Annotated in this window: 54 protein-coding genes (2 of these 54 cut by a window edge); 15 read left to right on the top strand and 39 right to left on the bottom strand. The window is 57.7% G+C overall.

The window, feature by feature from the left end; translation table 11 throughout:
* The 9 genes from HY868_20585 to mrdA form a co-directional block, all read right to left on the bottom strand.
* Positions 1 to 1,217 carry the start of a UvrD-helicase domain-containing protein gene (locus tag HY868_20585; protein ID MBI5304543.1) on the bottom strand. Its footprint begins 2,146 nt before the window's first position, so 1,217 of the gene's 3,363 nt are visible here — the first part of the coding sequence; the start codon lies at positions 1,215 to 1,217; the stop codon falls past the left edge of the window.
* Positions 1,218 to 1,334: 117 nt separating this feature from the next.
* Positions 1,335 to 4,430: a PD-(D/E)XK nuclease family protein gene (locus tag HY868_20590; protein ID MBI5304544.1), complete on the bottom strand. Its 3,096-nt coding sequence runs from the start codon at positions 4,428 to 4,430 to the stop codon at positions 1,335 to 1,337.
* 21 nt (positions 4,431 to 4,451) lie between these two features.
* Complete coding sequence (locus tag HY868_20595) at positions 4,452 to 4,811, bottom strand: DUF5615 family PIN-like protein (protein MBI5304545.1); 360 nt, start codon at positions 4,809 to 4,811, stop codon at positions 4,452 to 4,454.
* Positions 4,808 to 5,143: a DUF433 domain-containing protein gene (locus HY868_20600; GenBank protein MBI5304546.1), complete on the bottom strand. Its 336-nt coding sequence runs from the start codon at positions 5,141 to 5,143 to the stop codon at positions 4,808 to 4,810. Before HY868_20600 ends, HY868_20595 begins: the two co-directional genes overlap by 4 nt.
* A 98-nt stretch (positions 5,144 to 5,241) precedes the next feature.
* The gene (locus tag HY868_20605; protein MBI5304547.1) at positions 5,242 to 8,064 is read right to left on the bottom strand and encodes a DEAD/DEAH box helicase; all 2,823 of its coding nucleotides are present in this window, start codon (positions 8,062 to 8,064) and stop codon (positions 5,242 to 5,244) included.
* 61 nt (positions 8,065 to 8,125) lie between these two features.
* Entirely contained in the window at positions 8,126 to 9,034 is a 909-nt protein-coding gene (locus tag HY868_20610) for a class I SAM-dependent methyltransferase (protein ID MBI5304548.1), read from the bottom strand.
* Positions 9,022 to 10,098 (bottom strand): glycosyltransferase family 4 protein, encoded by a 1,077-nt coding sequence (locus HY868_20615; GenBank protein ID MBI5304549.1) that lies wholly within the window; start codon positions 10,096 to 10,098, stop codon positions 9,022 to 9,024. Before HY868_20615 ends, HY868_20610 begins: the two co-directional genes overlap by 13 nt.
* 96 nt (positions 10,099 to 10,194) lie before the next feature.
* Positions 10,195 to 10,578 carry a 6-carboxytetrahydropterin synthase gene (locus HY868_20620; GenBank protein ID MBI5304550.1) on the bottom strand — a complete coding sequence of 128 codons (384 nt, stop codon included), beginning with the start codon at positions 10,576 to 10,578 and terminating at the stop codon, positions 10,195 to 10,197.
* Positions 10,579 to 10,668: 90 nt separating this feature from the next.
* A complete protein-coding gene (gene mrdA, locus HY868_20625) occupies positions 10,669 to 12,768 on the bottom strand; it encodes a penicillin-binding protein 2 (GenBank protein ID MBI5304551.1) in 2,100 nt (699 codons plus the stop codon).
* Positions 12,769 to 12,848: 80 nt separating this feature from the next.
* On the opposite strand from mrdA, the gene HY868_20630 reads away from it, so the two are divergent.
* Genes HY868_20630 through HY868_20645 form a run of 4 tightly spaced genes read left to right on the top strand, consistent with a single transcriptional unit; the run spans position 12,849 to position 15,810 of the window.
* Entirely contained in the window at positions 12,849 to 14,093 is a 1,245-nt protein-coding gene (locus tag HY868_20630; GenBank protein MBI5304552.1) for an MFS transporter, read from the top strand.
* Between the two features lie 3 nt (positions 14,094 to 14,096).
* The gene (locus HY868_20635) at positions 14,097 to 14,438 is read left to right on the top strand and encodes a 4a-hydroxytetrahydrobiopterin dehydratase (GenBank protein ID MBI5304553.1); all 342 of its coding nucleotides are present in this window, start codon (positions 14,097 to 14,099) and stop codon (positions 14,436 to 14,438) included.
* Positions 14,439 to 14,449: 11 nt separating this feature from the next.
* Positions 14,450 to 14,911: a GNAT family N-acetyltransferase gene (locus HY868_20640; protein ID MBI5304554.1), complete on the top strand. Its 462-nt coding sequence runs from the start codon at positions 14,450 to 14,452 to the stop codon at positions 14,909 to 14,911.
* Positions 14,908 to 15,810: a hypothetical protein gene (locus HY868_20645; GenBank protein MBI5304555.1), complete on the top strand. Its 903-nt coding sequence runs from the start codon at positions 14,908 to 14,910 to the stop codon at positions 15,808 to 15,810. Before HY868_20640 ends, HY868_20645 begins: the two co-directional genes overlap by 4 nt.
* Positions 15,811 to 15,900: 90 nt before the next feature.
* On the opposite strand, the gene HY868_20650 is transcribed toward HY868_20645, so the two are convergent.
* The 11 genes from HY868_20650 to HY868_20700 form a co-directional block, all read right to left on the bottom strand.
* Positions 15,901 to 17,112: a glutamyl-tRNA reductase gene (locus HY868_20650; GenBank protein ID MBI5304556.1), complete on the bottom strand. Its 1,212-nt coding sequence runs from the start codon at positions 17,110 to 17,112 to the stop codon at positions 15,901 to 15,903.
* 84 nt (positions 17,113 to 17,196) lie between these two features.
* Positions 17,197 to 18,573: a hydrogenobyrinic acid a,c-diamide synthase (glutamine-hydrolyzing) gene (gene cobB, locus HY868_20655; GenBank protein ID MBI5304557.1), complete on the bottom strand. Its 1,377-nt coding sequence runs from the start codon at positions 18,571 to 18,573 to the stop codon at positions 17,197 to 17,199.
* The gene (locus tag HY868_20660; GenBank protein MBI5304558.1) at positions 18,573 to 18,773 is read right to left on the bottom strand and encodes a 4Fe-4S dicluster domain-containing protein; all 201 of its coding nucleotides are present in this window, start codon (positions 18,771 to 18,773) and stop codon (positions 18,573 to 18,575) included. Before HY868_20660 ends, cobB begins: the two co-directional genes overlap by 1 nt.
* A 25-nt stretch (positions 18,774 to 18,798) precedes the next feature.
* Positions 18,799 to 19,764: a TerC family protein gene (locus HY868_20665; GenBank protein ID MBI5304559.1), complete on the bottom strand. Its 966-nt coding sequence runs from the start codon at positions 19,762 to 19,764 to the stop codon at positions 18,799 to 18,801.
* Between the two features lie 112 nt (positions 19,765 to 19,876).
* Positions 19,877 to 21,487: a (Fe-S)-binding protein gene (locus HY868_20670; protein MBI5304560.1), complete on the bottom strand. Its 1,611-nt coding sequence runs from the start codon at positions 21,485 to 21,487 to the stop codon at positions 19,877 to 19,879.
* Positions 21,484 to 22,380: a respiratory nitrate reductase subunit gamma gene (locus HY868_20675; GenBank protein ID MBI5304561.1), complete on the bottom strand. Its 897-nt coding sequence runs from the start codon at positions 22,378 to 22,380 to the stop codon at positions 21,484 to 21,486. Before HY868_20675 ends, HY868_20670 begins: the two co-directional genes overlap by 4 nt.
* A gap of 22 nt (positions 22,381 to 22,402) precedes the next feature.
* A complete protein-coding gene (locus HY868_20680) occupies positions 22,403 to 22,735 on the bottom strand; it encodes a winged helix-turn-helix transcriptional regulator (GenBank protein MBI5304562.1) in 333 nt (110 codons plus the stop codon).
* 4 nt (positions 22,736 to 22,739) lie between these two features.
* Positions 22,740 to 23,870 (bottom strand): radical SAM protein, encoded by a 1,131-nt coding sequence (locus tag HY868_20685; protein MBI5304563.1) that lies wholly within the window; start codon positions 23,868 to 23,870, stop codon positions 22,740 to 22,742.
* A gap of 5 nt (positions 23,871 to 23,875) precedes the next feature.
* Complete coding sequence (locus tag HY868_20690; protein ID MBI5304564.1) at positions 23,876 to 26,137, bottom strand: hypothetical protein; 2,262 nt, start codon at positions 26,135 to 26,137, stop codon at positions 23,876 to 23,878.
* Between the two features lie 264 nt (positions 26,138 to 26,401).
* Positions 26,402 to 27,742 (bottom strand): polysulfide reductase NrfD, encoded by a 1,341-nt coding sequence (nrfD, locus tag HY868_20695; GenBank protein ID MBI5304565.1) that lies wholly within the window; start codon positions 27,740 to 27,742, stop codon positions 26,402 to 26,404.
* A 75-nt stretch (positions 27,743 to 27,817) separates the two neighbouring features.
* On the bottom strand, positions 27,818 to 28,498 hold the full coding sequence (locus HY868_20700) for a 4Fe-4S dicluster domain-containing protein (GenBank protein ID MBI5304566.1): 681 nt from the start codon (positions 28,496 to 28,498) through the stop codon (positions 27,818 to 27,820).
* 70 nt (positions 28,499 to 28,568) lie between these two features.
* On the opposite strand from HY868_20700, the gene HY868_20705 reads away from it, so the two are divergent.
* The gene (locus tag HY868_20705) at positions 28,569 to 28,886 is read left to right on the top strand and encodes a hypothetical protein (GenBank protein MBI5304567.1); all 318 of its coding nucleotides are present in this window, start codon (positions 28,569 to 28,571) and stop codon (positions 28,884 to 28,886) included.
* On the top strand, positions 28,883 to 29,344 hold the full coding sequence (locus HY868_20710) for a type II toxin-antitoxin system VapC family toxin (protein MBI5304568.1): 462 nt from the start codon (positions 28,883 to 28,885) through the stop codon (positions 29,342 to 29,344). The genes HY868_20705 and HY868_20710 overlap by 4 nt, the downstream gene beginning before the upstream one ends.
* Here the strand turns inward: HY868_20710 and HY868_20715 are convergent.
* From HY868_20715 to HY868_20805, 19 genes are all read right to left on the bottom strand, one after another.
* Complete coding sequence (locus HY868_20715; protein ID MBI5304569.1) at positions 29,332 to 31,686, bottom strand: molybdopterin-dependent oxidoreductase; 2,355 nt, start codon at positions 31,684 to 31,686, stop codon at positions 29,332 to 29,334. The genes HY868_20710 and HY868_20715 overlap by 13 nt on opposite strands.
* A 43-nt stretch (positions 31,687 to 31,729) precedes the next feature.
* Entirely contained in the window at positions 31,730 to 32,092 is a 363-nt protein-coding gene (locus tag HY868_20720) for a hypothetical protein (GenBank protein ID MBI5304570.1), read from the bottom strand.
* Between the two features lie 21 nt (positions 32,093 to 32,113).
* Positions 32,114 to 32,563, bottom strand: a complete 450-nt coding sequence (locus tag HY868_20725; protein ID MBI5304571.1) for a ubiquinol-cytochrome c reductase iron-sulfur subunit — start codon at positions 32,561 to 32,563, stop codon at positions 32,114 to 32,116.
* 87 nt (positions 32,564 to 32,650) lie between these two features.
* Entirely contained in the window at positions 32,651 to 32,938 is a 288-nt protein-coding gene (locus HY868_20730) for a hypothetical protein (GenBank protein ID MBI5304572.1), read from the bottom strand.
* Between the two features lie 82 nt (positions 32,939 to 33,020).
* Positions 33,021 to 34,454, bottom strand: coding sequence for a (Fe-S)-binding protein (locus HY868_20735; protein ID MBI5304573.1), 1,434 nt, complete (start codon positions 34,452 to 34,454; stop codon positions 33,021 to 33,023).
* Complete coding sequence (locus HY868_20740; protein ID MBI5304574.1) at positions 34,447 to 35,184, bottom strand: respiratory nitrate reductase subunit gamma; 738 nt, start codon at positions 35,182 to 35,184, stop codon at positions 34,447 to 34,449. Before HY868_20740 ends, HY868_20735 begins: the two co-directional genes overlap by 8 nt.
* 81 nt (positions 35,185 to 35,265) lie before the next feature.
* The gene (locus HY868_20745; protein MBI5304575.1) at positions 35,266 to 35,586 is read right to left on the bottom strand and encodes a TusE/DsrC/DsvC family sulfur relay protein; all 321 of its coding nucleotides are present in this window, start codon (positions 35,584 to 35,586) and stop codon (positions 35,266 to 35,268) included.
* A 146-nt stretch (positions 35,587 to 35,732) separates the two neighbouring features.
* Positions 35,733 to 35,948: a hypothetical protein gene (locus HY868_20750; protein MBI5304576.1), complete on the bottom strand. Its 216-nt coding sequence runs from the start codon at positions 35,946 to 35,948 to the stop codon at positions 35,733 to 35,735.
* A gap of 103 nt (positions 35,949 to 36,051) precedes the next feature.
* Positions 36,052 to 37,113: a dissimilatory-type sulfite reductase subunit beta gene (gene dsrB / locus HY868_20755; protein ID MBI5304577.1), complete on the bottom strand. Its 1,062-nt coding sequence runs from the start codon at positions 37,111 to 37,113 to the stop codon at positions 36,052 to 36,054.
* A gap of 1 nt (position 37,114) precedes the next feature.
* Entirely contained in the window at positions 37,115 to 38,287 is a 1,173-nt protein-coding gene (gene dsrA / locus HY868_20760; protein MBI5304578.1) for a dissimilatory-type sulfite reductase subunit alpha, read from the bottom strand.
* Positions 38,288 to 38,363: 76 nt separating this feature from the next.
* A complete protein-coding gene (locus tag HY868_20765; protein ID MBI5304579.1) occupies positions 38,364 to 39,482 on the bottom strand; it encodes a putative sulfate exporter family transporter in 1,119 nt (372 codons plus the stop codon).
* A 274-nt stretch (positions 39,483 to 39,756) separates the two neighbouring features.
* Entirely contained in the window at positions 39,757 to 40,566 is an 810-nt protein-coding gene (locus HY868_20770; protein MBI5304580.1) for an SUMF1/EgtB/PvdO family nonheme iron enzyme, read from the bottom strand.
* Between the two features lie 240 nt (positions 40,567 to 40,806).
* On the bottom strand, positions 40,807 to 41,052 hold the full coding sequence (locus HY868_20775; GenBank protein ID MBI5304581.1) for a transcription factor: 246 nt from the start codon (positions 41,050 to 41,052) through the stop codon (positions 40,807 to 40,809).
* A gap of 72 nt (positions 41,053 to 41,124) precedes the next feature.
* Entirely contained in the window at positions 41,125 to 42,273 is a 1,149-nt protein-coding gene (locus HY868_20780) for a hypothetical protein (protein ID MBI5304582.1), read from the bottom strand.
* Between the two features lie 94 nt (positions 42,274 to 42,367).
* Complete coding sequence (locus tag HY868_20785) at positions 42,368 to 42,916, bottom strand: PKD domain-containing protein (protein MBI5304583.1); 549 nt, start codon at positions 42,914 to 42,916, stop codon at positions 42,368 to 42,370.
* A 15-nt stretch (positions 42,917 to 42,931) separates the two neighbouring features.
* Positions 42,932 to 44,308 (bottom strand): hypothetical protein, encoded by a 1,377-nt coding sequence (locus HY868_20790; GenBank protein ID MBI5304584.1) that lies wholly within the window; start codon positions 44,306 to 44,308, stop codon positions 42,932 to 42,934.
* A gap of 612 nt (positions 44,309 to 44,920) precedes the next feature.
* Positions 44,921 to 45,808: a serine/threonine protein kinase gene (locus tag HY868_20795; GenBank protein MBI5304585.1), complete on the bottom strand. Its 888-nt coding sequence runs from the start codon at positions 45,806 to 45,808 to the stop codon at positions 44,921 to 44,923.
* Positions 45,809 to 45,907: 99 nt separating this feature from the next.
* A complete protein-coding gene (locus HY868_20800; protein ID MBI5304586.1) occupies positions 45,908 to 46,552 on the bottom strand; it encodes a response regulator transcription factor in 645 nt (214 codons plus the stop codon).
* Complete coding sequence (locus HY868_20805; GenBank protein MBI5304587.1) at positions 46,552 to 48,891, bottom strand: GAF domain-containing protein; 2,340 nt, start codon at positions 48,889 to 48,891, stop codon at positions 46,552 to 46,554. Before HY868_20805 ends, HY868_20800 begins: the two co-directional genes overlap by 1 nt.
* Before the next feature lie 180 nt (positions 48,892 to 49,071).
* Between HY868_20805 and HY868_20810 the strand changes: the two genes are divergently transcribed.
* The 9 genes from HY868_20810 to HY868_20850 all read left to right on the top strand — a co-directional run.
* Positions 49,072 to 49,704, top strand: coding sequence for a bifunctional precorrin-2 dehydrogenase/sirohydrochlorin ferrochelatase (locus tag HY868_20810; GenBank protein MBI5304588.1), 633 nt, complete (start codon positions 49,072 to 49,074; stop codon positions 49,702 to 49,704).
* 10 nt (positions 49,705 to 49,714) lie between these two features.
* Positions 49,715 to 50,632, top strand: a complete 918-nt coding sequence (hemC, locus tag HY868_20815) for a hydroxymethylbilane synthase (protein ID MBI5304589.1) — start codon at positions 49,715 to 49,717, stop codon at positions 50,630 to 50,632.
* 53 nt (positions 50,633 to 50,685) lie between these two features.
* Positions 50,686 to 52,203 carry a uroporphyrinogen-III C-methyltransferase gene (cobA, locus tag HY868_20820; protein MBI5304590.1) on the top strand — a complete coding sequence of 506 codons (1,518 nt, stop codon included), beginning with the start codon at positions 50,686 to 50,688 and terminating at the stop codon, positions 52,201 to 52,203.
* Positions 52,172 to 52,771, top strand: a complete 600-nt coding sequence (locus tag HY868_20825) for an SRPBCC family protein (GenBank protein ID MBI5304591.1) — start codon at positions 52,172 to 52,174, stop codon at positions 52,769 to 52,771. Before cobA ends, HY868_20825 begins: the two co-directional genes overlap by 32 nt.
* Positions 52,772 to 53,003: 232 nt before the next feature.
* Complete coding sequence (hemB, locus tag HY868_20830) at positions 53,004 to 53,990, top strand: porphobilinogen synthase (protein ID MBI5304592.1); 987 nt, start codon at positions 53,004 to 53,006, stop codon at positions 53,988 to 53,990.
* Between the two features lie 209 nt (positions 53,991 to 54,199).
* Positions 54,200 to 55,120, top strand: a complete 921-nt coding sequence (locus HY868_20835; protein MBI5304593.1) for a hypothetical protein — start codon at positions 54,200 to 54,202, stop codon at positions 55,118 to 55,120.
* A gap of 82 nt (positions 55,121 to 55,202) precedes the next feature.
* Positions 55,203 to 56,501 carry a glutamate-1-semialdehyde 2,1-aminomutase gene (hemL, locus tag HY868_20840; GenBank protein ID MBI5304594.1) on the top strand — a complete coding sequence of 433 codons (1,299 nt, stop codon included), beginning with the start codon at positions 55,203 to 55,205 and terminating at the stop codon, positions 56,499 to 56,501.
* Between the two features lie 49 nt (positions 56,502 to 56,550).
* Positions 56,551 to 57,201: a HEAT repeat domain-containing protein gene (locus HY868_20845; GenBank protein MBI5304595.1), complete on the top strand. Its 651-nt coding sequence runs from the start codon at positions 56,551 to 56,553 to the stop codon at positions 57,199 to 57,201.
* On the top strand, positions 57,188 to 57,671 hold the 5' portion of the coding sequence (locus HY868_20850; GenBank protein MBI5304596.1) for an SDR family NAD(P)-dependent oxidoreductase. Its footprint extends 365 nt past the window's final position; the window shows 484 of its 849 coding nt (coding positions 1-484); it begins with the start codon at positions 57,188 to 57,190; its stop codon lies beyond the right edge, outside the window. The genes HY868_20845 and HY868_20850 overlap by 14 nt, the downstream gene beginning before the upstream one ends.

Here is a 57,671-nt window from a genome sequence, read left to right on the forward strand (position 1 = left end):
GCGAATGGCGAATTTTGGAAACCGCTGAGCGCGTAGACGATGCGGCGTTGAAAATCATTCGTGTCTTGAAATTCGTCCACGAGGACAGCGCGCGTTTCAGATTGCCAAAGCACGCGCACGTCCGCGTTATTTTCGAGGAGCGCGACGGTCTGCGCTTCGAGATCGTCAAAATCGAGCGCGCGACGTTCGGCTTTCAGCGCATCGTACTCGCGAATCGCCGTATCGAACGCGCGGCGGAGTTGTGGCAGAGCATCCGCCGCGCGCAGATCGAGTTGCCAACGCGGCATCGCATCGCTCGCATTCTTGCCGCCGAGCCACGGATCGAGCGCCTCGTCGTAGGTCTCGCGCAAAACCTTGACCGCGTCTTTCGCCGCGCCTTTACTGCCGGCGCTGCCTCCCAGGTTTTCGCGGCGCAACGCGAACAGTTCGCGCAAGCGCGCATCCCAATCCTCCGCATTTTCAAATCGCGTCCAGCGCTCGAGGAGCGCGACGATTTGCGCGGCGAGTTTGTTGCCGGCATTGCCGATCAATTCGCCACGCGCGTGCAAATCGCGCAACGTCGTTAGCGCGGCGCGTACCTCGGGCGATTCGGTGTACCGCGCCACCGCGCGGGCGAGCGCAGTTTCCCAAACATCGCGCGGCTCGCTCGCGACGGCAAACGCCGCGCGCGCGGACAAGCGTTTTTCAATCAACGCGGTCAACATGTCGCGGAGCGCGTTTTCTTTGAGAAGTGCGAACAGCGCGGTGGCGTCGGCGTCGTTTGCCGCCCAGGTGAGCGCGGCGTCAATCGCTTGCGCGCGACATGCCGCGCCGGCATTTTCGTCGAGCACTTGGAAATCCGGATCAATCCCGGCTTCGGCGGGATGCGCGCGCAGGATCGCCGCGCACAAACCATGAATCGTGCCGATGCGCGCGCTTTCGAGTTCGGCAAAAGCAGACTCCCACAACGCGCGCTCAGAATTCGCTTCGGACGCGAGCCAGTACGCGATGTTCTCGCGGATGCGCGTCCGCATTTCGCGCGCGGCTTTATCGGTGAAGGTGATCGCGATAAGCGAACGCAGCGGCGCGCCTTGTTCGACGAACGCGAGAAAACGCGCGACGAGTGTGCGCGTCTTGCCAGACCCCGCGCCGGCAGTTACGAGAATGTCGGCATCGCGGCGCGTCACCGCGTCGTGCTGGGTCGGGTCGAGTGAGATGAGCGAGAGAATCGAAGACATGTGTGTTGGATGTTGGAATTTGGAATTTGGATGTCGGAGGTTGGAAATTGGATGTTGGACGATATTAATTGGATCGCAACTCAAGGACTCTAACTTTCAATTTCCAACCTCCTATTTCTATTTCTTCGGTTTATATCGCCAACAAAACGCGGTTGCCGCGCACCAAGCGGGACAGCCGCCCTCGGGTACGTGCGGCGCAAAATCGCCGCGTCGAACGCGTGCGGCGTGCGCGAGCGCGTGCGTTGTCGCCGTTTCAAACGCCGCGCCGATGCCGCCCGGATATTTTTCCAATTTCAAACTACTCGCTTTTGCCGCGCCGATGTGCCAGTACAACCCGGCAACCGGCTCGCCGATTTGCAACGCATCGCGCAACGCCAGCGCGTACAACGCGAGTTGTAGGCGCTTGCCGTCGTCCAAATCTTTTTTGCTGATAGGCGATGACCCGGCTTTGTAATCCAGCACGCGCAACTCGCCGGCATCGTTCACATCCACGCGATCAATGTACCCGCGCATTTGAATTTGTTCGCCGTTTTCGTCACACAAAGTCAACGGCGCATTCTCGCCTTTGCCAAACGCGAGTTCGAAATGCGCCGGTCGCCAGCCCGCGCTTGCCTCGTTCAACGCGCGCACAGTTTCGGCAAGAATGCGTTCCAATTCCGCGCGCTGTTGTTGCCACAACTCGGTCGGACGAAAACCGTACGTCGCCGGCGCATCGTCGAAAATTTTTCGCGCGATGTCGGGCAATGCCGCAAGCAACGCGTCGAGATTCGTCTGGTCGGACGCGTCGCGATAAAGCGTTTCGAGAATCGCGTGGTACATCGTACCGAGTTGGCGCACGTCGTAACCGGCTTGCGCGGGCGGACGCGGCTCCAGCCCGAGCGCGTACGCGGTGAAAAACGCATACGGGCATGTGCCAAACGTTTCTAGCCGGCTCGCGCTCCACGGACGCGTCGCCGGAAAATCCTGGGTCAGCCGCGCGTGCAATGCAGACAAGTCGCCTTCGAATTCTCCGCGCGCTTCGTCCGCCATGCGAGCGGACAGAACGGACGCGCCATGTCGCACCGCCTCACCACGCTCCCGGTAAAATTCACCAAAAGCAGGGAGAGGCGATTGGGGCAACAGGGTGAGGAGTTCCGCCAGCGATGCCGCATTCTCCGGCGACAGCGCATCTTCGGAACGCGCCGGCGCAACCTTCATCAATTGTCGAACGTGTTCCCAGTACGACGATGCTTCCCAGGGCTGACCATCGTCGGCGAGATAGGGACGCGTGAGCAATAATTTTTCGCGCGCGCGCGTCGCCGCTTCGTAAAAAATCGTCACTTCATCGCCGGAGAGACGCGGCGCGAGTTCCAACGCCGCGCGATCCGTCTCTGGCAAGAGCGGGTCTTCGGTTGCCGCGCGCGGGAATTCGCCTTCGGCGAGACCGACGAGTGCGACGGCGCGGAACGATAATCCGCGCGCCGACAAGACCGACGCGGCAAGGATCGTTTCGGTTTCATCTGGCGGACGCGCGCAGTACGCGGTCGCTTCAACCGCGCCGCGCAATTCCGTCCAGAACTCGGCAAATGTAATCGGACGCGCCGCGCCGAACGCCGCCTCGGCAAAGACGAGCGCGCGCAAAACATTTTTGAATTCGCGCAACGCGGCGACATCGCGCTCACGCGTTGCCGCGTGATTGCGCGCGCAATGAACTACGCGCAAACTCGCGTCCGATTCGCGCGCGTACTCGGTCAGCAATACCGGGTCGTCGCCGATGAGTTCTTCGAGCCACGCGACATGTTCGCGCAGGGTCGCCGCGGTTGGCGGCGTGAGACGCGCGGCGAACGCCTGAAACTTTTGCCAGAGCGCGGCGGCGATTGCGCCGGTCGGCGCGGTGAGTGACGGCTCCTCTTCGCGTTCCGCGGCATCGTCGTCGCGCCGCGCCGCGGCGAGGCGCGTGAGCGTGTCTTGCCACTGCGCAACGCCCGCCACGACTTGCCCCCAGCGCGCCGCGGCATCGAGTCGTTCGGCATCGCCCGGTAAAATTCGTTGCGCGGACCAATTGGCATACGGACTGCGCCACGCTTCGACGACGAGTCGGCGCGGAAAATCTTGTGCGGACAGCGCGAGCAGATTCATCAACGCGGCGACGGCGGGATTCGTCGCGAGGTTCGCGCCTTCGCGTAAAAAAATCGGCAAGCCAAACTCGGCGGCGATCTCTTCGATGAACGCGCGGTACGGTTCGCTGTTGCGCGCGAGCAACGCGACCTCGCCCGGCGCAAAATGATCGCGCACGATGCGCGCCTTGAGCCAACGCAACGCGGCGCGAATTTCTTCGGCGCGGTTGGGCGCTTCAATAAATTCGATTGCATCACTCTCCCCCGACTTTGAACGGGGCGGGGGTGTTGGTTCGAAGAGCGCAGATTCGAGATAGGTGAGCGGCGTGGCAGGGCGCGTGGAAGATGAGGGAACCGCGAGACCAGGCGCCAAGGTGGATTCGATGGCGGTGCGCGCACGGAGAAATCGGCGATGCGCGAGACGTTCACGCGAATCGCCAGTCAAGGTGACAAGCGTTTCATCCGTGCGTGTGGCAAGCAAGCGGAGAACTTCAAGTTGCGTGGGATTGAATTCGTCAAAGCCATCTACGACAAGCAAACGCCAGCCGCGCGCGAGGTTGGCATCGTTTTCAAGCGCGAGCGCGGCGAGCCAGCCCTGACCTTCGCCATCCGCCCAATCGGAAGCGAGCAAGCGTTGCTGATACGCGAGGTAGAGTCGCGCCAATTCTTCCAAACGCGCGCCGCGCCCGCGCACCGTATCCGCAAATTTCTCCGGCGTGATGCGCGCGCGTTTCAGTTCCTGGATGGACGCGTGCAAGATGCGCCAGAACCCAGGTTTGTTATGGATGTTCGCAAAAAAATGCAACGCGCCGGCGGTGTGGAGTTCGACCGCGAGGTCGCGCAACAAGCGAAAAATGATCGGCTCGTCGAGGCGCGCGACGAGTTGCCCGGCTTGCGCGAGCAATTCTTCGTAGAGCGTGTAGAACGTGCCGAGGTGTACGCCGATTGCACCGTCCGCGTGCGCGAGGCGGCGGCGAAACGCGGTGACGTTGGCGCTATTCGGCGCGACGACCCAGATCGTCGCGAGCGGATTGTCGCGGCGCAGTGTTTGGATGCGCGTAATGCAATGCGCGGTTTTGCCGGCGGCGGCAGGGGCGAGAAGGAGGTCAATTGGCATTTCAGAATTTGGGGCAATTCGTTACAACGGTAAATAGCGCACTTGATTTTCCCACTCGCCTTCGACACTGCACTCGGCAAGCAGTAGAATATCGGCGATGGCTTGAGCGATAGGAATAGATTGGCTCACCGCGAAAACACCTGGCATCGGCAAACTATCATTGACTCGCCTGTACGCATGCGCCGTCATCGTGCTGACATCGTGGGTTAGCACAACACGCCGCTCATGCGCTGCCCATTCCAGAACTCGCGAGTCCACCGTCTCGCTCAACCCTACATCTTGAGCGCGAACAATTTCCAAATCCGGTTTTTTTCGTAACAAACCGCGCAAGATGTCATTATCGAAATCCTCGTCCACCAAAAAGCGAAGCGCTGCGCTCATGGTGATTTTATCTGACGCGCTAATAGCCGTTGGCGGATCCCCTGCGGCGGGAAGCGTCGCTCGTTCTCTTGCCGAACTTGCTCGACAATTTCCTGACGATCTACCAGATACTGGTCCAGTTCCTCACGATGCCAAAGATAGTAGGTGATGACGGCGTAGATGTCGGTCAGATTGAGTGAAGGATACTTTAGCAAAATCTCCTCTGGAGCGTAACCACTATTAAACGCGCTGACGATTGTGTCCAAACGCACGCGCGTTCCGGCAACACGCAAAACGCCATCATCATCCATTCGGCACGGCGCGGGTTGCGCGACCAACACATCGGTAATCATATAATTGGTTTTCTCCTTTTTCGCTCCTTGCGAATGCATTCATTGTAAGCGAAATCGAAACGCGGCGCAACACCCTGGACCTGTCGCCTTGTATTTACCTACAATCCCTTCTCGACCACACGCTTTTGTCCGGCTTCGATTACCTCGCGCGCGGTGGCGAGCAACTGCTCCGCGCTCTTCGCGGAAAGCGGCGGCGCGTCATCGCTCGTTGGTGGCTCGGTCAGTTCGCGCGCCTGTGCGCACCGCGCGGCAAGCTCCGCCAGCAAGTGTCCTGGTTCGACGAGTTCCGCTTGAATCACGCGCGCCGATGGAAATTCGGCGCTTGGGTCGCGATCGCTGACGAGCGCGTGATGCGACGACAATGCCCAGCCAAACGCGTCGCGCAAGGGACGCAACGTTTCTTCTGGGAATCCGCCGCGCAAGACAACCTCCGCGAGTTGCGCGCGCTTGAACGCAAAATCGAAACCGGTGCGCGCCTTTTGCAAACGCATATCCATCCCGGCGCGACGGTCGGGCGCGGGCAGAACCGGCGCGCGGAACGCTTCGTCCTCCGGCGTCGCGCTCTCTGCGATTTTGCCGGCGAGCGCGATGAACGTGCGATACCCTTCTTGCTCCATCAAATGCAACGCGGGCGTGGCTTCGATGAAATACTCGCTGGCAAGCGCTTCGAGTTTGTTCCGCAATTCGGCTGGCTCGCGATCCACGACGACGAAAACGCCGTCGCCGATGGGCGCTTTGCGAACGAGCAAAACGCGACCTGGGAATCGCGCGACGAGCAATTCGGCAAACGCGTGGAGCGTGGGACGCGGAGCGACCTCCTCGGCGGAAACGGAAGGAGGTTGAACCGGCGCAAGTTCGATGACCGGCTTGATCTCCGCGCCCAGCATTTCGTCCAGACGGCGCAACAGACCTTGACCCGAATCGCGAAATGAAATCGCGGTCGGCGAGTCTTCGTTGCCAAAGACGCTGCCGAACACATTGCGTTTCGCGGCGAGCGTATCAAGCATCCGTTCTTCAATCGTGCCTTGCGCGATCAAATTGACGACGTGCACCGGGTTCAGTTGTCCATGGCGATGCGCGCGTCCGATGCGTTGTTCAAGCACCGCCGGATTCCAGGGCAGATCGAGATTGATCACCAGGTCGGCGGCTTGCAGATTCAAGCCCACGCCGCCGGCATCGGTCGAAAGAAAGACGCGGCAATCGCGTTCGTTGAGAAAGCGGTCAACGATTTCGCCGCGTTTGCTCGTCGGCACCGAGCCGGCGAGTTTGACGTGACCCAGGTTGAGCCGGTCGAGAATCGGCTTGACAAAATCGAGCATCGCTTCCCATTGCGAAAATACAATCGCTTTGTGACCGTTGCTCGCGATCTGTTCGTCGAGGATATGATGCAGTTCGCGTAATTTCGGCGCGGTCTTTTCGCGGTCGGCGGGCTTGATCTCCTTGTCGTGCAACGCGAGCGCGTTGCAGATGAGCCGCATCTTGATGAGCGCTTTCAAGAGCAAGTCGTGTTCTTTCGGCGTGAGCGGGCGACGCCGGGCGGTGGCGAGCAATTTGGCGACGGTCTCTTTGAACTCGTTGTACGCCGCGATTTGCGGCGGCGTCATCTCGACGAAAAAGTTATTGTCCACGCGCGGCGGCAAGTCGCGCAACACTTCGTCGCGCGTGCGGCGCACGACGTACGGCGCGATTGTGTGGCGCATCTCGTCCAGGTTTTTATAGCCAAGCACTTTGTACGACCCGTCGTCGCGTTGTTCGAGATCGTAAAAGCGGTCGTTGAAATGCCAGAGCGGACCCAGGATGCGCGGATCGAGAAATTGAAACACGCTGTACAGTTCGTCGAGCCGATTTTCGAGCGGCGTGCCGGTGAGCACGAACGCGTAACGCGAGCGCAAACGTTTCACCGCGTCCGCGGTTTTCGTGCGCCAATTCTTGATGCGCTGCGCTTCGTCGAGGATAATCACATCCGGGCGCACGCGTTCGAGTTCGTCGAGATCGCGGCGCACGAGTTCGTAGTTGAGAATCGTGAAGAAGGAATCGCCGGCGTAACTATCGCGTCGTTGTTTCAAGCCGCCCTGGACGACGGTCGCAGAGAGCGCGGTAAAGCGGCGAATCTCGCGCGCCCATTGGTACTTGAGCGAGGCGGGCGTGATGATGAGCACTTTGTGGATATCGCGCAGTTGTTGCAAGAGCGCGCTCGCGGCGATGGCTTGGATCGTCTTACCTAACCCCATATCGTCCGCGAGCAAGGTGCGTCCGCCGAACGCAAGATGGAGCGCGCCTTGTTCTTGGTACGGATAGAGCCGCGTGTTCAACAGACTGAGCGAACGATTGCCCTGGGCAACCTGCTCGCGGAACCAGTCTTTTTGTTTCCGCACGGACTCGCGGTCCTGCGTAAGTTCGAGATGTTCGCGCACCGCGTCGTCCACGACGATCTGCGAACGTTCACGCGCCGGCAACGCATTGATTTCTGCGAGCAGCGCGGGGAGCGTTTGAATCGCCGCGCCTTGCAACACGCCATCGGCGTCAAAGTAGCGCGCGAGCAATTCCTGCGCGTGCGCCGCGCGCGGCAAGGGCAAGGTTACGCGCACGGTGATCGCTTCGGCATAGTGCAGAAAAATTTGCGCGGCGGTCGGCTTTTGCGCGGCGAGTTTCTGTAAGCGATCGGCGTACTCACGCTTCAAGTGGAGCAACACGCCTTCGATGTGTTTGCACGTGCCGACAAAGTTGGTGCGATAATCGGGACACGTGCACGAGTTACGACGTTCGTCGAGCGCGCGAATGGTCACGCGGTACGTGCGACCGGAAATGGAGACGACATCAAAAGGGCTGAAGAGGGGATGACTGCCGCGATTCGTAATGCGAACGATTTCTTCGAGCGCGCGCTGTTGGCGTCGCTCGATCTGCAATTGAATTTCGCTCATCGCCAACTCCTAGGCATGTGAGGATAAATCGCGATGATTCTAGCACGATTGTGGGGATTGTTCAAATCGAACGCGTCGAGAGCGGCGCGTCGCTGCCGCGTCCCGCAACCCTGCCAACAAAATCCAACTGATGCGCGATGTAAACGAGCGACCCAGTTTCGATTTGGGCGTGGCGTTGCGCGATCCAATCGCGAAATCGCGCGCGGCGGTCGGCGAGCGCGGGATGCTCGCCCAAGGCGCGGTCGAGTGTGTGCACAATAAAGCGCAAAAAGTACGCCTCGTCCGCCGGATAGCCGCGCGTCGAACCGAACACAACCCAGTCCGAACTCCCCGCCTGAAAAATCTCTGCGCCGGCTTGACGCAACAGCGCGAACACATGCCGCCCGGCGCGACTGTCGCCGGACGCCACGCCGTTCACGCGCCGCGCGTCCATCGTTTCGTGGTACAGCCGCTCAAGCTCCGTGTCGAACACCGCGTCAATCACCGGCTCGAAAATCGTCGCGCCGTCAAAGTTGAGCGTAAAATAAAACACTCCGCCGGGACGCAACACGTCGAGCAAACGCGGCAGCGCGCGCGTCAGATCGAGCAGATCGAGAAACGCGTGCGCGATCAGCGCGTCATACGTGCGCGTTTCCGCGCGCGCCAGCCAATCGAACAACTCTACCGCCAGCGGTTCGACCGTGATACGTTGCGGCGCGCGCAATCGCCGCACGAGTTCCGCGATATGTTCCGCGGACGCGTCGAGCGCGGTGTACGTCGCGTGCGTCAACACACCGCGTTCGATCAATCGCTCGACCATCGTGCCGATCCCCGCGCCCACTTCGATTACGCGCACCGGCGCGGCGCGCGATTGCGGCGGCAACGCGGCGACGAACGCATCCCACACCACGCGATTCAACGCGCGGTCGTCCACCGTTTTCTTCGCGGCGAGATAGCGCGTGAAACTGGGTTCAAAATTCAGCGTGTCCATTCGATCAACCTTGCACGCACGCGCGCCATGCTCGCGTCCCAGGTCGGCTGCGCGAGGAAGCGGATGCGCGCGGTGATGCTCATCTGCGTCAGACGCGCGCGGTCGCGTTGCAAATCGGCGAGTCGCGCGGCGAGCGTGCGCGCATCGTTCGGCGCGACGAGAAAGCCATTTTCGCCGTCCGCGATGATTTCGCGCGCCGCGCCCGCGGTCGTCGCGACGGATGGCACGCCGAAACTCATCGCTTCGAGATACACGATCCCAAAGCCCTCGTACTCGGACGGCACGACGAGCACATCGCTCGACGCGAACGCATCCGCGAGCGCGCCGTCCACCAACACGCCAACCCAGCGCGCGTTCACGCGTCGTGATTCGCTCTGCCGGCGAATCGCTCTTGTGTAACTCACATCCACGTTCGGATTGCCCACGATGGTCAACACGAAATCGTCGCGCGGCAACTGCGCGAGCGCGTCAATCAACGTATGCAAACCTTTGCGGCGAATTACGTTGGCAACGAACGCGATTCGCAACGCGCGCGATTGTCGCGTGCGCGCGACGATTTCCATGTGCGTGATTCCTGGGTTGAACCGATCGCCGGCGGGAGACGCGATGACAAAACGCGTTGGCGCGACGCCGAGCACTGCCGCCACCGCGTTGCGCGTCGTCGCGCTGTTGCAAATGAAACCATCCACGCTCGCAAGATAGCGGCGTTCGATGCGGCGATAGAGCGCGTTAAGCGGCGCGGGATGCGCTTCGTAACAACGCAAGTGGTGGACAATCGAAATGAGCGGAGTGCGCGTTGCCGCGCGTACACGCGCGTTGAGAAACGCAAGCGAGGGATGATCTAGTTCATCCTGTACCAGCACGTCGAACGATGCGTCACACAGTTGGTGCAGAAAATTCGCGGAGAAATTGTCGAGGAGATGCCGCGCATAGTTGCGCCACGGCAATGCGATGATTTCGACCGAGTCGCCGGCGCGACGCAAATGCTCGACGAGTTTCCGGTCGTAGAGGTAGCCGCCCGACACCGAATCGAGCGAGCCGTAAATGACAAGTCCGACGCGCATAGGTGTCTATTTTGTCATTGCGCGCCGCAAAGCGGCAAAGCAATCGCTAAGCAACTGCGGATTGCTTCGTTGCTGCGCTCCTCGCAATGACACAAGTCAACGCGACAAGTCTTGGTCATACGCCGACCACGCGATATCGTTCTCCCAGATTTGCACGCGGAGCGATGTGAGGTTCGGCGCGTGGACACGCGCGGCGTACATCTGCCACACGATGCGCGACAGGTGTTCGATACTGGGATTGAGTCCGGCAAATTCGGACAAGTCGTTCAGCGTTTGATCGCGAAAATGCGCGCACAACTCGTCGAGCGCCGCGCTCATCGCGACAAGGTCCACGAGATAACCGTGCGAGTCGAGCGCATCGCCGCGCAGTTCGACCTGGACGACGTAATGATGCGAGTGCTTGAAATTCTCCGCCCCCCAATCGCCGCCGACGAGAAAATGTTGCGCGACAAAATCGCGTTTGATTGCCGTGGTGTACATTGCGCCTCGTGTTTTACCACAGAGAGCACAGAGAACACAGAGTTTTTCAATTTTCTCTGTGCTCTCTGTGAACTCTGTGGTGAAATAAATCTACTTGCTTGGCAACGCGAAATATTTTTCGACGATCTCGCGGAAAATCGGCGCGGCGGTTTTGGACCCTTCGCCGCCATGCTCGGCGATGACCGCAATCGCGATGCGCGGTCGGTCCACCGGCGCATACCCGGCAAACCACGAGTGCGGCTCGCCGGTCTTGAACACCTCCGCCGTCCCCGTTTTGCCGGCGACCGTGATCTTGGATCCTTTGAACGCGGTGTACGCCGTGCCATCGGGATCGGTGGTCACGCGTTGGAGCGCGTATTTCATCGTCGCGAGCGCGCCGGGCGAGATCGGCAGTTTGCCGCGCACTTCGGGCTGGATGATTTTTTCGGTGCCATCGGCAAGACTGCTGATGCGCGCGACGAGATAGGGACGATAGAGCGTGCCGCCGTTCGCGACCGCCGCGAGCATATTCGCGATTTGCAACGGCGAGGTCAACATCGTGCCCTGCCCAATCACCAGATTGACCGCATCGCCTGCGCGCCAATTCGGCGTGTTCGCATCCGGCACAATGCCGGGGGCTTCGGCGATCTCGATCCCGGTTTCCGAACCCAGACCAAACCCGCGCGCAAAATTCGACATCAGATTCTTATCAATCTGATTTAGTTTGAAACCGATTTGATAAAACGTCACATCGCACGACTCGGTCAACGCGTCTTGCAATGAAATCGCGCCATGTCCTTTCTTCGTAATGGGCCACGTCCAACAATACTTGCGATACGCTTCTCCCAAGCCGTCCCAAAAACCTGGGTCGTTGAACATCGAGTTCGCCGCGTAGCCGCCCTTTTCGACCGCCGCGGCGTACGTCACGATTTTGAACACCGAGCCGGGCGGGAACGCACTTTGCGCGGCGCGATTGATGAAGGGATCATTGGGATTGTTGATGATCGCGCGGCGTTCCTGGGTCGAAAGTTTTTGCCAGTTGAGATCGAAAGTGGGATGGCTCGCCATCGCGAGCACTTGACCATTCGCCACGTCCATCACGACGACCGCGCCCGCGCGCGCGCCAAGCGCCTTTTCGACGATCTCTTGCAAGTCTGCGTCAATCGTCGTGTAGATGCTTTGGCTTTGCTTCGCCGAAATGTTGGCGAGCGTCGCGGTGATCGCGCCGCTCGACGAAAGGACGACGAGTTTGCCGCCGCGCTGACCGGCGAGGTATTGTTCGCCCCATTGTTCCAAGCCGGATTTGCCGGTGACATCCCCTTCGCGATAACCCTTGACGCGCAATTTATCGAGTTCTTCGGCGGTGATCGGACCGGCGTAGCCAATCAAATGCGCGGCGGTCGCGTTGCGCGGATAGATGCGCGCGTATTGCACTTTGTCCGAATAAATGCCCGGTTGATTGAGCGCGTCCGCATTCGCGCGTACCAGGTCGCGCGTCAACGTGCCGATGGGCGTGCGCCAATCGCCGGGATACTTGCCGTAGTTCGCTTTGATAACGCCGGGTTGTTGTCCGAACAATTTCGAAAGCGTCGTCAAGACCGCGCTCTCGTTTTTCATTTCCACCGGCACCACTTCGATGGAAACCAACTCTTGCGCTTGGGTGAACGGACGCGATTTGCGGTCGTAAATATCCGCGCGCGCGGACGCGACCGGGTAAAAGCGCACACTGCCGCCGCTACTCAACTCGGTCAAGATCAACCCAGGATGCCACATCACGCCCCAGCGACCATTCTCGCGGCGCAACTGCATCGAGTTGTCTTGCTTGAGCGTGCCCGCCGCGAATGTCTCGATGATGACATTGAACGTCGCCAGTGCCTCGTTGCCCTCTTCGTGCGCCGAAACGAACGTCGGCTTGACCGCGGTGATCGTGGCTTCGTTGACGATGCCCTTGTAACGCGTCACGAATTGGTCGGCGGTGATCGTTTCTTTGCGACTCGGCGCGACCATCCCGTACATCGCGGCATAGTCGCCTTCCGCCCATGCTTTGAGAAATGCGCGCGCGGTATCTTCGGCAAAGGTGACGGGCGTGGGTGTGAACGCGGGCGTGGGAGTTGCAGAATCGCCGGGCAAGATACTACACCCGGCGACGAGAAGGAACAGTGTGATGGCAAAGATCGAAAATCGTTTGAGCGGATTTGCGATTTGTTTCATCTGCGCGAATTATAGCCGAGTTGTCCTAGCGCGTCAAAACCCGTTTGCGATGTACAACCCATCGTGATATGATAGGAGGTATGAATCAAACTACGATTAAACCGCAAGTGATGCGCGCGTGGGATTACTTGGCGCTCAACGTATATTGGTTCGCCATCTCGTTTCTCTGGAACTCGATCGGTCCGATCCTCCTGCCGGTGCTCGTCGTGCGCCTCGTGCCAGAATCGCAAAAAGGCGGCGCGCTGGGAACGCTCTCCGCCCTGGGTCTGGTCATCGCGATGATCGTGCAACCGCTCGCCGGCGCGTGGACCGATGCGCGCACGACGCGCTGGGGCAAGCGTCGTCCGTTCATCGTCGGCGGTACCCTCGCAGACGTGATTTTTTTGACTGCGCTGCTGCTCGCGCCGGATTTCGCGACAATGCTCATCGCGTATGTTTTGTTGCAGACCGTCTCGAACATCGCGCATGGACCGTACCAGGCGTACATCCCCGACCTCGTGCCCGAAATAAAACGCGGCGCGGCGACCGGCATCAAGCAGGTTCTCGAATTCGCCGGCATCATCGTCACTTCGCTCGTCATCGGAAATCTCGTCGGTCTGGGACGCCTGGACGTGGCGTTCGGCGCGATCATCGCGATATTGCTGTTGACGATGGCAATCACCGCGCGCTTTGTTTCCGAAACTCCGTTCGCGGGCGCGACCCCGCGCCGCGCCGAACCGCGCGCGGCGCATTCGTTGTGGCGCACGCTTTTTCTCAACCGCGATTTTACGCTCTGGCTCGTCTCGCGCTTGTTCATCGTGACCGGCGGAGTCGTCGTGCGCAATTACATTTATTTTTTCATGCAGGATGTTTTGCAAATCGAAAATCCTGGGTCAGAGATCGGCATGGTGTTCGCGTTCATCGGGATCGCCACCGCGTGCGTGACGTATCCCGCCGGTATGTTGAGCGATCGTTGGGGACGCAAGCCGCTCATTCTCGCGGCTGGCATTCTCGGCGCGCTGGGCACGATGTTGCTCTCGACCACGACGAGCATTCCGCAATTGTTGATCTATGGCGCGATCATCGGCGCGGGAATGGGAATTTTTCTGAGCGTGAATTGGGCGTGGGGCACCGACCTGATTCCGTCGGGCAGCGGCGGGCGAATGCTCGGCATGTCCAATCTGGCGAATGCCGGGTCGGGCGTACTGACAGGGATGAGCGGATTCGCCTTCGATTACTTTAACGCGCAATCCACCAATTCGGGATTCGGAGTGATCTTTCTGGGTGCAACAGTCTGTTATGTGATTGGGACTGCACTCGCGTGGCTGGTGCAGGACACGAGGTGAAACATGTCTGACCTGACTCAATTCAAATGCGTCGCGTGTCGCGGCGGCGAACCGACCGTGACCGACGCAGAGATCACGGAATACAAACCACAAATACCCGATTGGCAATTCGTCGAACGCGACAATATCAACCGGCTAGAGCGCGCGTTCAAATTCAAAAATTTCGTCCAAGCCATCGCGTTCACAAACAAAGTCGCGGAACTCGCAGAAGCCGAAGGGCATCACCCGGCGATTCTGACCGAGTGGGGCAAGGTAACGGTGACCTGGTGGACGCACAAGATCAAGGGACTGCATCGCAACGATTTCATTATGGCGGCGAAAACGGATCGCGCGTACGCGGCGTAAATGTACAGCGCATCGGCGACCGGGATCGCGCGTGGGTGCGCGAATTTGTCGCCGTGCAATGGGGCGCGGAGATCGTCGTCGCGCATGGAATCGTGTATCGCCCGGCGGAACTCGATGGATTCATCGCGACAGAAAATGATACACGCGTGGGACTGATCACGTTGCACGTTCAAGATCACGCGTGCGAGATTGTCACGTTCGCCAGCACGCGACCCAATCGCGGCATCGGCACGATGTTGATCGAATCGGCAATTACGTTTGCGCGCGAGCAAGGTTGCTCGCGCCTCTGGCTCATCACGACGAACGACAACCTCAATGCACTCGGCTTTTACCAAAAACGCGGATTCCAACTCGTCGCGATTCATCGCGGCGCGGTGGACGCCGCGCGCAAGATCAAGCCAGCGATTCCGCTCATCGGCGATAACGGGATTCCGTTGCGCGATGAGATCGAGTTGGAGATGATGATCACATGAAATACCGCATTGTCATCTTGGTGGTCTTGCAATCAAGTCTGACCGGTTGCGACGTATTGGGTCTGCCAGCCACTTATGTGAGAGACGAATCGGATGTCCTTACCATCGCGGTAGACGACTCGTATGTGTACTGGGCTACCTGCAATGCAAACACACTCCATCCCGACGACCGTGTGATGCGCGTACCCAAATCAGGCGGGCGATTCGAAACACTCGCCGCAGATCAGTTCTGCCCACGAAAATTGTTTTCTGATAGGATACATGTTTACTGGCTCACCCGTTCTGGGATGGCGCAATCCATCCAAACGAGTGGAACTCCCATGATCCGCTATTCGGGCTATGACGTTCGCGCATTTGCTGTAGACGAGGCAAACGTATATTGGATTGATTGTGTTCTACCAATCAAAACCGCGATGTTGATGAAACGTCCAAAGCAAGGTGGTGAGGGTAGCAAAATAGCATGGGTTAGTGATTGTGGAAGTGGAATTGCTGTAGACGCTTCAAACATTTACTGGCTCGACGGCATGGGCTTGAATAAAGCATCCAAGGATGGTGGTACCAGCACCACCATCTGTCGCCTGGGTCTCCAGGTCGGTGACTTACTCGCAGATGATACGAACCTTTATTGGATCCAAGGTTACAACATTTGGCACGTCGCGAAGACCGGTGGCACACCAGAAATCCTCGCCGACAAAGTGACCATCGCAACACCGCTAGCAATGGATCGCACACATCTGTATTGGATTACCGAGAACGGAGCGATCGTGAGAATTGCCAAGAATGGTGGAACTCCGACGATTGTGGCAACTGAACCACCGGCTGCTCAAATGGTCGTTGATGCAACGCACATCTATTGGACAAATCCAGCGAGCGCCAGAGTGATTAGAAAAACCAAGTGAGGAAACAACAAAGGACAAAGGCAAATACCCTTTGTCCTTTTTGATTTGCGTACTACTGAGGTCGGGCGGTGAGAACACCCAACAACATTCTCACCGATGCGGCATCTCTTTGATCGTGTGAATCGAATTGAAAACGAGTTTATGAACAAGCGAGGTCGCGAGCGCGTCCACCGCGCGCTGTTGTTCGGGCGTGAGGTTGCCGAGATGCGCGAATGCTTTCGCAACTTCTGTCTGGCGAATCGTCTCGGCGTGCGCGAGTAAATCTTGCACGAGCGGCGCGACCTGGCGTTCGCGCAAGAACGCGAGAAAATGCTGGGTCTCCTCGTCCGCGATGCGCTCCGCCGCCGCGACCGCAACGGCGGCGACCGGATGATGCGTCGCGACAACCGCGCTCAAATCGTCCATGTCGTACAGATGCGCGTGCGGGATGTTGCGAATCGCCGGGTCTACGTTGCGCGGCACGGCAAGATCAACGACGACAAGCGGACGCTGTGCGCGCGCCGCCATCGCGCGTTCGATATCTGCCGCGTGTAGAACCAGGTGCGGCGCACCGCTCGCCGCGATGACCACATCCGCCTGCGCGAGTCCGTCCGCGAGAGCATCGAAATGCACCGCGCGTCCGTTCAACTCGCGCGCCAACTGCGACGCGCGGTCGTATGTGCGATTGGCAACCAAAATCCACTTCAAACCGCTCTCGACAAGCGCGCGTCCGGCAAGCTTGCCAATTTTGCCCGCGCCGATCAACAACGCGGTACGATTCTCCAAATCGCCCAGCACGTCGCGCGCGAGCGACACGGCGACCTGACCAAGCGACCGCGCGCCGCGTCCGATTTCGGTTTCACTGTGCGCGCGTTTCCCGGCAGTGATCGCTTGGCGAAACAACGCGGCGAGAATCGCGCTGATGCTCCCCGCATCGTGCGCGGCTTGCAACGCGTCCTTGATCTGACCCAGGATTTGATGCTCGCCGATGAGCAGCGAATCGAGACCGGCGGCAACGCGGCAAACATGTTTGACCGCGTCCGCGTCGCTCAACACGCGAAGATGACATGCGAAATCGCACGCACACACATCGCGCGCTTCCGCGAGCGCGTTGACGAGCGATGGTTGTCCCACGACCGGATCGTCCACGACCGCGTAGATTTCGAAACGATTGCACGTCGAGACGAGCGCAACCTCGCTCACGCCGGGCGCGGCGCGCAACATCGCCAACGTCTCGCCGATGCGTCCCGGCGAAATCGCGAGGCGTTCACGAATTTCGACCGGCGCGGTTTTGTGATTCAAGCCAAGGAAAAGAATGTTCATCGTCAGTTCTATGTTTTTCCACGAAGGACACGAAGGTCACAAAGAAAAATTTTGTGTTCCTTCGTGCCCTTCGTGGGAAAATTTTTATCCGGTCTTTGCTTTCGCGACAATCGCGCCTGCCCATTCCGGCGTCGCGAGCGCGTGCACGTGCGTGTACGCCGCGAGCACGTTTTTGTAGACGATGCCATCGTGCGCGCCGTCAATCCCACGTCCGCGTGTGACATGGTACGCAAATCGCGGGTCGTTCAAATTCGTCACGCGCGAATTATGAAACTCGTGTCCGCGAATTTGTGTGCCGATGGAAAAGAATGGGTTCGTTTTACTCACTTCGATGCTTATGTAACCGTGCCCTTGCGGTTTGCCTGTCATTTCCACATCGCACGACAACGCGCCGACCATTTCGCCGCGCTTGCCGTTCCACGTGATCGAGCGCGCGAGGTACATCAAGCCACCGCACTCGGCGTACACTGGCAAGCCGTTCTCGATCGCGGCGCGAACATCCGCGCGCAAACTCGTGTTCGCCTGCAACTCGTCGAGAAACATTTCCGGGAATCCGCCGCCGATCACGAGCGCATCGAGCGCCGGCAAGTGCGCGTCGCGCAACGCGTCAATAAAAACCAACTCCGCCCCGACATCCTGCAACGAATCGAGATTTTCTGGATAGTAGAACGTGAACGCGCGGTCGCGGACGATGCCAATGCGCGAATTGCGAATTGCGAATTGCGAATTGTCCCCTCCCGCTCTCCCCTGCTCCTCTGCTCCCGTGATCCCCTGCTCCTCTGCGCCAGCAATTCTGAGGATCGCATCGAGATCGAAATTCGCGAGCACCGCATCACGCGCGACGGCAATCGCCGGGACGAGCGCGTCGTTTTCCGCGCGCGGGACGAGACCCAGGTGTCGGTCGGGAATCGTGAGCGATTCATCGCGCGGCAGAATGCCAACGACCGGAATGCCGCAGTATTTTTCAATCGCTTGCGTCATCAACTCTTGTTGACGCGCGCGCGCGACGTTGTTGAGAATGACGCCGGCGATGCGCGTGTCCAGCTCGAAATGTTGATAGCCCTGGACGAGCGCGGCGACCGAACGCGTGACGCGTTGCGCGTTGACGACGAGCAGAATCGGCGCGGCGAGCCAACGCGCGAGCATCGCGGTACTGCCGCTCCCTTCGAGATCAGCGCCGTCGTACATGCCCATCGCACCTTCGATGATCGCAAGGTCAGCGCCGCGCGCACCCCGCGAAAAAGCCGCCTCTACCGTCTCACGTCCCATCAGGAACGGATCGAGATTGCGGCAGGGGCGGCTAGCGGCTTCGCTTAACCACGATGGGTCAATATAATCGGGTCCTTTTTTGAACGGCTGTACGATGAGACCGCGCGACGCGAGCGCGGCGCACAATCCCACCGTGACGGTCGTTTTACCCGAACGACCTTGCGGCGCGGCGATGACCACGCGCGGCGGCATTACAACTCGGTGACGACGATCGCGCCATCCGCGCACCCTTCCTGGCACGAGAGACAACCGAGACAATCGTCGGGACTGCCGTTAAACACGACGTATTTTTTTCCGTTCTCTTCGGTCAGCGCGAGTTGTTGGCTGGGGCACGCGTCCACACAATCGCCGCAGCCCTTGCATTTTTCGATGTCAATCGTGACGAGGTACATTTATTTTCTCCGTTGGCAAGATTACCTATTCAACTTCGCCGGGATTACCCGCCAAAGCGGACTCGGCTTGTTTATCTTCTTTATCTTTGCGCGGGAACAGAAGCGACGCGAGGACGGCAAGCACAAGCAATCCAAACACCACACCCAGCGCGATCTCAATTGGAATCTTGACGACTTCGTGCAACAGCATTTTGACGCCGATAAAACCGAGAATGATCGCGAGCGCGTACTTGAGATAGTGGAACAATTGCATCACCCCGGCAAGTGCAAAGTAGAGCGCGCGTAGACCGAGAATCGCAAAGATGTTCGAGGTGTACACGATGAATAAATCGTGCGTAATACCCAGCACCGCCGGAATCGAATCCAAAGCAAAGAGCAAGTCCGTGCTCTCGATCACGACCACGGTCGCGAGCAAGGGCGTTGCGTACAGCACACCCTTCAGTCGCACGAGGAACTTTTCGTGATGCAGTTCTTTGGTAACGGGCAGATATTTGGAAACAAACCTGAGCGCGGCATTTTTGCCCGGGTCTACTTCGTCGTCAATGCCGTTGATCAGACGGAACGCGGTGAAAATCAGAATCGCGCCAAAAACGTAGAGCATCCAGTTGAACGCTTCCACAAGTTCGACGCCGATAAAGATGAGAATCGCGCGCATCACAATCGCGCCGAGAATACCCCAGCGCAGGACGCGCGGCTGGTACATCGGCGCGATGCCGAAATAGCTGAACACGACGAGAAAGACAAACAGGTTGTCCACACTGAGCGATTTCTCGACGATGTAGGCGGTAAAGTACATCAACGCCGCTTCGGAACCTAGTTCAAAGTAGACGAACACGTTGAAAAGCAGCGCCGTGCCAATCCAAATCGCGCTCCAGATGAGCGCCGATTTGATTGTGATCACACGCGCTTTGCTGTTGACCAAAAAAAGATCCACGTAGAGCATGATGCCAACGAGAACCGTGAATCCGCCGAACATGAGCAATTCGCGCATCCCGGTTTCACTCAGTCCAAACATGTGGTTTCTCCTTCACGTCGTCAAAATTCGGCGACCCGCCGTCTAACTCTCTCTTTCACTTTATCGTGTTTTAGACCCCTCGTCAAATCTATGCCTCGGGCCATTCAAGGTACGGTTTGGGTAAATCCGCCATCGCGTTGACCATCAAATCCACCAAACCGCCGTAATGAATGTGGTACTGATCCCACAAACCGTAATGCCCTTGCGCGTCGCGAATCGTGCCTTTGCAGTTGGAGCACGCGGCGATGACGTACTTGTTGATGCTCGGATCGAGTACGTCCGCAAACACCGCCATGATTTGTTGAACCTTCATGCGGCTCGACACGTTCTTGCGCCAGTCGCCAAAGTTGAGCGAATTCATGATCGCGAATCCACTACCGCCGCCGCAACAATAATTCCACACACCGTGCGGCGTCATCTCACGCAGCGGTTGCGCGCAGATCATTTTGATGATCTCGCGTTGCGGCTTGACAATGCCCATCAAACGCACGACGTTGCACGAATCATGTAATGTGATCGGAAAATTGTTGCGCGACGGATCGAACTTGACGCGACCGCTCGCCGCGATTTGGTACAACAACGGCAGGCAACTTTCGCGCGGCATTTCGCTGATACAAAGATCACCCGGAAAAACGCGGTCGGCGATGACCATCATCGCCTTGTGCGCGTGTCCGCACTCGCCGACGACGACTTTTTTCACACCCAGGTCTCGCGCGATTTGCAAATGGCGCAACGCGACACGCGCGAGTTCCACATCGTCGAACCACACGCCGTAATTCACGCCGTCGTATCCGAGCATTTCGCTAGAGAGCGTCCAGTTGATGCCCGCCGCATCGAACAGAATCGCGAACGCGGCGGGATTTTCGGGCCACGAGAGAAATTCGCCGGCGTTGTGAATCAGCAAAATGTCCGCGCCTTTCTTGTCCACCGGGATTTCGATGCGCCGTCCGATTTTTTCTTCGATCTGGTCTTCCATATCGGAGACGAGCGATTTCATCGCGTTCGGTCGCATTCCAGTACTCGAACCGACTTGCAACTGTTGGCGCGTGCCTTTCTTGAGCAATTCGACTGGTGCGATGCCCAGTTCCTGGGAAAACAGTTTGCGAATCTCGCGCGCGATGAGCGCATTGTCCACACCGACCGGGCACATCATCACGCAGCGGCGGCACAGATTGCAACGGTACGATAGTTCGAGCAAACGCCACACCGTTTTGAAATTCACTTCGATGTCCGCGCCGTAAAACGCTGGCAGGAGTTTGCCGCTCGTCGTGTAATAACGCTGATAGATGCGCCGCAAGATTTCCGAGCGAAACGTCGGGCGATAGATTTCCTGGTGACCACTACCGACGTACGTGTGGCACGCCTCGGAGCACGTCTGGCAGCGCACGCAGTAATCCATCGAAAGGCGGAATGCCTTGACGAACGTCCAATTATTTTCTGGATCGAACAGTTTCTCCAGCCCGCGAAAGAAACCTTCGACGATGCGCTTTTTCTCTTCGTCTGTTTTCGGCGCGGGAATTTCAAAATCACTAAAACCGTCGAGCGAAAAATCGTACGTGTCGAGCCAGCGCGGGCGCGGTGCGGGAATCGCCGGTTGTGCGATGCCGGGGATCGGCGGCAGATCGTCCGCCGTGATTTGCGCGATTGGCTCGTTCGACAACGATGCCATTTCTTTGAATTGCGTCAATCGCTTGGTCATTTCTGCGCGCCCTCCTCCAAACCAGTCGCCTGCGCTTGCTCCAGCCACGTTTTGCCGGGAACGATGTGCGGCGCGTTCCACGTCACCGGATAACCCAGTTGCTGTAGCACTTTATTATCGGCGGCAGAACCTTTCGTCTTGAACGCGTCGTCCCACAACGTTTGCTCGAACGTAAAGTACTTGCCGATGTAGTGAATGATTTTCGTGAACGGCATATAGATGAAAAATAATTCGAGGACGAGAAAATGGATCAACACGATGGGCGGCACGGGTACGGGCTTGAACGTCAACACACTAGCGACGTACGCGCGATAGCCGGCGAACGTCGTGTCCATCAACCCGCCGATGATTCCGAGAATGAACAACGCCGCGACCCAACCCAGGTTGAATAAATCGGCGGGCACGGTGTAGAGACCCAGCTCCGCGTTCGTCAAACGTTTCGCGATGATCGCAAGCGATCCCACCGCGCCCAGCGTGAACGCGACCCCGGCGACGAGCGGCGTCAAACCGAACGTTACGCCGAGGAGCGTTTCGATCACAGCCAGCCCAATCGTCGCCAGTCCCAGGTACAAGCCCCAGTGCATCGCGAGCGAAATTCCCCACAAGCCGTACTGGTTAAACTCGCGCACGCGTTTCAAGTAAACCACTTCTTTGGCGATTTCCAGCAAGCCGGGCAAACGCGAGGGATGCGTCGCCTTCGCCGCCCAATCCACCTCTTCCATGTACGAACCGCCGTACTCGCGGCGCGCTTTCGATTCGTGCGGCACCGGGTACACTTCCCAACGCACGTTGAGCGGTTGCGCGGTCACGCGCGTGATCTTGTAGGTCGCCACCGCGAGAAACGCGCCGAGCGACAACCAGCCCATCACAATCATAAACCATTCGAATGCCATCGTCGTTCTCCCAGGGTCGTCGTTATGCTTCAACCTGAATCGCTTGGATGATTTCGGTCCGTTCCTCGGCTTGTTCGCGCAGAACCTCGCGCATCAAATCGCACACGCTCACGATTTTCGGATTCGCGATGCGATAGATAATCTCGCGTCCCTGGCGCTCCGTCGCCAGGATGCCATGCGCGCGCAGAACGCTCAAGTGTTGCGAGACCTTGGCTTGCGCCAAGCCCGTCGCTTCCATAATCCCGCTCACGCACCGGGGACCTTCGCGCAACGCATGCACGACCCGCAAACGCGCGGGATTGCCCATCGTCTTGCACAACTCGGCTTGCAAATCGAAAATCGAACGAGGATTCATAGTCTCATACCCCAAACATTTTTGGACACGCGCGGCACGGTGCGGGCGGTGCGGGAATCTGAATCAACGAATCGGTTTCATCGGAGGCGACCGCTAGCGCCAACAACGCCGCCGATTTGCGTTTGCGAATCGGCTGAACAAACTGGGCGCGTGCCTGGCTCTGCATCACCGCGACCAAACCGTCGCGCACGTTGCCGAAACTAACCGGCGCAAACGCGCAATCCGCGCCGTCGAACACCCGCGGCGCGCGCGCCCGCACCGGGATTCCCAGGTACACGCACGGTGTCACCTCGCCGCGATGATTGACGAACGCAATCTCGGTCGGCTTGGCGTCGCACTCGAGCACATGCGGATCCATTTTGAGCGGGTACGCGTTGAATTTGATTTTGATTTCCTGGGCGATCTCTGCCGCTTCGGCGACCAGGTCTTGATGCGCGAGGTCGGGCGCGTTCGCAAAGACGCGCAGCGCTTCGATTTCACGCGTCGGCGTGTACGCGACATTTGTCGCAACGACCTGGTCTGCGCCGAGCGATTTCGCTAATCGAACGAACGCGGGCAGTTCGCGCAGGTTCGCGCGCATCATCAAGAAATGCAATTCGATTTGTAATTTGCTCTTGCGCGCGTTGCGCGCGTTCACCAAACGCGTGACATTCGCCGCGAGTTTATCGAAACTCGAACCAACGCGCCACGCGTCGTGCGTTTCGCGCGTCGCGCCGGCGAAGGAAATCGAAAGCAGGTCTATGCCCTCGTCCACGAGTCGCGCGCAATTCGTATCGTCGAGCGCGCCGCCGCACGTCGTAAAACCGACGCGACAGCGTTGCGTATGAGCGAGCCGCACCATCTCCCAGAGGTGCGGATGCAACAGCGGCTCGCCCCATCCTTGCAAATACGCGAGATCGAAGCGTCCCAGGTCTGGCGCGATGAAATCGCGGAACACGTCAAACGGCAAATCACCGGGGAGCCAATTCTTGCCGAGCGATTTGTTCGGGCAGAACGAGCAATGCAACGGACAGCGGCTGGTGATTTCGATCTGCAAAACCGACCAGCGTTCGGCGCGTTTGCTTTTGCCGAGCAAGCGACTGAACCAGGAGGATTGGTTTGGATTTTCCATCGCGTCAAAGAGCAAGACCGGCAAGGTCTCTAGTACTTGACGTTCACGCGCTTGGCAGACTCGACCGCGAAGTTGAACGCTTGATTGGCGCGCGCCGCATCCACCGACGCGTACGCCGAGCCGAGCGCGCCGAGCGCGCGCGCCGCCGCGAACGAGTCGCCGCGTACGCGCACCGTTTTCGCGACGTTCAACGCGCGATCAAATACTTGCGCCGATTTGGTCTTGTCCGTCTTGGCATATTCGAGCGCGATCGCTTGCAACGCCGCCGTCTTGTCGCCATTGTCTTCGAGCGCGTCCACAACGACAAGCGCGGCAGGCAGATCGAGTTGCGTCCACGCGATCGCGAGGTCGCGCAAGACCGCCCGATCTTCGAGTTTGTCCACGAGCGCAAAACCGTTTTTGAACGCGATCGCCGCCTTCGCCTTGTCGGTCTTGCTGGCGACTGAACCAATCACCGTGAACGCTTGCGTGCGGATCGCTGGACTTGTGATGCGTCCCGTGACGATCAATGCCTTGTCGAGGTCCTCCGCCGCGACGAACGGCATCACTCCCCGATACACCTGATCGCGCAACAATGGATCTTTGAGTTGTTGCAAACTGTCAAGCACGACAGACGTATTGAGACGCGCGTAATCTATCAGAATCGCCGTCGTCAATTTTTCCACGGTGTACGGCTTGCTCACTTTTTTCGCTTCGGCTAACGCAACACCGAACGCGTCTTTCGATTGCGTCGCGTTCGTCGCCGCGAGCGCGTTGCCGATGCCGCGCCACGCATACGCGCGCGCCTCGGGGTACGCCGCGTCGAGTTTCTGCGCGATCTCGCGCGCCTTGTTCGCGTCGAACGATGCCCACACAATTGCAACATCCGCCGTCGCGTACGCTTGCATGTCACTCTTGTCCAGCTTGGCAATCGCGTCGAGCGCATCGTTGAGCAAAGCCGGGTTGCCAGACGCGCGCGCGATTTCGCGCAGCGCCCACGCGCGATCATAGTTCGCGGTGATCTGCTGCGCGGCTTGCGTCGCTTTATCGAACGCGCGCAGCTCGCGCCAACCCCACGCGCGAATCATCGGATCGCCAATCTGCGCGATGAGCGCGTTCGCCTTAGCTTGATCGAGTTGCGCGTACGTCACCGCAATCGCGCGCAATTCGAGCGCAGATTGGAGATTGGAAGTTGGGCGTTGGACGTTGGCAAGACCCAGGTCGAGTGACTCGATTGCCTTCGCTTTATCAACGTTGATCCACTCGGATGCCATCGCGCGATATTGCCAGGGACTAGAGGCGGCATAGCCGATTGTGTCCGTGCGAAACTCGGCAAGGTCGTGCGTGGACGCATTCCACGCGACCGCGCTCTCGCGCACGGCTTGCGCTTTGCCCCAGTACGCGTCGCTCTGCAATTCCTTGTCGCGCGCGGCTTGTCGCGCATCCGTCAACGCGGCGCTCGCCTGCGTTTTGTCGAGCATGTTCCATTTCGCGCCGACGTGCGCGAGCGTCCACGCCTGCGCCGAGAGACGCGACGCGGCATCGCTCACACGCGTCGCCGCGTCCGAGGCGGCTTGGCGTTCAGTCTCTTCTTCGGTCGCGTCGGGCAAGCCGGGCGAGTACGCAAAGATCGGTAGCGCAAAAATAACAAAGGCGACCAGCATCGCGAGGAGCGTCATCGGCAGAAACGTGCGCGCGCGTATGAACGCGCCTTTGCCTTTGAGTGTGTTGCGCCAACCCAGGAAAATTCCGGTGAGCAGGAACACGGTCGCGGCGATCAACGCGATGAGAATGAACAGACGATCACGTTCCGCGCGCGCAGCGTGCAGCGCGGCGTACGATTTTTGCATTTGATAGCGCGTCGCCTGCGCCGCGTTCGAGAGCGCGGGCAGTGACGAAAATTCGGTATCAAACACGCGCAGCGCGGTCACGCGCCGTGCATTGAGACGTTTCTCCGCCGCGCTCGTATCCACGCCGACCATCCGGATTTCCGCGTTGGCATTTTGAAACGCGCTCACGAGCATATCGGTCTGATAAATTTCCTCATATCCTTTGCGAAGCGTAGCGCACGGAATATCGCGCGCCCACTCGATCGGTCGCGCCCAATCGAGCGCGTTCGTCGGGGTGGACGTGTGGCACTCGATACAGTAATTTCCAATTAGCGGATTGCGAATTGCGGATTGCGAATTGCCGTCCGCTTGCGCTGGCATACTAATTGCCAATAAACCAAACATCAGTGCAATTAAACCACAAACGAGAAACAAGCGCAGGCGTTTGAATGCTGAATTCCGAATTCCGAATTCTCGATTCATTCTTCCTCCCGCGCGCCTGCCGCGATCCAACGCAACATGAAAAAGTACGTCACGAGCACCGAGCAGAACACGATCAGCACGACCATGCCGCCGAACGTTTGTGTATCAATGAGCCAGTAGAGAGTATCCATATTTTCCTCAGACTGTCAGTGCGAGCCGCGGAGCGGCGAAGCAATCCCCTAACATTTTGGCGATTGCTTCGTCACACACCTGCCCTGGCGGGCGGTGCCAGGGAAAATCGCGCCTCGCAATGACATTCAACTTTCACTCGCCGCTTGCCACGCCGCTTGCAGCGCGTAAATCTTCGAGTCTGATTTTCTCCGCCAATTTCCGGCGTTCTTCGATCTCGACGCCTTCTTCGACTTCCCAGATCGCGAGACTGGGAAAGAGTTTGAAGAACACGACGAACAACAGCGCGAACATCGCGAGCGAACCAATCGTGATGGACGCCTCGACCCAGGTCGGCTGATAGATCGCCCACTGGCTCAGGCGCGGACGCGTGAGACTCGGCGCGACAATCGTGAATCGTTCGAGCCACATCCCGATGTCAATGAAAATCGAAGCGATGACCGTGCCCATTACCGTGCGCCCCGAACGCCGAATCAGAATCACGAATGGGAGAATGCCGTTAAAGAGCACCATCGTCCAGAATGCCCAGTTGAACTCGCCAAAGATTTTCGCGTTGGCGACTGGCATTTCGTCTGCGAGCGCGCCGTAAAATGTGGTGACGTACTCGGAAAGCGTAAAGTACGTCCAGAGTACGCTCATCACGAGGAGCAGCAAGCCGAGATAATTGAACTGCTTCTCGGTGAGCCATTCTTCGAGGTGCATCACCTTGCGCATCAACGCCATCGCGAGGAACAAGGTCGCGATGCCGGAAAAGATCGCGCCGACGACAAAGTACGGACCCAGGATCGTGCTGTGCCACATCGGTTGCAACGTCATGCCGAAAATCCACGAGACGACCGTATGTACCGAGACCGCAATCGGAATGATCGCAATCGCAAGAATCGCAATCGCTTTTTCGAGCCGATGATGTTGTTCGTAATTGCCTTTCCAACCCAGCGCGAGCGTCGTGTACAACCATTTGCGCCAACCCGCGCCGTCGAACTTGTCGCGCAGACGCGCCAGATCCGGCAACATCGGCAAGTAGAGGTATGTGATGCTACTGAACAGATAAATGCTGATGCAGGTAAAATCCCAGAGGAACGGCGATTGATAGCGTCCGTATAAAATCACGTTCAGCGCGCGTTCGGGGCGACCCATGTCAATCAGAATTTGCAAACCACCGACGCACAACGCGAACACGGTGACGGCTTCGGCGATACGCGTGATCGAGCGACGCCAGTTCGCTTGTGTGACGCGCAGAATCGCGGAGATGAGCGTGCCGGCGTGACTGATGCCGATGAAGAAAACAAAGTTCGTGAGATAGATGCCCCAGTACACCGGGCGGCTCAACCCGGTGACGCCCAAGCCATCGGATAGTTGATAGATGTACGCGAACACGCCCCAGCCGGTCAGCGCGGCGAGAATCGTAAATAGAACCCAAAAACTTTTGCCGGTCGTTCGCAGCGGCGCAAAAACGGTTTGTTCGATACGGGACATTATGACTCCATTTTGGATTTTCGATTTGCGATTTGCGATCGAGCCAATCGAAAATCCAAAATCGAAAATTCTGCGTCATCCTTCTCTAAGATAAAAGACCTTGGGATGCGTGCCGAGTTCTTCGAGTAGATGGAACGCGCGCGGACTCTTGAGCAGTTGCGAGACCAGACTCGCCGGGTCGTCGAGGTCGCCGAAATAACGCGCACGCCCGGTGCACGTCTCGACGCACGCGGGAACGTAATCACTCGCCTGAAACACGCGACCTTCGGCGGCGGCTTGCTCGCGCGCCTTGCGTAGCCGATGCACGCAGAACGTACATTTTTCGACGACACCTTTGGGACGAATCGCCACGTCCGGATTGAGATGTGCTTTGAGCGTTTCGGGATAGTACGGCTCGTGCCAGTTGAAATAGCGCGCCGCGTACGGGCACGCGACCGTGCAGAAACGACAACCGATACAGCGGTCGTAATCCACGAGCACGGTACCTTCTTCGTTCCGATACGTCGCCTTGACCGGGCACACCTTGACGCAAAGTGCGTCGTCGCAGTGCATGCACGGACGCGGGATGTACCGCGCGGTCACATTCGGATATTCGCCGTCGCTGGACGGAATCACTTCATTCCACAACATCGCGCGACCTTTCGCCGCTTGCTCCGGTCCCGCGATGGGCGTGTTATTCTCCATGCGGCACGCGACCGTGCACGCCTGGCAACCCAGACATTTATCGAGATCAATCGCCATTGTCCAACGAGGCATTCCTATCCTCCGAAAACAAAACCAGTTGCCAAAGTCGTTCGAGCGCGTTATAATGTCGCCGAGGTGAAAAATGACTAGACTTTCTGTGCATTTGCCAGAGCACGTTTCCAAGAGTATCCGCGAACGGGCCGATGAAACAGGTTACACGGTCGAACGCGTTATCGTTGATGCGCTCAAAAATACGTTCGTTGTCACAACGAAAAAATCGAAAAAACTTTCGGAACAAGATCGCGCGATTCACGCGCTCATTGCTGCTGGTCTCGTGCGACCCGTGCGTCGCGCATCACGCCGCGTGTCCACCAAGCGTCGCGCCGAACTTGCTCAAGCATTCTCGAAAGGCAAATCGCTTTCAGAAATCGTCATCGAAGAGCGCGGAGAACGCGTGTGATTTATTTTCTGGACACGAGCGCGCTCATCAAACGCTATTTGAATGAAACGGGAAGCGTTTGGGTTCGCGATTTGACCGATTCACCCGAACACGTATTCGTCGCCTCGCGATTGACCACCACTGAAATCATCAGCGCGTTCGCGCGACGTTTACGTGAAGGCACAGTCACACGAACACAATACGCCGACCATCGAAACGCGTTTGACGATGATTGCGCGACGCGTTATCATATAATCGAATTGGAAAACAACACATTCGATCTGGCACGCGACCTCATCGAGCGACATCCTTTGCGGACGCTGGATGCGTTGCAACTCGCCTCCGCGTTGGCAACGAATCGTGTCTTTGTTTCGCTCAATTTGTCTCCGCTCAATTTCCTCTCGTCAGACAACCGTCTGTTGCAAATTGCGCAACACGAGGGTCTGTCCACCGACAATCCCAATCACTACGCCTTGTAAATCTTGACGCGTGTCGGCAACATTGCCGCGACGCCGGAATTTTTTTCGCTTCCGCTTGCCATCAAGTCGTACGGATTCGCACCGTGCTTCATCTTCGCCGTGGACGATTCGCGCCCCCACTGCGCCGCACTGAAATGTCCCTGACCACCCGGCACGTTGATCGCGTTTTGCCAAATGCCTTCGACGATTTTTGCGCGCACGCGAATCTTCCCGGCAGGCGATTCAATCCACACGAGATCGTCTTGTTTGATGTCCAATTGCTCGGCGGCTTGCGGATGAATCTCCGCCCAGGTTTCCCAGCGCGCGCTCGTTTGCAAGCCGTACACTTCGTACAGCGTCGGCACCACGCCGCTCCACCCGCGCGGTTGCGTCATCGTCTCTTGCGAAATCAGGACGAACGGATAATTCGCGTCGGCGGTTTCGGCGGGAACGGTGAAATGCGGCAAGCACTCGACATCGCTTTTCGGATTCAATGCGGCGAACAATTCGCGCGAGAAGAAATCGAATCGTCCATCTTTCGGCGCGTTCACGCGATCGCGTCCGACGACTTTTGCCCACGCCTTGCTGCCCGGCTGCGCGTTGAAATAGACGAGCGCCGACCACGCCCCTTTGCCAAGAAGATCGTCCCAGGAAATTTGCATTCCCGCAACGCGTTGTTTCACGACTGTAAGAAAATCATTCCAGGGCAACGCCTCGCTCACCTTGCCGCCGAGTTGTTTCGCGAGTTGCAACACGACATCGCCGGGATTGCGTCCATCGCGCACCGGTGCGACGACCGGTTGCCGCAGCGCGATCCCAGGATAGCCCGTGCCTTCGAGAATATCATCGCCCCACATTTCGAAAAACGTGAGCGAGGGTAAAATCAAATCCGCGTATGCCGCGCTCTCGTCGAGCACCGGGCTGAAACTGACGACGAGCGCCGTTTTCTTGAACGATTCGATGAAGCGTTTGCCTTGCGGCGCTTCGTGAACTGGATTCGCGTTGAGCAAGAATAACGCGTTCGCCGCATACGGCTTGCCCTGAACGAGATTGTCTGCGAGATTTTGAAACGCCGAGTACGCAACCGGATAATCACTGCCCACGCCATCGAGCCGCGCCATCGCGCGCGATTTTTCCGCGACTGGGTCGGTCGGCAGTGCCGGGAGTGGAGCAAGGTTCGGCGTCTGTTGAACCTGAATACCTCCCGGCACATCTATGGAGCCAACCAACGCATTGAGCGCGTGAATCGCGAGCGCGGTGAACATGCCGTTGCCGCCCGCGAGATCGCCGCGCCCGGTGGGCATCACCGCGAGCGCGGGATGGTTGTTGCCGAACTCGCCGGCGAGTTTCGCAATCGTACCGCTCGGCACGCCGGTAATGTCCGCGACGCGATCAATCGGGTACTCTTCGAGCACGAGACTTTTGAATCCGCGATGCGTGCGACCCTGGTCGTCTTTGAAATCTTCATAGCCGAACGTGTAATTGTCCACGAACGATTTTGCGACCAAGCCACTTTTGATGAGCACGTGCGCGATGCCGAGCGCGAGCGCGCCGGTCGTGCCAGGACGAATCGGAATCCATTCGTCGGCTTTGGCAGCAGTGACGTTGAGGCGACTATCCACGACGATGAGTTTCGCGCGATTCGACGCGCCGCGATGCATGAATCCGTAACCCGACAAATATTTTTGCAAGTGACGCGATGATTCGAGCAGACTGCCGCCCAGGCACAAGACGTAGCGCGCATTGTCCACATCGTAAATCGGATAGCCGTTGATGCCTTGCGCGAAAAACATCGCGAGCCGCGCGGCTTCGCCGTCGAGCGAATCAGTCGAGAGCATGTTCGGCGAGCCGTACGCGGACAGGAAGCGCGACCACAGCGGACGCATCTGCCCGCGTAGTTCGCCGTGCAGGACCGCGACCGTATGCGCTTGACCTTGCTCGCGCAACGCGCGCAATTTTTCCGAAACGATCTTGAGCGCGTCGTCCCAGGAGATCGCTTCCCACTGCGCGAGATCCGTTGCCGCGACATCCTTGCCAACTTTGCGCTTCATCGGTTGTGCGAGTCGTTCCGGACTGTAGAGCACTTCGAGCGACGCTTGCCCTTTGGGACAGCACACGCCTTGGTTGAGCGGATGCAGAGGATTGCCCGCGACCTTGACCGCTTTGCCGTTGACCACGCGAACCTGGAGACCGCAACCGGATGGGCACATCGCGCAGACAGTCGCCACAAATTTTTCGCCCTGCTCTTCCGGCGCAATCGCCGGGACGCGCGCATCCGCCGCCGATTTGATGATCGGCAACACTGCACCGGTCGCCGCCAGCCCCGCACCTATTTTGAGAAAATCGCGTCGTGAAACTTTCATGATTCCATTTTCCAATAATTCGATTATTCGTTTCGATTCGCGATCAGTTGCCGTCGTACTCCAACAAACGTTCGAGCAGTTGCAATTTTTTGTCGAACCGGGTGACGAGCGGCGCAGGCGCGGCGGGCAGAATGCTCGGCGCGAGATAATCCGCCGGGTTGGTCGTGATGTTGACACCCAGGATTTTGAGCGACTCGTCGAGCGTCGGCACCGCGCTTGGTTTCGTCTGCGCGACCCAGCCCTGCCCGCGCGGTGAGCGCAACCCGCCACCCGCGGCGCTCGTGTGACACGTGCCGCACGGCTCGCCGGTGCGCGTGGCGTACTCCGGCATCGCGTTCGCCGTCGGCGTCAGCGCGAATGGAAGTGCAATGCTCGCAAACATCAAAATGATAAAAAGGCGATTCATCGAAACCCTCGTATTACCAACTCACGCTTCCCCAATCACGATCTCGTTCCCCGCGACCTTGACAGTCAACGATTCCAGCGGCATCGGCGGCGGACCGGCAAGCACATCCCCCTCGCGGTCGAATGTGCCATCGTGGCAGGGACAATAAAATTGTTGCTTGCCTTCCTGCCATTGCACCGTGCAACCCAGGTGCGTGCAAATCATCGAAATGGCAGTCACACCTTCCGTCGAACGCAGAACCAGCGCGGGCTTGCCTTCGTACGTGATTGGTTTGACACCGCCCACCGGCACATCGTTCAACGCGAGTTTGACTTGCCCGGTCGTTACGCGCGGAGCCGGGAACAGTACGCCTTGCGCGAGCCAGCCCGCCCACGCCGCGCCAACCATGCCCAGCATCGCTTGGATGAAATTGCGGCGCGATTGAAGTTTGCTCGGTCTGATGGGTACATCTGCTGTTGGAGTGGATTGCATAACACCTATCCCAGGATTGGTGTTGGGTGGTAGGCGGTTGAGTGGTTCGATCCAACAACCTAACCACCCAACTACCCAACGGTCCAACTATTTGATTTTTCTCACACCCACATACCCGTGACAATTGTTGCACGAGCGTTCGGTCTGATGACAGTAGAGACAATCTTTTTCCTGCATATCGCCGGAATCAATCACTTGGAAATGTCGCGCCTGCCACCATTCGAGCGGACTGTGCGTGACCGGCGCGGTAAACTCGCGGCTGATCGTCACGGCGAGTTCGCCCTTGCCGTCTTTCGCCGGTTTTTCCGGCACGCAGCCGGCGAGCGGAAAAATTATTACAGCAAGAATAAAACAGAGTAGAAAGATTTTTTTCATATCCATCCATTTTAAGGATGCATGCTTCGCGTGAGGGATGAAGGATGTTTTTTTTCATCCTTCATCCTTCTGCCTTCATCCTTTACAAAATCATCGCTTTGCTCAACAAATCGTGCACGCCGCCAACGCGCGTATCCACCTTCCAGTGCTTCATCACTTCGGGGAGTTGCGCTTTGCAGATCGCGCACGGCGTCGCGAGGTACGTCGCGCCAGTCGAGCGGCAGGCTTCCGCGCGCGGTCGTCCGCCCGCCATGCGAATCGGCATGATCTCGTCGGTGAGCAAGCCGCCGCCCGCGCCGCAACAAAATGTCTTTTCGCGAATCGTGTCGCGCGGCATTTCGATAAATTTGTTGCACGTCGCGCGAATCATCTCGCGCGGCTCTTCGAGGAGCGAGCCGGCACGCGCCGCGTTGCACGGATCGTGGTACGTGACGAGCACATCGTCGTTCGCGGACTTGTCAATCTTGAACGCGCCGCGCTTGATGAGATCGGCGGTGAATTGGCAAATGTGAACGGGGTGCGGCGGATCGAGAAAATCCATCGGACCGCTCAACGTGTCGGTGTGAATCGCCGCGCGCCACGCGTGCCCGCACTCACCCCAAATGACGCGCTTGACCTTGAGTTGCCGCGCCGCGTCGAGAATGCGCTTGTTCACTTTTTTCATGTTGCGATAATTCAGGAACAAGCCAAAGTTGCCGCCCTCGTTCGCGTACGTGCTGGTCGTCCACGAAATACCCAGGTGATAAAACAATTTCCCGTACGCCATCATCGTGTCGGTGTTTGCAAAGTTATCGGCGGAGGGCATCACGAGCAACACGTCCGCGCCTTCTTCGTCCACCGGCATTCGAATGTCTCTGCCGGTTTCGGCTTTCAGTTCCTCTTCGAGAAACTGGCAATTGTCAATCCACGCGGGACCGGGAATACCCAGGTTGTTGCCGCGCTCGTACACCTTCGCGACGACTTCGGTGACGTACTTGGTCGCGACGCCAATCGCCGCCATGATTTCGCGCGCCGCCATCGTGATTTCCGCGGTGTCAATGCCGTACGGACAAAAGACCGCGCAACGCCGGCACTCGGAGCATTGGTAAAAGTAGGTGTACCACTCTTGCAACACTTGATCGTTGAACGCTTCCGCTTCGCCGCCGGTGAATCGTTCGAACGGTTTGAAATAATAGCGGTACACTTTGCGGAGCAAATTCGCGCGTGCGACCGGCATATTGTTCGGATCGCTCGTGCCGAGGTAGAACTGACACTTGTCCGCGCACGCGCCGCACTGCGCGCAAATATCGAGGTAGACCTGGAGCGAACGATACTTGGTCAACAACTCGCGCAGTTTCTCAACCGCTTTGTTCTGCCAATCGGGCACGCGCTCGGTCGGCAGCGCAATCGCGCGCATGTCTTTCACTTTGCACGGATGGCAGGTCAGCGCGGCGGAAATACCTTCGTTCATTTCCGGGACTGGGAGGATGCCGTTCTTGGGCGCGAGTTCTGGGAATTCCACTTTGGCGCTAGTCAATGCCAACCTCCTTGTCCCAGGGATTCACGTATCGTTTTTGCAACACATTGTCGCGCTGATTGCGCGTCGGCGAAAAGAAAATGCCGCCGGCGTGCACGAGTTTGCTGAACGGAAAATAGATCATCAACAAACAGACGAGAAAGAAATGCGCGAGGAAAATCGGATGCGCGGGCGGCGCGACCGGCTTGAGCGACAGCAGACCCAGGGTGAATGCCTTGACATCCACGAGGTACACGCGCGCGTAATAACTGACGAGCATTCCCGTCGCCGCGATGAGAATGATGAGCATCAGCGAAATGTAATCGGGCAAGCCGGAGATGAACAAGTTGCGCGGCAGAGCCAAGCGTCGCCAGAACAAATAGAGCGCGGGAATCGGCAAGACGAATCCCATCAGGATGCCGGGACTCGCCCAATCGGAAATCCATTCGGGAACGGGATACAAAAAATAGCGCGCGTGCCGGAAAAAGACGAGCGCCAAGCAGACATGGAACACCCACGCGCCCGCCCACAACGCCTTGTCCGCTTGGAACAGATTGGGAAAGATGAGCGCGTCGCCCGCCAGGCGCGTGAGAACGCCGCCGGTTGTTTTAGGTCCGGGCGTCGAAACGATCTTGAGCGGCGCAGGCGTCTTGGCGTAGAGGTACAGCCGAAACGCTAATCCCGCGACGAGAATAATGAACGAGAGATAAGCGAAACCGATGAGCAAACCCGCGAGGAGATTCCAAGCCATGCTAGTCTCCGGAATAGTTCGATAGTGTGCTAGTGCGATAGTTGTTCTTTCGTCCGATTAACTATCGCACTATTGCACTGATTAAACGCACCCGGTTGGCTTGGGCAAACCGGCAATCTTGCACGCGCCTTTCGCCGGACCGCTGGGGAACAATTCGTAGATGCGCTTGACATCGAACCCCGTTTCCTTGCACACTTTGCGAACCATCGGCGCGATGCCGAAATCTTTATAGTACTTGTTGAGATAGTAGATCACCTTCCAGTGATCCGCCGTCAGTTCCGGAATTTCTTCCGCCGTCCTGGCAAGGAACTTGGCGAGATCTTCGTTCCATTGCGCCGGGTCGGCGATGAATCCGTCTTCATCCACTTCGAGTTGCGTTCCGTTATAATCAACGTATGGCATACTTTACTCCTTTGGTTTGCCTCACCCACTCCCCATTCCCCTCTCCCCGCTCCTGACCCTTCGGCTTCGCTCAACATCAGGAGCGGGGAGAGAGAGCAGGGGGTGAGAGGTGAGGGATTTCGATGTCACGCACCGCGTGCGTGTTATCATCCATTGCCACCGGGTAATTTAATGAACGTCGCACCGCCGTACGATGTAAATTCCAAACGACCGTCATTCACCAACACCGTGATCGCTTTTTTCGCGAGCGCGTTCTCGATGCCCACCCCGGCGGCGACATCGCGGCTCGTCAACATCTTGTTCTTCTTCTTGAAGAACTCGAGCACTTTGGCGAGCAGTTCTTCGTTTACTTCATCAGCCATCGTTACCTCCATTTTCGATTGTCAGTGGAGGGTGGAAGTTGGAGATTGGAAGTTGGAATCCAGCATCATCCAATTTCCAACCTCCAACATCCAATTTCTAACCTCACCACTTGAACGCCGCGGTCGTGCGGAACGTTTCGGGCGCCATCGTAAAGTCGTCAATCATTTGTTCGGTGAACGGCAAGCCGGTGATTTCAAAGAACCGCTCCCAGCCGATACGCTCGATCCACTCGCCCATCCGTTCGTGTTTGCGCGCATGCTTCGCCCAGGTTTCGACGAGCATCTTGACCACTTCGACTGTCTCGGGCCAGCGCGGCGGATTGTTTGGCAGGAATGGCACGACGAGGCGCGAGAACGCCGGACCACTGCGCGAGTTCGACACTTTGCCGCCGACCCAGATCGAAATGCCGTCGCCTATGGGATCCGCGACCGTCATGCCCGGGCACATCGTGTAACAGTTGCCACAGTACATGCAGCGATCCGGATTCACGGTGAGACTCTTATTCGCGGGATCGGGACGAATCGCGCCGGTCGGGCACGCCGCGATGACGTTCGGCAGTTCGCACTTGGTGCGAACAATGTCGTGATTGATCTTGGGCACCATGCGGTGCATACCCAGGATCGCGATGTCGGAGCAGTGTACCGCGCCGCACATATTCAAACAGCATGCGAGCGAGATGCGGCAATAGCCCGGCAAATCCATCGTGCCAAAGTATTGGTACAGTTCGTCCATCACCGATTTGACGACCGCCGACGCATCCGTCGCGGGCGTGTGGCAGTGAATCCAACCCTGGGTGTGGACGATGTTCGTGATCGAATGACCGGTGCCGCCGACGGGCCAACCCTTCGCCTTCAATTCTGCGATGAGTGGGTCTACTCTGGCTTTATCGGAACACAAGAATTCGACGTTGTGACGACTGGTGAAACGCAGATAGCCGTCGCAATATTTTTCCGCGAGGTCGCACATCTCGCGCACCTTGTCGGTACTGAGCAACCGTTCCGAACCAACGCGAATCGTGTACAAGGCGTCGCCGGATTCCGCGACGTGCATCAGCAAGCCGGGTTGCAAGCGTTCGTGATATTTCCACTGCCCGTAGTTTTTGGTGATGATCGGCGGAAGCATCTGCCGATAATCGGGCGGTCCAAAATCTGTGCGTGTTGCCATCTTACACCCCCTCGCGCCAAAAGTAGTACGGATTCGCGCGCGGTCGTTTGATCATTTGCGGCACCGGTTTGAGTCCCACCGCTTTTAAGAACTTGCCCATACCTTGGCGATTGATCAACTCGCCCAGGCGTTCGCGCATCTTGCCGTTTTCATCCCACCACTCGAAAATCTTGTTGACCAGTTCGATCAAGTTGTCGTACGGAGGTTCGAGTTTGATAAAGGGCACGACGACCCAGCCCAACATCGCGCCGTGCACGATGGGCGCTTTGCCACCGACCAGAATACTCGCGCCGCGCTCATTGCCAGGTCGCAACGCTTTCGGCATCAAGTTGATGCAGTGCATACAGCGATTGCACTCGCGGTCTTCGATCTTGAGCGTCGAACCGTCCCATGCCATACAATGCGTCGGGCACATGTCCACGACTTCGGTTTGAATATTCATCCCGTTCGCGGCGCATTGGGTGACCTCGGTTTGGTCAATCGCGATGTTGCCCTTCCAGGTGCCGATGATCGCCATATCGGAACGCGCGATGGCGGCGACGCAATCGTTGGGGCAACCGCTCACTTTGATTTTGAATTTGTACGGAAACATCGGGCGATGCAGTTGATCTTGGAATGTGCGCGTCACGGTGTCCACGACGTTGAGCGAATCGAAACACGCCCACTCGCAACGCGCCGGACCAACACAACAACTGGGCGTGCGCATCGCCGAGCCGGAACCGCCGAGGTCGAACCCGAGTTCGGCGAGATCATCGAACGTCGGTTGCAGTTGGTCGGTCGTCGTACCGAGCAAAATGATATCGCCCGTCGCGCCGTGAAAATTGGTGAGACCCGAACCGTGCTTGTCCCACACATCACACAGCGCGCGCAATGATTTCGTGTTGTAGAACCAACCTGCCGGTTGATTCACACGAATCGTGTGGAAATGTTCTACACCGGGAAAACGATCTGGTGAATCGGAATAGCGACCGATGACGCCGCCGCCATAGCCCTTGACACCGACGATGCCGCCGTGCTTCCAGTGACCGACCTTTTCCGTGTACGATGCTTCGAGTTGTCGCATCAGATCGTTGACCGCCGGTTTCTTTGCGGCGGCTTGCTTCATGTCGGTCACGAACGAGGGCCACGGTCCTTTTTCCAGATCGTCCAGCATGGGAGTGCCATTGTTGGACATTCACAACCTCCATCAATAGTACCGCCGACAGCAGCGTCCACCGCTGTCGGCGGTGTATTTGCGCGAAACGAATTGCCTACATCTTGACTGGGAACAGATAGCCGAAGATGATCCAGGACACGCCGAGAGCGAGCAAGGTGTTGAACACCGTCACGATGAGGTACACAATCACCGGCGACCAGCCCATCTTCTTCAGTTCACCGACCGACAGTTCCAAGCCCATGCAGACGAACGCAAAGCAGAAGAACCAGTCTTTCATAAAGAGAATCGCGTCTGTCGCGTTAAACGGCGCGGCAGCCAGCGGTTTGGGAATGATTTGCACGGTGAACAGAATCGAAACGATGATGAACCCAAGCACGAACTTGGGGAAGCGTTGCCAAATGATCCCGGCGCTGGGTTTCTCCTTGCCTTTTTCGACGACCGTCGTAAAGTACAAGGCAAGGATAAAGGCAACCACGCCGATAAACGCGTTCTGCGTTGACTTGACGATGGTCGCGATTTGTTGCGCGGTCTTACCGTAGATCGTGCCCGCGCCGACGACCGCCGCCGTCGTGTCCACGTTACCGCCGAACCACGCGCCCGCGACCGGTTCAGGCAAACCAATCGCGCTCGCGATCAAGGGCGAGATGACCATCAACGGCAGCGCCGTAACGATGACGAGCGCAGTGATGTACGTGATTTCTTCTTTCTTTGCCAGCACGGAACCCGCCGCGGCGATGGCTGCCGAGACACCGCAGATCGAGATCGCAGTGGACATGACTGCGCGGAGCGAATCGGACAGACCGAACTTGCCGGCGAGCCACCAGCAGAACATATACACACACGCGATCATGATGATGCCTTGAATGACCGCGCCACCCGCCGCTGTGAGAATCGTCATGAAACTAACTGTCGCGCCAAGCAGAACCAACCCGATCTTGAGGAATAACTCGGTGCGAATGCCCGCTTTGACAAACTCGTGCAGGTTGACTGCCTTGAGCAAAAAGTTCACGACCAAGCCGAGAATCGCCGCCCACAGCGGATACTCCAACGCTTTGCCGGGAATGCCCAAGCCGATGTCTTTGACGTTATAAACCATCAATTTCAACTGGAGCGCGAGCCAAGCCAGGACAACCACCAACACCAAACCGGCGATAATGTTGATCGGACCGTTGGTGGATACAGGTTGTTTGGCTTCAGGTTTTGCCGTAGTCATAGGAATGTCTCCTTTTTCATCCGATCAAATTAGAACTTGACGAGCGCGGGCGGAATCATACCGACCATCGCCAAGATCAACAATGCGAACGCAATGATCACAGCCAGCCAATCTTCTGGGATGTTCATACGACCTTCTCCTTTGTGTGGTCTGGAATGGGCGACTCTTCGTCGGACACGCGGCACGTGTCACCCTTGACATGCCTTGCCCGTTTTGTTGTGATGCTGTCCGCCTACCTCCTTGAGATGTGGGCGGCGTTGGCGCGCATGGCGCATCACGCCGGCAATTCGTAGGCACATCGCAAGCCGGTGTCATCACTACGGTGCATCGGCGCCGCCCAACTGCGGTATGCACACCGTCCTTCGTGTTTCGACTCGCGCCACGAACCGCCGCGTAACACTTGCTTGCCCAACGCTGCCTCGAGCTGTTGCGGATTGGCAACACACCCAGTTTCGTATAATTTCGGCAACACACTTGCGCCGTCACTCGCGTACACCAATGCTTCGCGTCCATCCGACGGATCGTACGGATACGCGCCAAAGTACGACATGCACCACTCTTGCACATTCCCTGCCATGTCCGCGATGCCGTACGGGCTATCGCCGCGTGGCGAAAATTTTCGAATCGGCGACGGCGCGCCAATTTTGCTTTCCGAACTGTTGCACCGGCTCGCGTCCCACTCATTGCCCCACGGGTACAAACGACCATCGGTTCCGCGCGCGGCTTTTTCCCATTCGGATTCGGTCGGCAAACGAATCGGCAATTCGGTTTCGTGGCTTGCCCACTGACAAAACGCGAGCGCGTCCGCGAACGATACGCCCACGACCGGTAAATCGGTGTTTGCAGAATCGAACATATCGCGCGTAGCGTTCCAGTACAGGGGTGCGCGATGTCCAGTGGCTTGCAAAAAAAGGTGGAATTGCCCGTTCGTCACGGGATGGCGCATCAAGAAGAAATCACTAACGCTGAGGTGATGCTGAGGAAGTTCGTCAGTACCGGCTTGACGATAAACACGCGTGTCACTGCCGATGATAAACTCGCCCGCCGGGATACGTACAAAATCTAATTTGAGAAGCGACGTCATTGTCCTGCCCTTGAGTAGAAACAGATTGCCATACAAAAATGCGAATGTATTTTACTTTGATGAGGAGCAAGCGGGAATAGGGAATCACCCTATTTGACGTAGGGTAATTGCCCGATTTTGGGAACAAAAGTGGCAAATTGTGGAACAATTTTAAGCAAAATAGAGCGGAGAGCCATAATCTGACTCTCCGCCTTTTGTCGACACGTTCAGAGAACAAGCAATGCAAACAGAGGACTTGCGTTATTGTCCTGCGGCTTCGCGTAGCTTATCCCACTCGGCGTAGATCCGACTGGCATAGCGCGTTGTAAAGTGACTAACCGTACGATTAGCATTCGTCACAAGCAAATCTACATGCTTGCCCTTGTTCTGAAGCGCCAGATTCCCGGTTTTGTTACCCTTGGGATCTTCGAAATGCCATGCTTTGATCGTCGAGCCGTCGAAACTGTCAATCACGATCTTGAAATACTGATTTGGTCCAACAAACACGTTGTTGGTGCTGTCGAGCACGATCTCGTCTTTATTCGCGATCATGAACTCGTTCAGCAATCCACAGCTGTTTCAGGTGTCAAAGTACACGATGAATCGCGGATCGTCTTTCCAAGGACCGAGCACATCCATGTGGGTCACACCTACATAACCCACCAGCGCGACCTTGCCCGCGTCCTTGAAGGGCTTGCGATAGGCATCCAATGCCACCTGTACATCAGCGTGTTTTAACATCAACGTGTCGAGTTCTTTGTCGTTGGAAGGGAACAGAGAGACGATCTTGTCGGTCAACGGACCGAGCGTCTTTTCGGCTAACACCTTGTCCGGAGCATCCGTCGCGACAATGGCTAACTTGGCAGAATTGTTGGCTGTGTCAATCGAAACCACCTTTGCCTTGAACTTGCCCAAGTCCAACGTTTGTCCCTCTGCCACCACGCCGGCGACCGCTTTCTCGGCGATGTCAACCGCATTGATTTCGTTTGCGACCCATTCCGCCACTTCGACTTCTTTTTCAGTCACCGATTTGACGACCAAATAGCCGGTGCCAACAGATGACAGTCTATCCGTCTGGAAGACGATTGGGTCCGTCGTTGGCTTTAACGCCAGCGCATCTTCACTCGACCGCGCGAACGGTGAGGCGCTGGTCGCATGCCAGCTACTGCCATAATAGTTACCGGATGGCTTGAGAACCTGGAATGTGGCTTCCTGATTCAGCGAGCCAGGTCCCCACGAGGTGCCGATGCTTGAAAGTTCGAGTGCGCTGAGGTTCAAGCCGTACGGAACTCGCTCGCCCTTTTTAATAACAAAGTCTTTCTTGACCGTGTAAAAGTGACGCACATCGGCAAGATAATAGACCTTGCCTAAAGCCATCACGGGATAGTTGACCAGCGGCCATCGCCACGAAGACGTACGCTTGGTGTAATACAGCCCAGAGGGTGGAATGACGATCTTGCCATCCTTGATGTAACTCTCGCGGATAACCACCCCTTCACTGTCCAACACGATCTTGGGTTCGATGAGGCTACTTGACTCGATGCTCGGGAACCCAGCCATCTTGGTTACGATCGCGCAATCTACCGCTGGTGATCCTCTGTTCGCCGATTTTTCAGCCGTTGGTCCTTGCGCCGACACAGGACCTACCACCACTAACGCGAACAGCGTCACCACCGACAGAATTGCGAAAAGCCGCAATGCTCTTGCACCGTTGCAATTCCGTTTCATGTTCGACTCCATTTCATTCGTGACGTTTCACTCGAAATCAAATCGCCGCTTCTTGTTTGTGCTTGTCCCTCCTTTCCCATCCGATCTCCGCCAATCAGCAATCACAATCCTCGGAAATGCGGATATAGTCCATGCGCTTGATGGTGTCCGAACCACCCGGTCCCGTCACTTTCAGGGTGACCGTGTACTTGCCAACCTCTTTGTACGCGTGGGCTGGATTCTGTTCTGTGCTCGTCGTGCCATCGCCGAAATCCCACAGCCATGCCGTCACTTTACCGTTCGAATCATCGCGAAACTTGATCTGTGATTCGGGGCGCGCTTCCACTTTGTCCGAACCAAAATCGGCAACTGGCGCTGCCGTCGCCGGCACGGTAGCCGTCGGCATGGAGGTTGGGGTAGGCGCGACCGTTTTCACTGCGGGCGCGACTGGGGCAGTGCGGACTTTGTTGTATTCGGCGATCAACACGTTGTACTTGTCATCTGCCACTTTGCGTTGGTTTTGCAGCTCGGCGATTCTTTGCGTCGTCACTGCATCGTCAGTCTGTGTGCCGTATGCGATGCCGATGCCCGAGCCGGCAATTGCACCGGCAACGAACAAGATCAAAGCGAACACAATCACGCGGGTTCTAGAAATTGTTAGCATCCGATCTATCCTCTCTTATTCTTGCAAATCGTTTTTCTTTGATCGCATCAACAGCATGCCCGCACCCGCCGCGATCATCGCGCCAAAGACAAATGGTACACTGGCAACCAGCAACTTGTTGTGCAAACGCGCATTTGCGATCGCATTCTCAGATTCACCAACCAACTGCTTCGCCACGGCATTGAGATTCTGGATTTGCTTTTGAGCGAGGTTCGGGTTACTGTGGAATAGATTGGTCGTTTGCCAATACGCCTCTTCCAAATCCGCGCGTTGTTTGTCCCAGCCCGTCGCATCCACATTCAGCGCGCGGGCTTCGATAATCAAAGCACGGCTGCTCGCGAGTAGAACCTGGGTCGCGGTAAACGCGGTGCGCGAACGATCTACATTTGTTGTGCTCACGTGACACTTGGTGCATGTTTCGTCGCCGGTATTATTGTGGCACCCAACGCAGTTGATGTCCCTGTGCGCGGTCAGCGCAAGTTTCTGCGCGTCAACCGTGATGCGCGCGACCAGTTTTTCATCCACAAATCCCGCGTTCCTCCGCTCCTTTGCCCACACGCCGACGAATTTGCCATTGCGCAAGAAATTGTCGATGTAGGCATCAGAATTGGTATGACACTCGTCGCACGGACGAGCTTGCCCCCAACTATGGCGTGCCTTAATTGCCCAACCACCAATAGCAGGATCCGCGCCACCAAGTTCGGCGTTGAGTGGCGAATGAACAGCAGTCTGCACTTTTTTCGTCGTCGGATTGACTGCAAGATAAAGTTTGTTATCCTGCTTTTGTGCGTCGCCTCTGTGACAATCCCAGCAATTGGTGTACCACTGCGTATGGCATGCGATGCAATCCACATCATCACCATGCGCCTGGTGTGCGTACTCGCGTGGATCGAATTGCGGAGGAACGGAACTCACCCCGGCAAACTTGACCGCGTTAGGTTGAAGATGACATCCCTCACACGACGGTTTGCGCGTGTCGGCAATAAAATTCGGGCGCTTGCCGTCGCCGTGGATTTCTTTCTCGCTATGACAATCCGTACATTCTATCCCAGCAGTTGCCATCATACTCGGCTTGTGTTGCGGATTTGCCGGATCACCCAGGTACGTTTCACTAGTTTGCCCGTGGCACACCTTGCACACATACGACGCCGGTTGTTTCGTAAAGCCATGGCTTTCCGTTTGCGATACGAGGCGATTAAACTTGTCCGGTTGTTTCATATGGCAACTAGTGCACGTCGCGTGACAACCGGTACATTGAGTAAATTGAGCTTCGCCTTTTTCCTTGCCCATCGAATCAACCAGCGCGAGGCGATGCCCTTCAAGCGTACTGTGCAGTGAATTGAGGTGACGTACAGTTACTTCAGCGTGACACTTGCCACACGTCTCTTTCACAATCACAGGGTCGGATGGATCAGTGGGGATTTTTTTGTCGGTGGAGTGAGGGAAAGTGGAGAATTTGGAGTTGGCGTGGCACTCGGTACACGGGACCTGAGCATGTTTGTCTTGGGCAAACAATACTGGATCAACGACCACTTCGCGCCAGCGCGGGCTAAGCGATTTGAGCAAATCCCGATTGCCATGACATCGTAAACAACTATCGCCCTGAGCGGATACCGGCGCGCTCCAGGTTGCCGCCAACCCAAGGACGATTATTGAGATTAGGATTAGTAAAGCACTGAATCGAAGAGAAAGATATTTGCGCCAATCATCAAGCATCGTCGCTCCTAATCGCAGAAACCATTATGGGGAAAACAAATTTTGTGCCTTTTTGCACAATCACTATTGTATCTTGTTTTCCTGAGTTTTGAATCAGGTGTTGAATGTATCTCCATCTAGGGTAGATTACCGATACGCATAACCCATTCGGGTGATCTGCCTAGAATTTTTAGATAGAAGAGATTGCAAATATGCAAATACGCGAGCAGAATCGCGGAAGGCACATGAAAAACAAAAAAATAGGACAACGGGAGCAGGTTGGCCTATTCGACCTCTTGGATATTCCGATCAAAACGGCAGGGGAATGAACGCTTTGCGCGGACAAATCGCGTCACGCATGGCGCGCGCGGAGGCGTAGCGATTTTCCGGGTCAATCTCCATCGCCTTGAAGATCGCGCGTTCCATCTGCGACGAAACGGTGGGATTGATTTTGCGGAGGGAGGGGAGTTTCAGTGAAATATTGATCGAGGTCGGCAACATGCGCTCGACCGCGCGTGGCGGCAAGCGACCGGCGAGAAGATAGTACATCGTCGCGCCGAGCGCGTAAATATCGGTGCGTTGATCGGTAACATTGCCGCTATCGGCGTACTGCTCCGGCGGCGCGAACTCGACGGTGCCGACCGCGTGAATCAGCGGACCGCTTTCGAGTTGGCTTTCGACTTGCTTCATCAAGCCGAAATCAATGAGCACCACGCGCCCATCCGGCGCGAGGATCAAGTTTTCCGGCTTGATGTCGCGATGAATGATCGGTTTGGGGCGTTCGTGCAGGTACGTCAGCGTGTCGAGAATTTGAATCGCCCAACCAAGCACGCGCGCTTCTTCGAGCAGATACGCGTGTGTGCGCGCGTGTTCTTCGATCTGGCGAATCGTGTTGCCGGCGATGTAATCCATCACGAGGTACGCGTTGTTGTCGTACGCGAAATGCTCGTACACCTTGGGGATGTTCCGATGGTCGAGCGGCGCGAGCACGTCCATCTCATGCAACAGACGCGCGCGAATCGCGGCGATATTGTTCGAGCACGCGGCATCCAGGCACGCTTCTTTGATCGCGACGACGCGCTGATCGGTCAGGTCTTCGGCTTGATAGATCGCACTCATTCCGCCGCGCGCGATCTGCCGTTGGATCAGGTATTCGTGTTTTCCCGCGCCCAGTTTCGCGCCCTCAAAGAGGAACACGGCAACTCCAGTATTCACAGTTCAGTGTTCAGAATTCAGTATTCAGTTGATTTTGAACTGCATACTGAACACCGAATACTGAACACTGAATTCCGAACACTACACGCTGACAATGCCTTGCCGAATCGCATACTTGACCAGCTCGGTGCTCGAGTGAATGTCCAACTTTTCCATGATGTTCGTGCGATGCGCCATCACCGTCTTGACGCTGAGACAGAGCAGTTCCGCGATTTCGCGATTGCTCTTGCCCTCCGCGATCATCCGCAACACTTCCTTCTCGCGTTCGGTGAGATGCGGTCGCCCGGTCACTTCGGTCGGGCGTTGGATGTAGCGGTCCATCACTTCGCGCGCGATGCCGGGCGGCAAGTACGCGCCTTCCTTGAACACGCTCCGAATCGCGTGGATCACTTCCGCGCCGCCGGATTTTTTCAGCACGTATCCCGCCGCGCCGCCTTGCAAAACCGAGAACACGTACTCGCGATTATCGTGTTGCGACAGAATCAGGACGCGCGTGTCGGATTGTTGTTGCTTGAGCGCGCGCGTCGCTTCCAACCCATCCATCACCGGCATCGCAATGTCCATCACGACGACATCGGGACGCAACTGCGCGACCATCTCCACCGCGCGTTGCCCGTTGTCCGCTTCGCCGACCACTTCGATATCTTCCTGCAACGAGAGCAACGTCCGCAAACCTTCGCGCAATACCGCGTGATCGTCCGCCAACAACACACGAATCTTTGACATTACACATGCTCCATCGGCACACTAATCGAAACCTGGGTGCCATGTCCGGGCGTAGAAATAATATGAATCTGTCCGCCAAGTAGACCGACGCGTTCTTGCATACCCGCCAAACCCAACCCGCGTTGCCGGTCCGCCGAATGTTCCACTTCGATCAAATCAAAGCCGATGCCGTCATCGCGAATCTCGATGTGGAGCGTGCCATCCTGTCCATCGAATTTCAGGCGCACGTTGCGCGCGCCGGAATGCCGCGCGATATTGTTGATCGCCTCTTGCCCCACGCGAAAGAGCGCGGTTTCCAGCTGCGGCGGCAAACGCCGCAACGCGCCGCGCTCTTCCACCCGCAAGCGCATGTTGGCGGGCTTGAGCCGCGTCTCGGCATACCAGCGCAACGCGACGAACAAACCCAGGTGGTCGAGCATACTGGGTCGCAAATCGTGAATCAGTTTGTGAATACCGTCGAGCGTTTGCGCGAGCACGCCGCGCATGTGCCCCATCGTTTGATGCAAACGCGGATCGGCGCACGTGGTCTCGGCGGCTTCCATCGAATAAATCAACGCGGAAAGCGATTGACTCGTGTCGTCGTGCAAATCGCGCGCGATGCGTTTGCGTTCCTCTTCCTGCGCCGTGATCACTTTTTCGAGCAAGTCGCCGCGCAACTGTTCGCGCCGCGCCAACTCGTCGTACAAGCGCGCATTCTCCACGCCGACCGCGATTTGATTGCCGAGCGCCATCAACAACTCGACCTCGCGCGGAGTAAACTCGCGTGGCGTGCGCGTGCCGACGCACATCGTGCCCAGCGCGACCCCGCGACTGATCAGCGGGACGTGCACCAACGACCGCAAACCCTCTTGATACAACGAGCGTCCCGCACCCGCCGTATAGCGCGATAGATCGGGCACGATGACCGGCTGTCCTTTTTCGATGACGCCGCCGCACGCGCTATCGTCGAGATGCAGGCGCGTGATCGCACGCGCGGCGTCTTCCGAGGTGCCGAGACAACACTGCGGTTCGAGCGCGCGGGATTCCTCGCTCAACAAAAATACCGTGCCCGCGTCCGCCCCGGCGACGGTCAAGACTTGTTGCAGCGTCTTGCCCAAAAATTCGTCGAGGTGCAACTGCTGCGTGACGACCCCGGCAACCGCGTTCAACGCCGACAGTTCGCGCGTGCGCGCTTGCACGCGTTGATCGAGATCGCGATTGAGGTCTTGAATCTCGGCGATGTTTTGGCGCAATTGCGCGCGCATCGTTTCGAACGTGTCCGCCAGCGCGCCGATCTCGTCCCCACGGCGCACGGCGATGGGCGTTTCCCAGTTGCCGCGCACCATTTGCTCCGCTGCCAATTTTAGATTCTGCACCGGCGCGATGATGTACCGCGTCGTCAGCCACACCAACACAATCGCGCCGGCGACCGCGACAATCGCAAAGAGCACGATGCGCCCTTGCAATTGCCGCGACGAACCGAACGCTTCCTCTTCGGCTTGGCGGACGACGACCCCCCAGGGCGCATTCTTGAGCGGCGCGAACGCGATCACTTCGAGCCGTCGTTCGATGTCGGTCGCGGTGTTGTGACAATTGTGGCAGGTCGTCACAACGCTTTTGCCATCCCCGATCATCGCGACGAGACTTTCGCCATGATCCGCGCGGGACAATAAACGTTGCGGCAATGTGCTCGACACGATCAAGCCGTCCACATCTACGATTTCAACATAGCCCGTGTTGCCCAGCGTCGCCGCCGGTGCAAGCGTGCTGACGCCGAATTCGGTCAGGTCGAGCATCGCCGCGACCGCGCCAATCACGCGATTGGATGCGTCGCGCACCGGCACGGCGGCGATGATCGCGCGCGCGTTGGGTTCGAGCGCAATGCTCGTGACCACGAACGCGTTACTCTGCACCATCGGGAAAATGTTCGGCAATATGCGCAGATCGGTGTCGCCAGAATCGGCGGCGATTTCGCCGGTTGGCTGTAGGAGGAAAATTTGGCGCGCCGGAAAACTGTGGCGCACGACGACATCGCGCAATTCGTTCTCACGATCCTCGCGTGACGCGCGGTCCTGGCGCATGAACGGATGCGCGGCAAGCGCGTCCAAGCCGGCGCGCACGGTGCCCAACACATAGTCGGCATGCTTCGCCGCGACCTGAGCAAGGACAACGCGTTCCTGCAACGCGCGGTCGGTCGTCTCGCGCGCGGCGGCGATCGCGAGCACGCTGAAAATGCCGATCAGCGCGATCATGCCGATGACCGAGAGCAAGGTCATCGTCGTTTTGAGACCGAGTTGAATTTCGATGAGCCGCGCGATCAGTTCGGCGACCGAGCGGCGCAAACGAGTCCACAGTTGCATCACAACCAAGTTTACTGCGAATGAAACAATAAGTCAAAAACTCTTGCCACTTTAGCCACGCTCTTAAGGGCGTGGCTAAAGGAGAGTTCGTCCAACCGGAAATTTTGTAGTATAATGCGCGCATTCTGCGACCAAGACCCAAAGGCGTCTGATTCCCTTTGGGTCTGCCAATCTACTGCGATGATTCAATATCCGATTACACTCGTCATCCTGGATCACGCGCTCGTCATCGGCGGCGGCGCGGTGGCGACGCGCAAAGTGCAGGGCTTACTCGACGCGGGCGCGCCAATCGTCACGGTGATTGCGCCGCAACTCACCGCGCAACTCGAAACCTGGGTCGCGCAAGAACGCGTCATCGCGATTCGTCGCGCGTACGCGCCGGGCGATCTGGCGAACGCGCGCGTGGTCATCGCGGCGACGGACGACACACGCGTGAACGAAGCGGTATGGCGTGAGGCGCGCGAACGCGGCATCCTCGTCAACGCGGTAGACGACCCACCGCATTGCACGTTTCACGTGCCCGCCGTCGTACGTCGCGGAGACCTCACGATTGCGATTAGCACCGGCGGCGCGAGTCCCGCGCTCGCAAAACATTTACGCCACGAAATCGAGCGCGTGATTGGCGACGAGTACGCCCAACTCGCCACATTACTCGCGCAATTTCGCCCGCGTATCAACGCACACGTGCCACACGCCAAGCGTGAGCAATTGTGGGACGCGCTCATCAAAACGGCGTTGCCTTTGCTGCGTGAGGAGTGCGAGGCAGACGCGCGCGCGTTGATGGAAGAAATCGTGGCGCGATACGAAACGTGATGCGTAAAACGTGAAAACGCGGATTATTCTTGGGACACGCGGGTCGCAACTCGCGCGATGGCAAACAGACTGGGTCGCGGAGCAATTGCGCGCAGTTGCGCCTGGAATCGAGATCGCGATTGAAACGATCACGACACAAGGCGATCGCGTGCTCGATGCTCCGCTCGCGCAGATTGGCGACAAGGGCTTGTTCACGCGCGAAATCGAAATCGCGCTCGTCGAACGACGGATTGACGCGGCAGTGCATTCACTCAAGGATGTGCCGACCGATTTGCCGGATGGCTTGACACTCGCCGCAATTTGCGAACGCGAAGACGTGCGTGACGCGCTCGTATCGCGTCTAGGCGTAGGACTCGACGCATTGCCGCGCGGCGCGCGCGTTGGCACGAGTTCACTGCGACGCGCCGCACAACTGCGCGCACATCGCCCCGATTTAACCATCGTGAACATTCGCGGCAACGTGGACACGCGTCTCCGCAAAGCGACGACGGACGAGTACGATGCGATTGTCCTCGCAGTCGCCGGGCTAAAGCGTCTCGGACTTGACACGCGCATTACCGAGTACTTGTCGCTCGACGTGATGTTGCCCGCGCCGGGGCAAGGCGCACTCGCAATCGAGACGCGCGCGGACGACACGGACACGTGCGCGCTCATCGCGCTGCTCGATCACGCACCGACGCGCGCGGCGACGGATGCGGAACGCGCGTTTCTGCGCGCGCTCGGCGGTGGATGCCAGGTTCCGGTCGCCGCATACGGCGAAGTGATTGGCGACACACTGCGCCTGCGCGGTCTCATCGCGAGCGAAGATGGCACACGTGTCGCACGCGGTGAGGTGAGCGGCGATGTCGCGAGTGCGGAATCACTGGGCACGCGTTTGGCACACGAATTATCGAATCGAGGAAATGAGCGAGTAAACGGTCAACAGTAAACAGTCAACAGCGTCTCTCACTGTTCACCGTTCACTGTTCACTATTCACTACGATGAACGGTCAAGTTTATCTTATCGGCGCGGGTCCGGGCGACCCAGGTCTCATCACTGTCAAAGCGGTCGAGTGTTTGCGGCGCGCGGATGTCGTCGTGTACGACCGTCTCGTCGCGCCGGTTTTGCTCGATTACGCGCGCGCGGACGCGGAAAAAATCTACGTCGGCAAGGCGAGCAGCGATCACACTCTGCCGCAAAACGAAATCAACACCTTGCTCGTCCAAAAAGCGCGCGAAGGCAAAATCATCGCGCGGCTCAAGGGCGGCGACCTGTTCGTGTTCGGTCGCGGCGGCGAAGAGGCGCTCGCGCTCGTAGACGCTGGGATCGAATTTGAAATCGTGCCGGGCATTTCATCCGCGATTGCCGCGCCCGCCTACGCCGGCATCCCGGTCACGCATCGCGGCGTCGCAACATCGTTCACGGTCGCGACGGGGCACTTTGAGAATTCTGAATTCGAAATTCGAAATTCGGAAACGCGCATTTTTTTGATGGGCGTCGAAAACTTGGAACGGATTGTCGAATCGTTGCAAGACGATCGAGTCGCCGCGAACACACCTGCCGCGCTCGTGCGGTGGGGAACGACGACGCAACAGGAAACGCGCGTCGGTACGTTGGAGAATATTGTCGAGGTCGCGCGCGGGTTGCAGCCGCCCGCGGTACTCATCGTGGGCAATGTGGTCGCTCTGCGCGAGAAATTGCAGTGGTTTGAAGCGCGTCCATTGTTTGGCAAACGCATTCTCGTGACGCGCGCGCGCGAACAAGCGAGCGAATTTTCGCGGATGCTGCGCGACCTGGGCGCGGAGCCGATCGAGTTTCCGGTCATTCGCATCGCGCCGCTCGACGATTACCACCCACTCGACGACGCATTGACACAGCACTACGACTGGGTTATCTTTACGAGCGTGAACGGCGTCAACGCGGTGTGGCATCGCCTCGCAGCAATCGGTCGCGACGCGCGCGCGTTCGCCGGAACAAAATTGTGCGCGATCGGTCCGGCAACCGCGGAGCAACTGGCATCGCACGGACTGCGCGCCGATTTCGTCCCGCGCGACGCTTCGCGTATCGCCGAGGGCATTGTCGCCGACATCGGCGATGTGAATGGCAAACGCGTCTTGCTCCCACGCGCCGACATCGCGCGCGAAAACCTCGCGCACGATTTACGCGCGCGCGGCGCAATCGTGGACGAAGTGGTTGCGTATCGCACCGTGACGATTGACGCGAACGATCCGTCCGCGCAACACATTCGCGACCTGCTCGCCGCCGGAGAAATCGACGCGATCACTTTCACCAGTTCGTCAACCGTTCGCGGATTCTGTAGCGTCATCAAATCAGAAATCGAAAATCGAAAATTGAAAATTGTATGCATCGGTCCCATCACCGCGCAGACCGCGCGTGACCTGGGTTTGCGCGTGGATGTGACCGCGCGAGAATACATGTTAGAAGGACTGACAAGGGCATTGGTGTCCTGCTGGAAAGAAGGATGGGATGCAGACACTGGCAGTCAGCGCGAACGTTGACATTCGCGCGCCGCTCGACGAAGTATGGTCGCTCATCGCCGACCTGGACAAGCGCGTGCGTCTGTGCCCGCTCTGGGACGTGGTGCGCGTCGAGTCGCTGACGCCGGGACCACTCGGCTTGGGGAGCGCGTTTCGTTTGCACACGCGGCGACAACACCAAATTGTCGCACGCGAAAGCCGTGTCGTCGAGTTTGTGCCGGGACGACGTATCGTGCATCAGCGCGCAAATGCCCAGGTCGCGCGCACGGTGTGGAGCGTGCAGGATTGCGCGGCAGGCACGCGCTTGATGTACGAAGAAATCTTTGAGTTGAGCGACGACCTAAATCGCGATACGATTCTGCAGCCCGCGCATCAAGCGGCGCTCGAATGGCTCGCGAGTCTCAAATTGTATCTCGAATGGCGCGAGGCGCGCGTGACGCGCGCGTGGCGTTGGCTCTATGATCGTTGGCTCATCCGAATGCCAACGTCGCAACGGCGCATCGTGACGATGATTGTTTTAATGCACGTCGGAATGGCGATCAGTTTCATCGTCGCCGCGCTCGTCTGGGGCATCGCGTTGCAGCGTTAAAAAGAGCGATTGAAATCGCCTTTGCGCGGCGTTCCGCCGGGCGTCCACCTACGTGGACGCACCCTCGCCCGCCTGCGCGGGCGAGCAGCCAACGGCTCACGCGAGACAATTTCCGATTGCCACGTTCTACCAAGTCAGCATACAGAGAGCACAGAGAATTTTTCGGTTTTCCTCTGTGTCCTTTGTGCTCTCTGTGGTGAAAAACTAAAATCTGATCACAACGGTGTGAAGAATGTCCTCTCAATTTCCAACTCTCCGAATGCGACGTTTGCGCGCGAGCGCATCTCTCCGCAACCTCGTGCGCGAGACCGAACTCGACGTGCGCGATTTCATCTATCCGCTTTTCATCGCGGAAGGCACGCGCGTCCAACAAGAAATCAGCGCGATGCCGGGACAATTCCGTTGGTCGGTTGATTGCTTGCCTGGCGAAATCGAAAAAATTGCCGGGCTGGGTATTCCGGCAGTTTTGCTTTTCGGCGTGCTCGAAGCATCGTCCAAGGATGACATTGGCAGCGCATCCTGGGACGAACACGGCGTCGTGCAACAAGCGATCCGCGCGATCAAACGCGTCGCGCCGGAAATGCTCGTCATCACCGATGTGTGCCTGTGCGAGTACACCTCACACGGACATTGCGGCATCGTGCAAGACGGACGCGTGCTGAACGATCCGACGCTCGAACTGCTCGCGCGTCAAGCCGTGAGTCACGCGCGCGCGGGTGCGGACATTATCGCGCCGAGCGACATGATGGATGGACGCGTCGCCGCGATTCGCGCCGCGCTGGACCGAGATGGTTTTGCCGAGACACCGATTCTCGCGTACGCGGCGAAATTCGCGAGCGGATTTTACGGACCGTTCCGCGAGGCGGCTGGGTCAACGCCGCAGTTTGGCGACCGCCGCGCGTACCAAATGGATGCCGCGAACGCGCGCGAGGCATTGCGCGAAATTGAGAGCGACATTGCCGAGGGTGCGGACTTGGTGATGGTCAAGCCCGCGCTTGCGTACCTCGACATTCTCACGCGCGCGCGTCAACGATTCGATCTGCCGCTCGTCGCGTACAACGTGTCCGGCGAGTACTCGATGGTCAAAGCCGCGAGTGCGAACGGTTGGATTGACGAGCAACGCGTCGTGATGGAAATTCTCACGGCGATCAAACGCGCGGGCGCGGATTTGGTGATTACGTACCACGCGCCGGAGGTGGCGGAGTGGATGAAAGCGTAAATCGTAAAACGTGATGTGTGATGCGTGGTGCGTGATACGTGTACGGCATCATTACTTTCTTCAAAAGTCTGGTGCTTGGCAGAGCGTGACTGCCTATTAGGGTTATTAATTCTAGCTGTGATTGGCAGTTACTTATCTTTGGCCAGTCACTCAAATACCTTGATTCTCTGCATTTCCAATAAACTGAATCCTTGTGGAGGAATACTGACATGGAATCCGAGACAAAGAAACTGAAAAACTGGGTTGCAATCGCGGGTAGATGGGAATTCAAAGACGATTCTGCAAAGTATCTTGGGCCTGACCCTGAGGCTCCAATTAGGCACGGCATAGCATTGAGTGACGCACGCGTAAGGAGAGGTTCTATCATGACCCAAGTGCGCTTTCTCGAGAATGCAAAGGAATCCGAAGGGCGAATCATCTTCGGTTACAACGCGAAAACCACAGAGTACTTCTTGACAGGCATCGGTGGATATCGTTTTGCATTCGTGTTAGACCAGTTCATACCGGCAAGAGGTTGGTTCCCGTTTGCCGCGGTTGGAAGCAGCGAGAACTTCACTCCGAATGCAAACTTCCAAATTGAAGCCAAGCTTTTTGGACAAAGAGCCAGCCTGATTGTGGATGGCATCAAAGTAATTGAACGCAATTTGCCCACACCCTTAGGGAGCGATCAGGTTGGTCTATTTGCTGTGGGACCTGGGCCAGTGGAATTTACATCCACTCAAGTCACAGCAGATTCGCCAAAGGCATTTGTTGTCATGCAATTTGGGGAGCCCTACGATGCTTTGTATACAGACGTTATCCAACCTGTCGTAAATGAAAAGAAACTAGAAGCTTTCAGAGCAGATGACGTCTATAAACCAGGAATTATTTTGCAGGATATCATCAGTTCTATTACGGAATCGGAAATCATAATTGCTGAGATTACACCCCCTAATCCCAATGTATTCTATGAGCTCGGCTACTCCCATGCAATGAAGAAGAGTACAATTCTCCTTGCTGAACGGGGAAAGCCGCTTCCATTTGATGTGAGCGGCTTCCGCGTCATCTTCTACGATAACACAATCAAAGGCAAGAAGGACGTGGAAGAAAATCTACGAAGACACCTTGCTAGTGTCCTTCAGGATATTTAACCCAACGACACTGCTGTTGCTCCCGCATACATGCCGCAGAATTTACGATACACGTTTTCCGTTTCACTCAACACGGATACCAATGAATACAACCCACTCTCAACAACTCTTTTCCCGCGCGCAACAACTCTTGCCCGGTGGCGTGGATTCGCCGGTGCGCGCGTTTCGCGCGGTCGGTGGTCAGCCGCTGTTCATCGAACGCGGTCAAGGCGCGTACCTGTACGACGTTGACGGCAATCGTTTCATTGATTACGTCCTCTCGTGGGGTCCGCTGATCCTGGGTCACGCGCATCCGCGCATCGTCGCCGCGCTCGCGGATGCGGCAACGCGCGGCACGAGTTTCGGCGCACCCAGCCCACTCGAAATAGAACTCGCGGAATTAATTCAGCAGTTCATGCCCAACATCGAGATGATTCGCTTTGTCAATTCCGGCACCGAAGCGACGATGACCGCACTGCGCCTCGCGCGCGCATTCACTGGACGCAACAAGATCATCAAATTCGAAGGATGCTATCACGGTCACGCAGATATGCTGCTCGTCCAAGCCGGCTCCGGCGTCGCCACGCTGGGTCTGCCCGATTCGCCCGGCGTGCCAGCCGCGACCGTTGCGGATACGCTCGTCGCACCGTACAACGATGTGAACGCAGTCGCGCAACTCTTTGAAAAATATCCGCGCGAGATCGCGGCGGTGATCGTCGAACCCGTCGCCGGAAATATGGGCGTTGTGCCGCCCGCACCGCCGGGGTTTTTGCCGGGGCTGCGTTCGCTCACGCAAGCGTACGGCGCGCTGTTGATCTTCGACGAGGTGATGACCGGCTGGCGCGTGCATCGCGGCGGCGCGCAAACGCTCTACAACATCAAGCCGGACTTGACGACGCTCGGCAAAGTGATTGGCGGTGGCTTGCCGGTCGGCGCGTACGGTGGACGCCGCGACGTGATGCAAATGGTCGCGCCGGCGGGACCGATGTACCAAGCCGGGACGCTCGCGGGAAATCCGCTCGCGATGACGGCGGGGATTGAAACGCTGAAGGAATTGCAGAACCAGGAAATCTGGGAAATGATGGAAATGCGCGCGGCGAAACTGGTTGCTGGGTTGAGCGCGGCGGCGGAAGCGGCGCGCGTGCAAGTCGTGACGAATCGCGTGGGCACAATGTTCACAACCTTTTTTGCGGATGAGCCAATCACGAACTGGGCAAGCGCGAAAAAATCGGATACGCAAAAATTCGGCACGTACTTTCGCGCGATGCTCGAACGCGGTGTGTACCTCGCGCCGTCGCAATTCGAAGCTGGGTTTCTCTCGACCGCGCACGGCGACGCGGAGATTGGTGCGACAGTGCGCGCGGCGGAACAAGCACTGCAAAGGATGAGGGATGAAGGATGAAGGATGAAAAAATCCCGCCTTCATCCTTCATCCATCATCCTTGACGCTGATGTTACGAAATTATCTTGAACATCGCGACTATACCACAATCACCCAACTCGCCGCGACAAACAAGCGCGTGTTGAGCGAACTGATCGCGTTGACACTCGACGCGGATGAGGTGATCGGCTGGCGAGCGGTCAAGGCATTGGGTCTCGCGAGCGCGGTCGTCGCGGAGCACGATGCGGAATTCGTGCGCGGCATTTTACGCCGCTTGATGTGGACGATGAACGACGAATCGGGAAGCATCGGCTGGCGCGCGCCGCAAGCGATGGGCGCGATCATCGCGCAACGTCCGCACACCTTCGCCGAATTCATCACGATTGTCATTTCGTTATTCGATGTCGAAGAGATACATTTTTATCCAGGCATCTTGTGGGCAATCGGTCACATCGCGGAACGCGACCCAGGACGCGTGCGGTTCGCGTTGCCCGTCGTTCTGAATTTTTTGTGCGATGCGTCGCCGCAGACGCGCGGCATGGCGGTCTGGTGCGCGGGACAATTGCGTGATGCAACCGCGATACCGGCATTACAGAATTTGTATGACGACTTGACGCGCGTGTGCGTATTCGTTGACGACGAGATGCGCGAGTATTCGATCGGCGACCTGGCTCGCGACGCGTTAGCGCGATTGGACGAGGTGACTCATGGCAAGGATTGATCTGCGCGACAAGGTGGTGATCGTCACGGGCGCGTCCGACGGCATCGGCGCGATGACCGCGCGCGAATTTGCCAACGCGGGATCGCGGGTCGTGCTCGCCGCGCGATCCGAAAAGGCATTGCACCGCCTCGCAGACGAACTGGGCACGCCGCGCGCGCTCGCGGTCTACACCGACATGACCGACACGGTCAGCGTCGAGCGGATGATCGAGCGCGCGATCAATCATTTCGGGCAGGTGGACATTCTCGTGAACAACGCGGGCGTCGGCTATTTCGCGCCCTTGTCCGAGGTCGCGCTCGACAAAGCGTACCAGGTGTTCGACGTGAATTTTTTCGGACCGCTCGCCGCGATTCAAAAACTCGTGCCGCATTGGAGCGCGCGCGGCGATGGTCACGTCATCAACATTCTCACGTGCGCCGGGCGTTTGCCGATTCCGTTTCAAGGCGTGTACGGCGCGAGCAAAGCCGCGT

Source organism: Chloroflexota bacterium (genome assembly GCA_016219275.1).
Lineage (GTDB): Bacteria > Chloroflexota > Anaerolineae > UBA4142 > UBA4142 > JACRBM01.

Excerpts from the sequence above, each read along its gene's own strand:
- mrdA (MBI5304551.1), bottom strand. The coding sequence starts at position 12,768 with ATGAAACAAATCGCAAATCCGCTCAAACGATTTTCGATCTTTGCCATC.
- HY868_20780 (MBI5304582.1), bottom strand. The coding sequence starts at position 42,273 with ATGAAACGGAATTGCAACGGTGCAAGAGCATTGCGGCTTTTCGCAATT.
- nrfD (MBI5304565.1), bottom strand. The coding sequence starts at position 27,742 with ATGTCCCGTATCGAACAAACCGTTTTTGCGCCGCTGCGAACGACCGGC.
- HY868_20785 (MBI5304583.1), bottom strand. The coding sequence starts at position 42,916 with ATGCTAACAATTTCTAGAACCCGCGTGATTGTGTTCGCTTTGATCTTG.
- HY868_20715 (MBI5304569.1), bottom strand. The coding sequence starts at position 31,686 with ATGAAAGTTTCACGACGCGATTTTCTCAAAATAGGTGCGGGGCTGGCG.
- HY868_20675 (MBI5304561.1), bottom strand. The coding sequence starts at position 22,380 with ATGGCATTCGAATGGTTTATGATTGTGATGGGCTGGTTGTCGCTCGGC.
- HY868_20600 (MBI5304546.1), bottom strand. The coding sequence starts at position 5,143 with ATGATTACCGATGTGTTGGTCGCGCAACCCGCGCCGTGCCGAATGGAT.
- HY868_20800 (MBI5304586.1), bottom strand. The coding sequence starts at position 46,552 with ATGTCAAAGATTCGTGTGTTGTTGGCGGACGATCACGCGGTATTGCGC.
- cobA (MBI5304590.1), top strand. The coding sequence starts at position 50,686 with ATGAACGGTCAAGTTTATCTTATCGGCGCGGGTCCGGGCGACCCAGGT.
- HY868_20630 (MBI5304552.1), top strand. The coding sequence starts at position 12,849 with ATGAATCAAACTACGATTAAACCGCAAGTGATGCGCGCGTGGGATTAC.
- HY868_20745 (MBI5304575.1), bottom strand. The coding sequence starts at position 35,586 with ATGCCATACGTTGATTATAACGGAACGCAACTCGAAGTGGATGAAGAC.
- HY868_20690 (MBI5304564.1), bottom strand. The coding sequence starts at position 26,137 with ATGAATCGAGAATTCGGAATTCGGAATTCAGCATTCAAACGCCTGCGC.
- dsrA (MBI5304578.1), bottom strand. The coding sequence starts at position 38,287 with ATGTCCAACAATGGCACTCCCATGCTGGACGATCTGGAAAAAGGACCG.
- HY868_20620 (MBI5304550.1), bottom strand. The coding sequence starts at position 10,578 with ATGTACACCACGGCAATCAAACGCGATTTTGTCGCGCAACATTTTCTC.
- dsrB (MBI5304577.1), bottom strand. The coding sequence starts at position 37,113 with ATGGCAACACGCACAGATTTTGGACCGCCCGATTATCGGCAGATGCTT.
- HY868_20680 (MBI5304562.1), bottom strand. The coding sequence starts at position 22,735 with ATGAATCCTCGTTCGATTTTCGATTTGCAAGCCGAGTTGTGCAAGACG.
- hemL (MBI5304594.1), top strand. The coding sequence starts at position 55,203 with ATGAATACAACCCACTCTCAACAACTCTTTTCCCGCGCGCAACAACTC.
- HY868_20730 (MBI5304572.1), bottom strand. The coding sequence starts at position 32,938 with ATGAAAAAAATCTTTCTACTCTGTTTTATTCTTGCTGTAATAATTTTT.
- HY868_20835 (MBI5304593.1), top strand. The coding sequence starts at position 54,200 with ATGGAATCCGAGACAAAGAAACTGAAAAACTGGGTTGCAATCGCGGGT.
- HY868_20765 (MBI5304579.1), bottom strand. The coding sequence starts at position 39,482 with ATGACTACGGCAAAACCTGAAGCCAAACAACCTGTATCCACCAACGGT.
- HY868_20590 (MBI5304544.1), bottom strand. The coding sequence starts at position 4,430 with ATGCCAATTGACCTCCTTCTCGCCCCTGCCGCCGCCGGCAAAACCGCG.
- HY868_20750 (MBI5304576.1), bottom strand. The coding sequence starts at position 35,948 with ATGGCTGATGAAGTAAACGAAGAACTGCTCGCCAAAGTGCTCGAGTTC.
- hemB (MBI5304592.1), top strand. The coding sequence starts at position 53,004 with ATGTCCTCTCAATTTCCAACTCTCCGAATGCGACGTTTGCGCGCGAGC.
- HY868_20705 (MBI5304567.1), top strand. The coding sequence starts at position 28,569 with ATGACTAGACTTTCTGTGCATTTGCCAGAGCACGTTTCCAAGAGTATC.
- HY868_20650 (MBI5304556.1), bottom strand. The coding sequence starts at position 17,112 with ATGAACATTCTTTTCCTTGGCTTGAATCACAAAACCGCGCCGGTCGAA.
- HY868_20595 (MBI5304545.1), bottom strand. The coding sequence starts at position 4,811 with ATGAGCGCAGCGCTTCGCTTTTTGGTGGACGAGGATTTCGATAATGAC.
- HY868_20740 (MBI5304574.1), bottom strand. The coding sequence starts at position 35,184 with ATGGCTTGGAATCTCCTCGCGGGTTTGCTCATCGGTTTCGCTTATCTC.
- HY868_20645 (MBI5304555.1), top strand. The coding sequence starts at position 14,908 with ATGAAATACCGCATTGTCATCTTGGTGGTCTTGCAATCAAGTCTGACC.
- HY868_20770 (MBI5304580.1), bottom strand. The coding sequence starts at position 40,566 with ATGACGTCGCTTCTCAAATTAGATTTTGTACGTATCCCGGCGGGCGAG.
- HY868_20665 (MBI5304559.1), bottom strand. The coding sequence starts at position 19,764 with ATGCGCGAATTGCTCATGTTCGGCGGATTCACGGTTCTCGTTGGCATC.
- HY868_20700 (MBI5304566.1), bottom strand. The coding sequence starts at position 28,498 with ATGCCTCGTTGGACAATGGCGATTGATCTCGATAAATGTCTGGGTTGC.
- cobB (MBI5304557.1), bottom strand. The coding sequence starts at position 18,573 with ATGCCGCCGCGCGTGGTCATCGCCGCGCCGCAAGGTCGTTCGGGTAAA.
- HY868_20605 (MBI5304547.1), bottom strand. The coding sequence starts at position 8,064 with ATGAGCGAAATTCAATTGCAGATCGAGCGACGCCAACAGCGCGCGCTC.
- HY868_20610 (MBI5304548.1), bottom strand. The coding sequence starts at position 9,034 with ATGGACACGCTGAATTTTGAACCCAGTTTCACGCGCTATCTCGCCGCG.
- HY868_20635 (MBI5304553.1), top strand. The coding sequence starts at position 14,097 with ATGTCTGACCTGACTCAATTCAAATGCGTCGCGTGTCGCGGCGGCGAA.
- HY868_20660 (MBI5304558.1), bottom strand. The coding sequence starts at position 18,773 with ATGTACCTCGTCACGATTGACATCGAAAAATGCAAGGGCTGCGGCGAT.
- HY868_20720 (MBI5304570.1), bottom strand. The coding sequence starts at position 32,092 with ATGAATCGCCTTTTTATCATTTTGATGTTTGCGAGCATTGCACTTCCA.
- HY868_20725 (MBI5304571.1), bottom strand. The coding sequence starts at position 32,563 with ATGCAATCCACTCCAACAGCAGATGTACCCATCAGACCGAGCAAACTT.
- HY868_20615 (MBI5304549.1), bottom strand. The coding sequence starts at position 10,098 with ATGCGCGTCGGACTTGTCATTTACGGCTCGCTCGATTCGGTGTCGGGC.
- HY868_20810 (MBI5304588.1), top strand. The coding sequence starts at position 49,072 with ATGATTCAATATCCGATTACACTCGTCATCCTGGATCACGCGCTCGTC.
- HY868_20845 (MBI5304595.1), top strand. The coding sequence starts at position 56,551 with ATGTTACGAAATTATCTTGAACATCGCGACTATACCACAATCACCCAA.
- HY868_20825 (MBI5304591.1), top strand. The coding sequence starts at position 52,172 with ATGCAGACACTGGCAGTCAGCGCGAACGTTGACATTCGCGCGCCGCTC.
- HY868_20805 (MBI5304587.1), bottom strand. The coding sequence starts at position 48,891 with ATGCAACTGTGGACTCGTTTGCGCCGCTCGGTCGCCGAACTGATCGCG.
- HY868_20670 (MBI5304560.1), bottom strand. The coding sequence starts at position 21,487 with ATGACCAAGCGATTGACGCAATTCAAAGAAATGGCATCGTTGTCGAAC.